Source organism: Microbacterium sp. 1.5R, from assembly GCF_007667425.1.
Lineage (GTDB): Bacteria > Actinomycetota > Actinomycetes > Actinomycetales > Microbacteriaceae > Microbacterium.
In genome coordinates, this window is record NZ_VDRC01000002.1 from 454441 (window position 1) to 509104 (window position 54664).

Below are 54664 nucleotides of genomic sequence, written 5' to 3' on the forward strand. Positions count from 1 at the left end.
AGTGGCGGGGTGGGCGGCCGCGGCCGTCGTCATCGCCGTGCTCCTCATCACCGGGCAGTTCCGGCGGCAGCCCGAGCTCGGTGTCTCGCCCGCGGTGTCGCGGCCCGCAGGGGACGCGGAGGCTCCGGCCTCGCCGACCGTCGGCCCTTGACTCCCTCGTCCGCATCGCGGTTGGCTGAGGGCATGGAATCCACGCCCGCAGCCTGGTCGAAGGCCGACGCCTATCTCGCCGATCTCCTCGTCGGACACGATCCGCAGTTAGAAGCGGCGCTGGACGCGCAGCGGGAGGCCGGACTGCCAGAGATCGAGGTCGCGCCGGTCGGTGGCAAGCTGCTGAACCTGCTCGTGCGCATCAGCGGGGCGCGGCGGGTGCTCGAGATCGGCACGCTCGGCGGGTACTCGACGATCTGGATGGCGAGGGCCGTCGGACCCGACGGTCGGGTCGTCACGGTCGAGGCCGAGGCCGACAACGCCTCGGTCGCGAGGGCGAGCATCGACGCAGCCGGTGTCGGCGATCGCGTCGACATCCGAGTAGGGCGGGGCGCCGACGTGCTGCCGACGCTGGACGGCGGGTTCGACCTCGTGTTCATCGACGCCGACAAGGAATCCAACACCCTCTACCTCGATTGGGCGGCGAAGCTCGGTCATCCGGGCACCGTGATCGTGCTCGACAACATCGGCCGCGAGGGCGAGATCGTGCGCGGCGACAGCACCGACTCGAAGGTCGTCGGCACGCGCGAGGGACTGCGGATGCTGGGGGAGGACCCCCGTTTCGATGCGACGGCGCTGCAGACGGTGGGGGTCAAGGGGTGGGATGGTGTCGCCCTCGCGATCGTCGTCTGACCCGCGACACGACCCGTGGAGCGCGACGGTCGGCGGGCTAGACTTGGTGCGGATCGACGACGCTCCACACATCTTCCTCTCTGAACAAGGAGCACATCAGTGGCACTGATCGAGGCTGTAGGCGCACGCGAGATTCTCGACTCGCGCGGAAACCCGACCGTCGAGGTGGAGGTGCTCCTCGACGACGGCGTCGTCCAGCGGGCCGCCGTCCCGTCCGGTGCATCCACCGGCGCGTTCGAGGCGTACGAGCTGCGCGACGGCGACAAGAGCCGCTACGGGGGCAAGGGTGTGCTCAAGGCCGTCGAGGCCGTCATCGACGAACTCGGCCCGGCCCTCGAGGGCGTCGAGGCGAGTGAGCAGCGCATCGTCGACGAGATCCTCATCGAGACCGACGGCACCGAGAACAAGCAGCGCACCGGTGCCAACGCCATCCTCGGCGTGAGCCTCGCCGTGGCGAAGGCCGCCGCCGACTCGGCCGACCTGCCGCTGTTCCGCTACCTCGGCGGACCCAACGCGCATGTGCTGCCCGTGCCGCTCTTCAACGTCATCAACGGTGGCGAGCACGCCGACAACGGCATCGACATGCAGGAGTTCTTCCTCGCGCCGATCGGCGCGGAGACCTACTCCGAGTCGCTGCGCTGGGGTGTCGAGACCTACCACGTGCTGCGCAGCGAGCTGAAGGCCGCCGGCTACGCGACCGGTCTCGGCGATGAGGGCGGCTTCGCCCCCGACCTGCCCAGCAACCGCGAGGGCCTCGACTTCCTGGTCAAGGCGATCGAGAAGGCCGGCTTCACGCCCGGCACCGACATCGCGCTCGGCCTCGACGTCGCCGCGACCGAGTTCTTCTCCGACGGTGTGTACCGCCTCGACAACAAGGACTGGACCGGCCCCGAGCTGATCGAGTACTACCAGGGCCTGGTGAACGACTTCCCGATCGTCACGATCGAGGACGCCCTCGCCGAGGACGACTGGGACAACTGGAAGCTCCTCACCGATGCGCTCGGCAGCAAGGTGCAGCTCGTCGGCGACGACCTGTTCGTCACGAACCCGAGCCGCCTCGCCGACGGCATCAAGCGCGGCGTCGCCAACTCGCTGCTCGTCAAGGTGAACCAGATCGGCACCCTGACCGAGACGTTCGACGCGGTCAGCCTCGCGCAGCGCTCCGGCTACACCGCGATGCTGTCGCACCGTTCCGGCGAGACCGAGGACACCACGATCGCCGACCTCGTCGTCGCCACGAACGCGGGTCAGATCAAGGCTGGTGCGCCTGCTCGCAGCGAGCGCGTCGCGAAGTACAATCAGCTTCTGCGCATCGAGGAGGAGCTGGGCGACGCCGCGGTGTTCGCCGGCCGCTCCGCCTTCCCCCGTTACCAGGGCTGAGCGCAGCTGAAGACGATCCACCAGACCCGAGAGGTCTGAACCAGGAGGAGGAGCCGTGGCACGACGACCGGCTCCTCCTTCGGTGTCTGCGGGCTCATCCCGACTCCCCGCCGAGGAGAAGCACTCGGCGCGCGCCCCGCGCTCGGCACGCGTCCCCGCGGGCCGCGGCGCCGGTGAACGACGGGTGGACGTGCGGGAGTGGGCCTCCGGCATCCGACTGTCCGCGTTCTCCGTCATCATGCTCTCGCTCGTCGTACTCGGCACGTGGGTGCTCGTGCCGACCCTCGGCACGTTCATCGACCAGCGACAGAAGATCGCGGCGCTCGAACACTCGATCCAGGTGTCGGAAGACGAGATCGTCGCGCTCCAGAAGGAGCGCGAGCGCTGGAACGACCCGGCGTACATCACGACGCAGGCCCGCGAGCGTCTGTACTACGTGAAGCCCGGCGAGGTCGTCTACCTGATCGACAACGACCTCGACCCCGCGGCGCTGCCCCAGGAACAGGGACCGGTGAGCGACACGCTGGAAGAGAAACCCTCGGACTGGATGCCGCAGCTGCTGCGCACCCTCACCTCGGCCGGTCTCAGCGACACCGCCGCGGTCGCCCGCTGACCGGCGTCGCGGCCCGCGCGGCTCAGAGCATCCTCCCCGGGTGCTCCCGTACGCTTGACGGGTGACCACCCCGCCCTTCACCGCCCCCACGCCCGCCGAGATCGCCGTCGTCTCGGCCCAGCTCGGGCGCGAGGCCCGCGGAGTCGTCGGCATCGCCGCCCGGTGCGCCTGCGGGAACCCGACCGTGGTCGCCACCACGCCGCGACTGCCCGACGGCAGTCCGTTCCCGACCTTCTACTACTTGACGCATCCCGCAGCGACCGCGGCCATGTCGACCCTCGAGGCGACGCAGGTCATGCCCGAGCTCGCGGCGCTGCTCGCCGACGACGCTGACATCGCCGCGGCGTACCTCGCCGCGCACCGGGCCTACCTCGCCGACCGTGCGGGATTCGGCGAAGTGCCCGAGATCGCCGGAGTCTCCGCCGGGGGCATGCCGACGCGGGTCAAGTGCCTGCACGCCCTCGCCGGACACGCCCTGGCCGCGGGGCGCGGCGTCAACCCGATCGGCGACGAGGCGCTAGCGCGCTCCAGCTGGTCGCCCGACGTCTGCCGCTGCGAGGACCCCGGCGCGGCGCTCCGCGACGAGGCGTCATCGGCATGAGCCGGGGGCGGATGCTGCGCAGTGTCGTCGCAGCGGCGGCGGTGGTGGCATCCGTGCTGCTCCTCGGCGCCGCGACGCCGCCGCCCGTCGCCGACGACCCCCAGGATCCGACGAGAGCCGCGGAGTACTGGCTCGACGGTGCTCGCATCCGCGACGCGTGGCAGACGACCCGGGGTGACGGAGTCACGATCGCCGTGATCGACACGGGCATCGGCAAAGTGCCCGGCACGTTCGAGAACGCCGTCGTCGGGGGCACCGACGTCTCCGGTGCCGGCTCGCCGGACGGGCGCACACCGCTCGGCGCGGTGGACGGGAACCACGGATCCTGGGTCGCATCACTGGCAGCCGGCCGCGGGGCGGCCGACGGAACGGGCATGATCGGAGTCGCCCCCGAGTCGAAGCTGCTGTCGATCTCCGTCGGGTTCGGCGCCGCGGCGGCCGTGCCGTTCACCGAGCAGGTCGCCGAGGCGATGCGGTGGGCGGTCGACAACGGCGCCGACATCATCAACCTCTCCTTCACGACGAACACCCTCGACTGGGACCGCAGTTGGGACGACGCCTTCCTGTACGCGTTCGAGCACGACGTGGTCGTGGTCGTCGCAGCGGGCAACCGCGGCAGCGGCACCGACATCATCGGGGCGCCGGCGACGATCCCCGGCGTGCTCACCGTCGGAGGGGTCGATCAGACGGGCACGGCGAGCGTCGAGGCATCGACCCAGGGCATCACGATCGGCGTCGCCGCGCCCAGTGAGGGGCTGCTCGGCGTCTCGGCCGACGGCAAGCTCGTGTCGTGGAGCGGCACGAGTGGCGCCGCGCCCATCGTCGCGGGCATCGCCGCGCTGATCCGCTCCGCGCACCCCGAGCTCGACGCGTCGAACGTCATCAACCGCATCATCCGCACCGCCATACCGGTCGAGGGCATGGGGCGCGTTCCCGACCCGTTCTACGGATACGGGCTGATCGACGCGCAGGCCGCGGTGACGGCCGATGTCCCGAAGGTCAGCGAGAACCCGATGGGCGACCTCGCCGAGTGGGTGCGGCTGTACCGTCGAGCCGAGACGGTGCCCCAGCCGGAGCCCACGGCCACGCCGATCGCCGTGCCGCCGCTGCCGGCTGCGGACGCCCCGACGGACTCCGGTTCACCGCTGCTTCCCAGCGCTGATTCACTGCGCTACGGTACCCTGCCGCTCATCGCGCTCACAGTCCCTGGTATCCTGATAGCGCTTGGCGTCACCGCTGCTGCCCGGCGCATCCGATCGGCGCGCGCTCGCACGCCACATTCCTGACTCTCTAGGAGTTTTCCCCCCGTGCCTCAGAACAGCACTGTGCCCAAGATTCTGATCGTCGGTGGAGGCTACGCAGGCTTCTACACCGCGTGGAAGCTCGAGAAGCACCTTCGCAAGGGTGAAGCAGACGTCACCATGGTCGACCCGCTGCCGTACATGACGTACCAGCCGTTCCTACCGGAGGTCGCTGCCGGCGGAATCGAGGCCCGCCACTCCGTGGTCGCCCACCGTCGTCACCTCAAGCGCACGAACGTCGTCACCGCCAAGGTGACGAACATCAACCACGCCGAGAAGGTCGCGACCATCACGCCTCCGCTCGGAGAGCCGTACGAGTTCGCGTACGACCAGATCGTGGTGACGGCTGGTGCCGTCTCGCGCACCTTCCCGATCCCCGGCATCGCCGACAACGCGATCGGCCTCAAGACCATCGAGGAGGCCGTCGCCATCCGCGACCGCCTGATGTCGAACTTCGACAAGGCCGCTTCGCTGCCGGCCGGCCCCGAGCGCGACCGTCTCCTGACGGTCGTCGTCGTCGGTGGCGGCTTCGCGGGCATCGAGGTGTTCGCCGAGCTGCGTTCGCTCGCCTCGTCGCTCGTGGGCAAGTACCCGCAGCTGACGTTCGACGATACGCACTTCCACCTCATCGAGGCGATGGGGCGCATCATGCCCGAGGTCTCGCTGAAGACGAGCGAGTGGGTGCTGAAGGATCTCGCCAAGCGCGGCGCGAACGTGCACCTCGACACGCAGCTCACGAGCGCTGTCGACGGCAACGTCGAGCTCTCGACCGGCGAGGTCATCCCGACGGATCTCATCGTGTGGACCGCCGGCGTCATGGCGAACCCGACGGTCGTCCGCGGTGGAGACCTGCCTGTGGAGGAGCGCGGTCGCATCCAGACCCGTGCCGACCTGCGCGTCGGCACGCCAGAGGCCTTCGTCGAAGGCGCCTGGGCCGCCGGTGACGTCTCGGCCGTTCCGGACCTCTCGGGTGGCGGCGTCGGCGGCTTCTGCGTGCCGAACGCACAGCACGCGGTGCGCCAGGCGAAGCTCCTCGCGAAGAACGTCGTGGCCGTGCTCCGGGGCGAGGCACCCAAGGAGTACTTCCACAAGAACCTCGGTGCCGTTGCGGGCCTCGGCCTCTACAACGGTGTCTTCCAGTCCGGCAAGATCGCGCTCAAGGGCTTCATCGCCTGGCTCGCTCACCGTGGCTACCACGGTCTCGCGATGCCGACGTGGGAGCGCAAGTGGCGTGTGCTGTGGGGCTGGTGGAACAACCTGTGGCTGGGTCGCGACCTCGTGAACCTGCAGACGGTGCAGAACCCCCGGTACGTGTTCGAGGAGTTCGCGGCCCGTCCGCGTCCGGCCGCGCCCGCGGCTCCCGAGGCTCCCGCGCTGCCCGGATCCCACTCGTCCGAGCCGGCGACCACGATCGCCGCGGCCGAGAGCACCCCGGATGCCGACGAGCCGGTGACCGACGACGCCCCGGCCGAGAAGCCCTCATCCGAGGCGTCCGATGCGAAGGCCCCCGCAGCGAAGAAGCCCGCTGCGAAGAAGCCCGCTGCGAAGAAGGCTTCTGCGAAGAAGGCTTCTGCCGAGACGCCGGCGGAGACGGCTGCCGCCAAGTAGTCCGCTCGAAGAACGCCCCGATCCCGTGAGGAGTCGGGGCGTTCGTCGTATCCGGCGCGGGCGTCGGCATCCGGCGCTTCGCATCCGGCTCATAGGCGCCACCGGTAACGTCGATCACGCAAGGGGAGTACTCCCATCTGCGATGGCGTCGTCACTACGGACATGAGATCGTGTCCCGGCCCATCGGCCCGCGAGGGTGGAGGAGACCGGGCGTCCGTATCAGCGCGGACGGCCACGGATCCTCGTCTGCGGGTTCTCGGCGGTCCGCTCGTCACACGAAGGAACCGCCACCATGGGAAAGCTGAACCGCCTGCTCGGAATGGCCGCGAAAGCACTTGACCTCGACGGCTCGGGCGATCGAAAGTCGACATCGCACGTCCCGCAGCATCCGCGCACGCAGCAGCCGTGCACGCCACAGCCGCGCACGCCACAGTCGTCGTACACACCACCCGGCGCCCGCGATCCGCACTCGCCGTCCGCCCCGCAGAACCGGTACGCGCCGCCACCCGCTGGGGCGAGGAAAGGGACGGATGCCGACCGCGCGGCCATCGCGCGCTACGACTACCTCCTGCAGACCGCCGACCCGCATCGCGTCGAGCAGATCCACCGCGAGGCGTTCGCTCGTCTGACACCGGCGCAGCGCGCACAGGTGCAACAGCGGATGACCGTCGAACTCGCTCCGGAGGAGCGCCCGGCCACGTCGTCGCCCGACGACCTGGCGCGCGCCGCGGGGCGCACCGAGGCGGCGCGCCCCGGGCGCATGCGCGGACTGCTGTCGCGCGTCGGCGGCGTCGGCGCCGCCGGTGTCGTGGGCGGCGCGGCGGTGGGAGTGCTGGGCGTCGTGGCGGTCGGGGCGATCGGCAGCGCAGTCGCCGCGCCTCTGCTCGAGCAGGCAGCAAGCCTCGGGGTCGACTTCGACGCGCTCGCGCAGGGTCTCGATCTCGAGGCGATCGCGGGCGGGTTCGGCGCCGAGGAGTTGTCCGGCGCGGCAGAGGGCGTCCTGGGATCCGCGGGCGAGACCGTCTCAGGCCTCGGCGATACCGCGAGCGACTGGGGGCAGCGACTCGGCGACCTCGGCATCCCCGGCATCGGCGAGCTGTTCGGCCGCTGAGCCGGACGCGGTGGTGCCCCCGCTGGGACTCGAACCCAGACTGAAGCGATTTTAAGTCGCCTGCCTCTGCCATTGGGCTACGGGGGCTCGACCGCCAGCCTACTGCCGGAGGGGGGTGCGACCCGGTCCCGCACAGGATGAATCCGAGTCCGCTCAGGTCGTATGGTGGGGGAGTGCTCGACCTCACCGCCGACCTGAGCCCCGCGACCGCTGCACCCCCGGTCGCCCCCGAATGGCTCGACCCCGCTCGGTATTGGCCACGCCTCTCGGCGGCAACCGGGCACCTGCCGGCGCCCGTCGCCGTGATCGACCTCGGGGCGCTCCGCCACAACGCCTTCGACATGCTGGTGCGGGCGGGTGGACTCCCGATCCGGGTGGCGTCGAAGTCCGTGCGAGTGCGCGCGGTGCTCGACGCGGTGCTGGCGCTGCCCGGCTACCGCGGCATCCTGGCGTTCACGCTGCCCGAGGCGCTCTGGCTCGCCGAGACCCACGATGACATCGTGATCGGCTATCCGACGGTCGACCGCGCCGCCCTCGCCGCGCTCTTCGCGTCGGAGCAGGCGGTGCAGCGCGTCACGCTCATGGTCGACGATCCGGCGCACCTCGATCTCATCGACAGCGTCGCTCCGCCGGAGCGTCGCCCCGAGATCCGCGTCGCGATCGACGCCGACGCCTCGCTCCGCTCCGCGGCTCTCGGGCACATCGGGGTGCGCCGTTCTGCCCTGTTCACCGCAGGGGAGGTCGCCGCATTCGCTCGGGCGATCGTCCGTCGCCCCGGCTTCCGTCTCGTCGGTCTCCAGATGTACGAGGCGCAGATCGCCGGGCAGGGCGACGACGCCGGGATCGATGCCCCCGTCATCCGCCTCATGCAGGCGCGCTCGCGCGCCGAGCTCCGCGAGCGCCGGGCCGAGATCGTCGGAGCGCTCACCGGCATCGCGCCGCTGGAGTTCCTCAACGGCGGCGGCACGGGGTCGCTCGAGTTCACCGGCAGCGACGAATCGCTCACCGAGGCGAGCGCGGGGAGCGGACTCCTCGGCGGTCATCTCTTCGACGGCTACCGGTCTTTCCAGCCCGCTCCCGCGGCGGCCTTCGCGTTCGATGTCGTCCGTCGCCCCGCCGCCGACATCGCGACCGTCCTCGGCGGTGGCTGGATCGCCTCGGGCCCCGCGGTCGCCTCGCGGCAGCCTCGACCGGTCTGGCCCGACGGCCTGCGTACGCTGCCGAGAGAAGCGGCGGGGGAAGTGCAGACGCCGCTGCAGGGAGCGAAGGCCACCCAGCTCGGTGTCGGCGATCGTGTGTGGTTCCGGCACGCGAAGAGCGGCGAACCGGCCGAGCGCATCGACGGCTACCACCTGGTGTCGGGGGACGAGGTCGTCGACCATCTGCCCACCTACCGCGGCGAGGGGAAGGCGTTCCTGTGACCCGGATCGGCGGCACCTGGCAGAACTGGGCGCGCTCCGCGCAGGTGAAGCCGCTGCGCGTGGAGCGCCCGCGCAGCCCCGAGGGCGTCCAGCGAGCGGTGAAAGCAGCCGTCGCGCAACGACTGAGCATCAAAGCGGTCGGAGCCGGGCACAGCTTCACGGGCATCGCGATCGCGCCCGGGGTGCTTCTGGAGCTCGACGACCTGCAGGGGCTCGTCTCGGCGGATGCCGCCACGGGCCGCGTCACACTCCTCGCCGGCACGCGGCTGCATCGCATTCCGCGGCTGCTCGCGTCGCACGGCCTCGCCATGCAGAACCTGGGCGACATCGACCGCCAGTCGATCGCCGGTGCGATCTCGACGGGCACCCACGGCACCGGCGCCGGGTTCGGCGGTCTCGCGACCCAGGTGGTCGGAGTGACCCTCGTCACCGCGGAGGGGGAGTTCCTGCGCATCGACGAGGATCACCAGCCCGAGCTGCTGCCCGCGGTCGCGCTCGGCCTCGGGGCGCTCGGCATCCTCGTCGAGGTCACTCTCCAATGCGTTCCGGCGTTCGTGCTGCAGGCCGTCGACCGGCCGGCAGCGCTCGACGAGGTGCTCGAGACCGTCGACCAGCGCGTCGCGGCATCCGACCACTTCGAGTTCTACTGGTTCCCGCACACCGAGGTCGCTCTGACCAAGCAGCAGACCCGCCTTCCCGAATCGGCACGGCGTCAGCCGCTGCCGCGGGTGGGGAAGTGGATCGACGAGACGCTCCTGTCGAACGGTGTCTATCGCGTCGCATGCGCCACCGGGCAGCTCGTCCCGGCGATCACGCCGCCGTTCAGTCGCCTCGCGGTGAAGGTCACCGGCGATCGCGAGTACACGGACCTGTCCCACCGCGTGCTCACTCAGAGCCGCACCGTGCGCTTCCGCGAGATGGAGTACGCGCTGCCTGCCGAGAACGTCGTACCGGCGTTCCGCGCCGTGCGCACGCTGATCGCGCAGCGCGGGTGGCGGATCGAGTTCCCTATCGAGGTGCGGTTCGCGGCGGCCGACGACCGCTGGCTGTCGACGGCCCACGGGCGTGCGAGCGGCTACATCGCCGTGCACCGGTACTGGCGAGCCGACCCCACCGAGTACTTCGGGGCCGTCGAGCGGATCATGCTCGATCACGGCGGCAGGCCGCACTGGGGCAAGCTGCACACCCTGACCGCCGAGCAGCTGCGCGAGCGGTACCCACGGTTCGACGACTTCGTCGCGCTTCGCGACCGCCTCGATCCTGAGCGCCGATTCGCCAACCGCTACCTCGACCGCGTCCTCGGGGCCTGACGCGCGAGATCAGGCGTCATGCACCCAGTCGACGCGCAGGCTGCGCCGATAGGATGAGACAAACACGAGGAAGGGTGGGCCTCTGATGGAATGGCTCGTGCCGGTACTGATCGTCGTCGGGGTGATCCTGCTCGTCGGCATCTACCTGTGGGCGACGTACAACTCGCTGGTGCAGCTCAACGTCCGCGTCGACGAGGCCTGGAGCGGCATCACCGTGCAGCTCAAGCGCCGAGCCGACCTGATCCCGAACCTCATCGAGACGGTCAAGGGCTACGCCTCGCACGAGAAGGCGGTGTTCGAGAACGTCACTCGGGCTCGCGCCGAGACGCTGTCGGCGAGCGGACCGGGCGAGGCGGGCATCGCCGAGGGACACCTCCAGCAGGCGTTGCGCAGTCTGTTCGCGGTGGCGGAGGCATACCCGCAATTGCAGGCGAGCCAGAACTTCCTCCAGGTGCAGCAGGCTCTCGTCGACACCGAGGACAAGATCCAGGCCGCTCGTCGTTTCTACAACGGCGGCGTGCGCGAGCTGAACACCAAGATCAAGGTCTTCCCGAACAACCTCTTCGCCAAGGGCCTCGGCTTCACCGAGCGCGAGTTCTTCGAGGTCGCCGACAGCGGCGCCATCTCCGAGCCGCCTCGCGTCCAGTTCTGAGTTCCGCTGCTCGCTGCGGCGTTCGCAGTCACGGGCATCGACGTCACCACACGGTGAGTCGCCTCCGGTTCTGAGTTCCGCTGCTCGCTGCGGCGTTCGCAGTCACGGGCATCGACGTCACCACACGGTGAGTCGCCTCCGGTTCTGAGTTCCGCTGCTCGCTCCGGCGTTCGCAGTCACGGGCATCGACGTCACCACACGGTGAGGTCGATGCCCGTTCTCGTGCGGTCGACGTCGCCACGAACAGACCAGTTCTCCGTGCGATAGGTCTCGGTGCGCGGAGCGCCGTCCTGGCCGGTTCCGGTGACCGTAGCGACGAGCGCGCCGCCCTCGGCGACGAAGCCGTCGTCGGAAAGGGTGATCTGCGGCATCCGCTCGATGCGGAACCGGGCGTCGGTCACCGTCGAGAACTCGGCTCCCCAGGGAATGCGGATCCCGCACGATTCCGGGACCGTGCCGTTCGGCGCGCCCGTCGCCGTGCACTGTTCGAGGTGTTCGTCGAGTTCGGCCTGTGCGGACGCGAGCAGATCGAGCGTCTCGCTCGGTGACGGGGTCGGACGCGATGACGCCTGCGGGGTCGGGGGAGCCGTCGACCAGACGATCGCGGTGACCGCGAGGACCACGATCACCAGCACCCCGCCGCCGAAGAGCCACCGCGCGCGCCGCGTCACGGCGTCGCCTCCCTGGCGTGGACGTGTCGGCGCACCGATGACCCGGGCACTGCGCTGAGGGCACTGTGCAGGGCGTCCGCAGCGGTTCCCCAGCCCGAGACCGAGACGTGCTCGAGGCCCTGCCAGGACGCCGCCCGCACGAGCTCACCCGCGATGTGCTCGGCATCGGCCGCGGCATCCGCCTGTGGCTCCCACCAGGCCGACTGTACTTGCAGGGTGGACGTCGCCCTCTCGGCCTTGAGGTCGACCCGGGCGACCACCCGGTCACCGACCAGCACCGGCAGCGAGTAGTAGCCGTAGCGCCGCTTGGCGGCGGGGACGTAGATCTCGATGCGGTAGTCGAGGTCGAAGGCGCGGAGCGCGCGGTCGCGGAACCACACCACCGGGTCGAAGGGAGTCAGCAGGGCGGTGGCCTCGATCCGCCGGGGGAGTACGGCGTCACGGTGCCGCCAGGCGGGCAGCGCGCGGCCGCCGCTCTCCCATCCGCGCACACGGACGGGCAGCAGCTCGCCCTCATCGACGAGGTCGGCCACAGCGCGGGAGATCGTCGCGCGGTCACGGATGCGGTAGTAGTCCGCGAGATCAGCCATCGTCGCGACGCCTGAGGAGCGTGCCGCGCGTCTGATCAGCTCACGGATCGCGTCGTCGTATGAGACCTCCCGCGAGCGGATGCCGTCGGGGATCACGTGCTCGGCGAGCGCGTAGGTCCGCTCGAAGCCCTTGCGTCCGCTGATGGCCACGTCACCCGTGCGCCACAGGTGCTCCAGAGCGAGCTTCACGTCGTCCCAGTCCCACCATGTGCCGCGCTCGCGAGGGGCATCGGCCCGCAGATCCGCGGGGCGCAGCGGCCCCTGCGCGCGCAGCTCGTCGAGGACCCAGGCGATCGTCTGGGGATTCTGGCCCGCCCACGACTCGGGGTCGGACCCGCGGCGGCGGAACCTCTCCATGCGGAAACGCCACAGCGGCCAGTCCTCGAGGGGCATGAACGTCGCCTCGTGCGCGAGGTACTCCACGTAATGGGTCGTGCGCGAGAGGAAGATCCGGTCGAGGAGTGCGGGATCGTAGGCGCCGAGACGGGAGAAGAGCGGCAGGTAGTGCGAACGGGCGAACACGTTGACCGAGTCGATCTGCAGCACGCCGAGGCGATCCATGACCCGGTGGATGTGACGCGTCGACGGGGTCGTCGGCCGGGCGCGCGAGAACCCCTGCGCGGCCAGGGAGATGCGACGCGCGTGCGCGGGACTGAGTGTGTCGGTCACCCGGCCAGCGTATCCAGGGTCGCCGACATCGGGCGGGCCCGACGCTGTCCGCGACCCGCGTCATCTTGCCTCTTCGCGTCGGGCTGACGGAGCCGGGCGCCGTAGACTTGGGCGATGAGCGAAGAGCAGCGTCCGCGGCTGAGAGACCTCTTCCGGCCGCGCCCGATCTCGACCGAACGCACGGTCACGACAGCGGCCGACGAGGCGGTTCCACGCGGCCTGCGCATCAGCGCCGCCTACGCCTGGCGTCTGCTCCTCATCGCGGCCGTGGTGGCCGGGTTCATCTGGATCGTCATCGAGCTCAAGCTCCTCGTGATCCCTCTCATGGTCAGCATCCTCATCACCGCGCTGCTGTGGCCGGCGTTCCAGTGGATGCTGCGTCACCGCTTCCCGCGGTGGGCGGCCGTGGCGATCTCCCTCATCGGAACCATCGCGATCGTCTCGGTGCTGATGTGGCTCGTCGTCTGGCAGGTGCGTCAGCAGCTCCCCGATGTGCAGAAGCGCAGCGCCGACGCGGTCGAGCAGTTCCGTCAGTTCCTGCTCGACGGTCCGCTGCACCTCAGCGAGGCGCAGATCCAGGGGTACATCGACCAGGGCCTGAAGATCGTCAACGAGCAGGCGCAGACCCTGCTCAACGGCGCTCTCGCAGTCGGCACGACGGCCGCGCATGTCATCACCGGCGCAGTGCTCGCCCTCTTCATCCTCATCTGCCTGCTCGCCGACGGCGGCCGGATCTGGCGCTGGACGCTGCGCCTGTTCCCGCGCGCGGCGCGCCCCGCGGCGGACGCCGCAGCGACCAACGGATTCGCGACGCTCGTCAACTACGCGCGAACGCAGCTCTTCGTCGCCGCGATCGACGCCGTCGGCATCGGCGTCGGCGCCGCTCTGCTCGGCGTCCCGCTCGCCATCCCCGTCGCCGTCCTCGTCTTCCTCGGATCGTTCGTCCCGATCGTCGGTGCCGTCGTCACCGGAGCGATCGCCGTGCTGCTGGCCCTCGTCTACAACGGCCCCTGGATCGCCCTCGCGATGCTCGGAGTCGTCCTCGCCGTGCAGCAGCTGGAGGGGCACATCCTGCAGCCCATCATGATGGGATCGGCCGTCAAGGTGCACCCGCTCGCCGTGGTGCTCGTGGTGGCCGGAGGCTCGATGGTCGGCGGCATCCCCGGGGCGCTGTTCGCGGTGCCCCTCGCGGCGTTCGTGAACGTCGCCGCGGTCACCATCAGCACCGGGTCGTGGCGCACAGGCGATCAACCGGACGCCGACCTGATCTGGAGCACAGTCCCGCGCGAGCGGACACGGAGGAATCGATGAGCGCAGTCCCCAGCCTGACCGAGTTCGAGCACGCCGCTCAGAGTCTGGCTGAGGTGATCATGCACACGCCGACCCTGCCGTCGCGTGCGCTGACCGACGTGCTCGGGTCGCCCGTGCTGCTCAAGATGGAGAATCTGCAGCGCACGGGATCGTTCAAGATCCGAGGAGCCGCGTACCGCCTCTCGCGGCTCAGCGCCGAGGAACGCGCCCGTGGTGTCGTCGCCGCATCGGCCGGCAACCACGCGCAGGGGGTGGCCCTCGCCGCCCAGGCCCTCGGCATGTCCGCGACGATCTTCATGCCGATCGGCGTCCCGGTGCCGAAGCTCCTCGCCACGCGCAACTACGGCGCGGACGTCGTCCTCGAGGGCGAGACCGTCGCGACCTCCCTGCGGCTCGCCGCCGAGTTCGCCGAGCGCACCGGAGCGGTGCTGATCCACCCCTTCGATCATCGCGACATCGTGATCGGCCAAGGCACGCTCGGCCTCGAGCTGCTCGACGACGCCCCCGACGTCGACACCATCGTGCTCGGGATCGGCGGCGGCGGCCTGATCGCCGGCGTCGCCGCGGCCGCCAAGCTGCGCGCCGCCGAGCGCGGAAGGACGGTCCGGATCGTCGGCGTGCAGGCCGAGAACGCCGCCGCGATGCTGCCCTCGCTCGAGGCGGGGCGCCCCGTCGACATCGAGACGCGCCCGACGATCGCCGACGGCATCCTCGTCGCGCGCCCCGGAGCGATCCCCTTCGACATCATCAAAGACCTCGTCGACGAGGTCGTCACGGTCTCCGACGACGATCTGGCGCGAGCGATCCTCATCCTGCTCGAGCAGACCAGGGTCGTCGCCGAACCGGCAGGCGCGGCGGGTGTCGCGGCCATCCTCGCCGGCAAGGTGCACTCGTCGGGCACGACGATGGCCGTGCTGTCCGGAGGCAACATCGACCCCCTGCTGCTGCAGCGCGTCGTGTCGCACGGCCTCGCGGCCTCGGGCCGCTACCTCACGATCCGCATCCCGCTGCCCGACCGTCCTGGCCAGCTGGCACGGGTGTCGGAGCTCATCGCCGAAGCCGGTGCCAACGTGATCGAGGCCATGCACACGCGACACGGTCACGGGTTGCAGATCAGCGACGTCATCCTCGAGCTCAGCGTCGAGACGCGCGGGCCGGAGCACTCCGACTTCACACTCGAGACCTTACGGCGCGAGGGCTTCCTGCCGATGGTCGTGCCTGACTGATCTCAGCTGACACCCGGTGACGCCGTTCGCGCAGGATTCCCGCCTCAGGTGCCGGCCGGACGCGTCGACCGGATGCACTCACGACGAAGGCCCCGTCCGATCGGACGGGGCCTTCGTCGTGTCACCGATCAGCCGGTGTAGGTCTCGACGTTGACGATCTCGACCGAGATCGAGCGGCCGTTCGGGGCCTCGTACGACGACTTCTCGCCGACCTTGAGCCCGAGGATGGCCTGTCCGAGCGGGCTCGCCTCGCTGTAGACGTCGAGGTCGCTGCCCGCGGCGATCTCGCGGCTGCCGAGCAGGAAGACCTCTTCGCCGCCCGCGACGACCGCCGTGACGACAGTGCCCGGTTCGACGATGCCGCGGCTGGCCGGAGCCTCGCCGACCTTCGCGGTCTTCAGCAGACCCTCGAGGGTACGGATGCGGGCCTCCTGCTTGCCCTGCTCGTCCTTCGCGGCGTGGTAGCCGCCGTTCTCCTTGAGGTCGCCCTCTTCGCGGGCGGCCTCGATGCGCTTGGCGATCTCCTCGCGACCCGTCGTCGACAGGTGCTCCAGCTCGGCGACGAGTCGGTCGTAGGCTTCCTGCGTGAGGAAGGGAACCTGAGCGTCAGTAGACATGACGAAGCTCCTTCATTCGGTATCCGCCGACGTCCTGCGGGGGATATGCCAAGACGCCCCGGCACGGTGCCAGGGCGTCGTCTGTCTGCCCCAGAGTCTAGGCGACCCAGCAGCTGTTCACCAAACCCGTGGTCGCCGCCGAGACGGTGGGAACGGTGGCCGAGAGGGCCTGGGCATGGGCGTCTGACGCCGGGATCTCCACGACCTTCCAGCCGACCACTCCGAACTCCTCGTCGAGCGCCTCGACCACGCACACGACGTCTTTGCCCTGCGCGCCGGTGATCTGGAAGCGCACGTCGACCGTGTGCTCGTCGACGAGGTCGAAGCCCAGATCGTCCGAGTCGACGTTGTTCATCTGCTCGGTCACGATCGACCAGCCGAAGGCACCCACGAGCAACGCGGCGACGGCGATCAGAACGATCCACGGCGCTCTCCGTCGCCGGGTACGTCCATAGCGGTCGTCGAGCTGCTGTGCGGTCGTCACGGGGCGGGTCTTCCGGTCGTTAGGCTGGTAACTCCAGGTTATGCGACCTGCGCAGGAAAGGCAGACTCCATGCTCGCTCTGACCGAGACCCCGATGCCCACGCCGTCGATGACGGTGGCGCCCGAGTCGGTCACCCCCGGATTCGTCGGCTTCGCCGCCGTCGTGATCCTGCTGGTCGCCGTGATCCTGCTGATCCTCGACATGAATCGCCGGATCCGTCGAGTGCGCTACCGCGAAGAGGTCCGCGAGGAGCTGGATGCCGAAGAGGCAGCGCGCGCCGCAGACGAGGCGACGGAGACGGATGCGGATCTCCCGGAGATCCGCGAGGGCGACGACGACCCCGAGAAACGCTGACTCCGGACGCCCTGCGACCGGCGACGCGGGTCAGGCGCCCAGCGAGGGCGACAGCGGCTCGAGGGCGATCAGCAGGCACGCCGTCCAGTGGCACAGGAACGCCAGCACCGTGCACACGTGGAAGATCTCGTGGAAGCCGAAGTGCCCCGGCCACGGATTCGGCTTCTTCAGCGCGTAGACCACGGCACCGCCGGTGTACAGCAGCCCGCCGATGATCACGAGCACCATCATGGCCGCATTCGCCGTGAACAGATCCGCCATGAACATCACCGCAGCCCAGCCCATCAGCAGGTAGAGGGCGACGTACAGCCAGCGCGGCGCGTGGATCCAGAACACGCGGAACAGGATGCCGACCACGGTGCCGCCCCACACCAGGGCGAGCAGCAAGGTCCCTTTCTCGGGCGGCAGCGCGAGCACGGCCAGCGGCGTGTACGTGCCGGCGATCAGCAGGAAGATGTTGGCGTGGTCGATCCGCTTGAGCGTGATCTTGACCTTCGGGCTCCAGTCGAACCGGTGGTACAGCGCCGAGTTGCCGAACAGCAGCATCGAGGTGGCCATGAACACGGCAGCCGCCCACTTCGCGGCGCCTCCCTGGGCGACGACGATGAGCACCACTCCGGCGGCGATCGCGACCGGGAAGGTGCCCGCGTGGATCCAGCCGCGCCACGTGGGCTTGATCTCGACGTGCGCGTCGTCGGCCGCTTCTTCGAGCAGCGGCAGCTGGGGAAGGTCGGGGGCGGAGGCGTCGGGAGTGCTCACGTGGCTACTCTAAGTGCGTCGCCATTCCGCGGGGCGTACATACCCGGGGAGCCCGGCCGGTGATATATCCGGCATCCGCTCCCGGCCATTCCCGAGCACTGCACGATAGCGTAGGGAGGTGATGTCACGTGAGGGTCAGGGGCGGGGGCCGCTGTACCGCCTCTACACCAGTCGGCTGCGCCGCCACCTCGATCCGGCGTCCGTTCCGCACCACGTCGCCATGATGATCGACGGCAACCGCCGATGGGCGCGGCAGCTCGGCTATGCCACACCGGCCGAAGGGCATCGGGCCGGCGCGGCCAAGATGCGCGAGTTCCTCGCGTGGTGCGACGAGCTCGGCATCCGCGTCGTGTCGCTCTACCTGCTCTCGAGCGACAACCTGCGCAAGCGAGACTCGGCGGAGCTCGCCGACCTCATCGAGATCATCGCGGAGCTCGCCGAGGCCCTCTCGCAGGAGGGCAACTGGCGGGTCAAGCACGTCGGGCGCTCCGACATCCTGCCGCCCGAGCTCGCGCGCGTGCTCGACGATGCGCAGGAGCGCACGAAGGACCACACCGGGCTGCACGTCAACCTCGCGGTGGGGTACGGCGGGCGCAACGAGATCGTCGACGCCGTGCGCAGCATCGTGACGACCCATCAGGCCTCCGGCGGCACGATCGAGGATCTGGCCGCCCATCTCACCCCGGAGATGATCGGCGAGCACCTCTACACCGGCGGACAGCCCGACCCCGACCTCGTGATCCGCACGAGCGGCGAGCAACGCCTCAGCGACTTCCTGCTGTGGCAGAGCGCGCACAGCGAGTTCTATTTCGTCGAGGCGCTCGGCCCCGATCTCCGTCACGTCGACTTCCTCCGCGCGATCCGCGACTTCGCCGACCGCGACCGCCGCTTCGGGCGCTGAACCGCCTCGCGAAGACCCCGTCGCTCCGTTCGCATTCCCGCGCAGGCTCGGGGGCTGACACCGCCACACCGCGCTCGCCGGTCCGTTCATCAACACGTAACGAAATGCTGGCGTGTCGAGCCGACGAAATGTCGGCGGCTGGTCGTAGCTTCTAGGCATCGGGCAAGGCGCCCGTCGAGTCGGCCTCAGGTTCGCGACTCGTGACCCCCTGGTCGACTCGTTCGAATAGCCGGGATTCCCCGGGTCGGGAGTGGGTCGTGACCTCACGTACAGCGCAGCAGTCCTCCAGCCGCACCGCGCAGCAGTCCACCCGTAAGACGACGAGTCGGGCCACGTCCGCAGTCCCTGATCAGGATCTGCGCACCTACGTGCTCGACACCTCGGTCCTGCTGAGCGATCCGCAGGCGCTGTTCCGGTTCGCCGAACACTCCGTCGTCCTCCCGGTCGTGGTCATCACCGAGCTCGAAGGCAAGCGACACGACCCCGAGATCGGATACTTCGCCCGCCAGGCACTCCGTCATCTCGACGACCTGCGCATCGAGCACGGCCGGTTGGATTTCCCAGTCGAGGTGGGCGAGGGCGGAACCCTTCGCGTCGAGCTCGCCAACACCGACACGTCGGTGCTGCCCGCCGGCATCCGTCTCAGCGACAACGACAGCCGCATCCTCTCCGTCGCCATGCACCTCGCCCAGGATGGGCAGGACGTGACGATCGTGTCGAAGGACCTGCCGATGCGCGTCAAGGCCGCATCCCTCGGCCTCCGCGCCGAAGAGTATCTCGCCGAGCAGGCCGTCGACTCCGGCTGGACGGGGATTACCACGCTCGACCTGTCGGGCGACGAGATCAGCGACCTGTACGAGAGCGAGGTCGGCATCAGCGAGCAGGCTCATGGCCTGCCCGTGAACACCGGCCTCATCATCCACTCCGAGCGCGGCTCGGCTCTGGGGCGCGTCACGGGCGACGGCGAGTACCGCCTCGTGCGAGGCGACAGGGACATCTTCGGTATGCACGGCCGGTCGGCCGAGCAGCGCATCGCCATCGACCTGCTGCTCGACCCGGAGGTCGGCATCGTCTCGCTCGGGGGGCGCGCCGGAACGGGCAAGTCCGCTCTCGCCCTGTGCGCGGGTCTCGAGGCCGTGCTCGAACGTCAGCAGCAGAAGAAGATCATCGTCTTCCGGCCCCTGTTCGCCGTCGGCGGCCAGGAGCTCGGGTACCTCCCCGGAGACCAGGGCGAGAAGATGGGGCCGTGGGGCCAGGCGGTCTTCGACACGCTCGGCTCGGTCGTCTCGGGCAACGTCATGGAGGAGGTCGTCGAGCGCGGCCTGCTGGAGGTGCTGCCGCTCACGCACATCCGCGGACGATCGCTGCACGATGCCTTCGTGATCGTCGACGAGGCGCAGTCGCTGGAACGCAACGTGCTGCTGACGGTGCTGAGCCGTATGGGGCAGAACTCCCGCGTCATCCTCACGCACGACGTCGGTCAGCGCGACAATCTGCGGGTCGGACGCCACGACGGCATCGCCAGCGTGATCGAGACCCTCAAGGGGCACGACCTGTTCGCACACGTCACGCTCATGCGTTCGGAGCGCTCGGCGATCGCGGCGCTCGTCACCGAGCTGCTGGAGGGCGGCGAGCTCAGCTAGGGCCGGGAGGTTCCGATCTGCGGACCAGGTCCCGATCAGCTGGCGGGATCGGAAAGAAGTTCCGCGGATCGGGACCTGGTCCGCGAACGGGTCACGCTCGATCCCTGGATCGGGTGAGCGCGGCGAGAATGGCGGCCTGAACGGTGGGCCAGTCGTAGACCACCTGCGCGTAATCGAACCGCAAGGTCTCGAAGCCGAGCGCGGAGGCGGCGGCATCCCGCACATGGTCCTTGTGGCGGTTCGTCATGCCCTCGTGATTCTCCTTCCCGTCCGTCTCCAGGATCACCAGACCTGCGAGAACGAAATCGACCCGACCCACACCGTTGATCATGACTTGACAATCGAGCCCGATGCCGATGACGTGCAGACGGAACCGCAGAAGAGACTCGAGGCCACTGTCGGCGTCGCTGCGCGCGAGATCGATGAGCCAGCGCGATGTCGCCGGCAGCGACTCGCGGATCCGGGTACGTGCGGCAGACGACAGCAGTCCCAGCCGGAGGGCGGACTCGTACGCAGCGAAGAATGCCTCATCCCCGGCGCAGCGCAGGTAGTGCACGAGCGCGGACTCCAGGGGCGCGACGCCCAGCGGTGGTCGCCCGCGACGGTAGTGCGTGACGCACGCACAGTCGGTGTGCAGGAGCGGATGGTGGTCGGAACCGATCCACACGTGGGGTCCCGGCGCCGGCGAGAGTACCCAGATACCCGTCAGGCGAAGGACGCTCACGCAGGTCAGCGCTCCGCCGTGCGCCGTCGCGGCGAGAACGTGCCGGTCGAGCGGTCCCACGGCGAACACACCGTCGCGGATGCGCGCTATGTCGCCGCGCTGGACGGCTCGTGAGAGGGCCCGACGCGTGAAGCCGATCTTCTGCAGGTCGGTTCCCCTTGCGAGGCCGCCCATGCGGCGGATCGTGTCAGCAGCGGAGAGCATGCCCCCACCATGCTCGCTACCGGCGGGTTCGGGTCGCCTCTCCCCAGGAGATCGCTCTCCCGCGGCGTATCCGCACATTGTGCAGGAGAAGAAAAACGCCCCGATCCGCGGACCACGTCCCGATCTGCTGAAGAGTTCTCCGAAGAGTTCGGCGGATCGGGACGAGGCCCGCAGAACGGGGCGCCCAAGCCGGATCAGCCCGGGTGGGTCATCGAGAGCAGGTCGAGCTTCTCGTCGAGCTGCTCGAGGGTGAGGTCGCCACGCTCGACGTAGCCGAGGTCGATCACGGCATCGCGCACCGTGATGCCCTTGGCGACCGAGTGCTTGGCGATCTTCGCCGCGGCCTCATACCCGATGAGCTTGTTCAGGGGCGTCACGATCGACGGGCTCATACCCGCGAAGGCGGCCGCGCGGTCGAGGTTGGCCTGTAGGCCGTCGACGGTCTTGTCGGCCAGCACGCGCGAGGCGTTGGCGAGCAGACGGATCGACTCGAGCAGTGCCGTGCCCATCACAGGGATCGCGACGTTCAGCTCGAACGCTCCGGATGCCCCCGCCCATGCCACGGTCGCGTCGTTGCCGATCACGCGCGCACAGACCATGAGCACGGCCTCGGGGACGACGGGGTTGACCTTGCCAGGCATGATCGACGAGCCCGGCTGCAGGTCGGGGATTTGCAGTTCACCGAGACCCGTGTTGGGGCCGGAGCCCATCCAGCGAAGGTCGTTGTTGATCTTGGTGAGCGACACCGCGATGGTGCGCAGCGAGCCCGAGGCCTCGACGAGACCGTCACGGGCACCCTGCGCCTCGAAGTGGTCCTTCGCCTCGGTGATGGGCAGCTCGGTCTCGGCCGCGAGCAGCTCGATGACCTTCTGCGGGAAGCCGAGCGGGGTGTTGATGCCGGTGCCGGTGGCGGTGCCGCCGAGCGGCACCTCGGCGACGCGGGGGAGCGCCGACTGCACGCGCTCGATGCCGAGGCGGATCTGACGCGCGTAGCCGCCGAACTCCTGACCCAGGGTGACCGGGGTGGCGTCCATGAGGTGCGTGCGGCCCGACTTGACGGCATCCTTCCAGAGCTCTGCCTTCGCCTCGAGCGCGACGGCGAGGTGGTCGAGTGCCGGGATCAGAGTGTCGATGAGCGCCTGGGTGACGGCGATGTGCACCGAGGTCGGGAACACATCGTTCGACGACTGCGACGCGTTGACGTGGTCGTTCGGGTGCACGTTCGCACCCAGGATGCGGGTGGCCAGCGTCGCCAGCACCTCGTTCATGTTCATGTTCGACGACGTGCCGGAGCCGGTCTGGTACGTGTCGACCGGGAATTCGCCGTCGTGCGTGCCGGCGGCGACCTGGTCGGCCGCCTCGGCGATGGCATCGGCGATCGCCCCGTCGAGCGTGCCGAGGTCCTTGTTCGCGAGCGCTGCCGCCTTCTTGATGCGTGCAAGCGCAGCGATCTGCGCCGACTCGAGTCCCTTGCCCGAGATGGGGAAGTTCTCCACCGCGCGCTGGGTCTGCGCCCCGTAGAGCGCGTTCACGGGCACGCGCACCTCGCCCATGGTGTCGTGCTCGATGCGGTACTGCGACTGATCGTCGCTGCGCTGGTCGGTCATTCCGAACCCTCCTTGGTTGCGGGGCTCTGCCCCTCGGTCTCGTTGTCGTCGGTGTCGATGCCGACGGTGATGACGGGCACCGCGGTGCCCTCTGCGAGTCGGTAGTTGGCGCCGACGATGCCCAGTCGGCCCTCGGCCACAGCGTTCGAGATGATCTCGGACGACTGCAGCAGATCGCCGACGGTGTTGCGCAGGTGCTCACGGCCGACGAGCTCGGCGTCGATCTCGTCGACGGTCGTGCCGCCGCTCTCGGCGAGCACCTTGCGCGCGGCGGGCACGATCGGCGCGACGAGCTTCCAGATGTGCGGCGGAAGCGGCTCGGCGTTTATCGCCGTGCCGTCGATCGCGGCTCGCACGGCGCCACAGGAGTCGTGCGCGAGCACCACGATCAGCGGCACTTCCAGCACGGCCACCGCGTACTCGAGGCTCGCGACGATCGACTCGCCCATCACCTGGCCGGCGTTGCGGACGACGAAGAGGTCGCCGAGGCCGAGGTCGAAGATGATCTCGGCGGCGAGGCGGGAGTCGGAGCATCCGAACAGCGTGGCCACCGGGTGCTGCGCGGCCTCGAGGTCACGTCGTCTCGCCACATCCTGATTGGGGTGACGGGGCTCGTCGTTCACGAATCGCCGGTTCCCCTCCTGCATCTGCGTCCAGGCGGCGGCGGGCGTGAGCGGGTGCGTCATGGCTACTCCGAGAGATCGCGGATCTGGGGGACGAGGGTTTCGGCGAGGTCGGCGGTCGACTCGGCGGAGCGCGAGCCGTACAGGAGCACATAGTCGTCGCCCGCCTGCGTGCCGATGGCGTAGGTCACGTTCTGCTTCGCCCCGGCGTCGCCGAGCGCGTAGACATCCCACTGCAGTCCGCCGATCGTCGTCTCATCGGTCGGGGCGATGCCGTTGAGGCGCTGCGGCGCCCAGGACGAGTCGACTCCGAAGGCCTGCGCGAGCTTCACGAAGCCGCGCTCTTTCTGCGAGGCGGGGGCGAGCGTGACGTCCCAGACGGGAGGCGCGCCGTTCGTGAGACCGGCGGCGTTGACGCGCCAGAAGTCGCCGAGATCCGGCACCAGCACGGGTGTGTCGAGCGACGACTCGACGTCGGCGGCGATGCCGACCATGTCGACCTGCCGCTCCGACGCCGGCTCGCCGCGCGGCACGGCCAGCACGATGACGACGACGATCGCCAGCGTGGCGAGGAGCGCGGCGATCAGTCCGCGAACGGTCTGGCTCGATCGGTAGGCCTTGCTGAACTCCGCTTTGCGTGACGCCGTCTCTTCGGGCGTCTCGGGGCGTCCGAGTTCGGCGACGATGGGGGCTCGCTTGTTCACGACTCCGCCCCGTCGGAGGAGTCGGATGCCGCGGCACGGGCGGCCTCGAGACGGCGCTTCGCGCCGAGGAGCCACTCTTCGCAGCGCGCGGCGAGAGCCTCGCCGCGCTCCCAGAGCGCCAGCGACTGCTCCAGGGTGGGGGCTCCCTGCTCGAGCTCCGCCACGACCTTCACGAGCTCGTCGCGGGCGGCCTCGAACGACAGCGTGTCCACAGGGGTGTCGTTCAGCGCACTCACGCCTCCATCCTACGCGGTGCGCACCGGCCGCTCACCCGGCGGGGAGGCGTCGAGCGGGCGCCCCGGGGCTCGCAAGCTTCCGTCCGATCAGTCGTCGCTCTCGGCGATCTCACCCTCGGAGCGCGCGGCGAGCGAACCGCGGTCGACCGTGATGGTGAGGGTGCTGCCCGCGGGGGCATCGGCGGCATCGCGGAGTATCACTCCGCCGTCGAGATGCGCGATCGCGTACCCACGGGCCAGCGTCGCGGCGGGGGAGAGCGCCCGCAAGGAGGCCCGGAGCTCGCTCGTCGCGCGCCCAGCCGCGTCGAGCTGACGCGTGATGCTGTCGCGCCCGCGGGAGAGCATGAGCCATACCTCCTGCGACCGCGAGTCGATGATCGGGTCGGGGGAGCGCAGCGCCGGTCGAGAGCGGAGCTGCTCGAGCTGGGCGATGTCGTGGGTGATCCGCTGCGTGAGACGCGAGGTCGATCGTGAGCGCAGCTGAGCGATGAGCGCCCGCTGCTCGCTGACGTCAGGCACCACGCGCTTCGCGGCATCGGTGGGCGTCGAGGCCCGCAGGTCGGCGACGTCGTCGAGCAGGGGGTGGTCGTTCTCGTGACCGATCGCGCTCACCACGGGGGTGGATGCCGCGGCGACCGCGCGCACCAGTCGCTCATCGCTGAACCCCAGCAGCGCCTGCGGATCGCCGCCGCCGCGAGCGATCACGATCACGTCGACGTCGGGGTCGGCGTCGAGACGGGCGAGGGCGGCGAGAGTGTCGGGCACGCACCGGTCGCCCTGGACTGCGGCGTACTCGGTGCGGAACCGCACCTGCGGCCATCGCAGTTCGGCATTGCGATGCACGTCCTTCTCGGCATCCGACCGCTCGCCGGTGATGAGGCCGATCACGTGGGGGAGGAAAGGCAGCCGCTTCTTGCGCGCCGCGTCGAAGAGCCCTTCCTGGCGCAGCTGCGCCCGAAGCCGCTCGAGGCGCTCGAGCTGATCGCCGAGTCCCACGTGCTTCATGGCCGACACCGCGAAACTGAAGTCACCCGACTTCACGAAGTAGTCGGCCTTGACCGCCGCGACGACATGATCGCCGACGCCGAGGTCGTTCGGGATGCGCGGGCGCACACTCGACCAGATGCGGATCGAGATCTGAGCGTCGGAGCGGGTGTCTTTGAGTCGGGCGAAGATATTGCCGGCGCGGACGTTCCACGACGTGATCTCGCCTTCGACCCACACCGTGTTCCAGCGGGCGACGAAGTCGCGGATCGTGGCATTCAGACGCGCCACCGAGGTGGGGGCCGCGGCCGATGAATCGCGAGGGGCGACGGCATCCGCCGGCGGCGTCTCACCGGGGCGCGTCGACGCTTCGAACACGGTCATCCGCTCACTGCACCTTCCCGGTCCTGCTCAGCCAGTCGACGGTAGAATTGCAGGGTGACTTCGACTGCCGTACATCTCCCGACCCCCCGCATCCCACGAGTACGTGCGGCGGCAGGTCGGCTTCAGGATAACCCGGTGGTCGGACAGAAGCGTGTTCTGCTCGCCGCCCCCCGCGGATACTGCGCCGGTGTCGACCGGGCCGTGGTCGCGGTCGAGAAGGCCCTCGAGCGTTACGGAGCGCCGGTCTACGTGCGCAAGCAGATCGTGCACAACATCCACGTGGTGACCGAGCTCGAGGAGAAGGGCGCGATCTTCGTCGAGGAGGTCGACGAAGTCCCCGAGGGTGCGCACGTCGTCTTCAGCGCGCACGGGGTGTCGCCGGCCGTCGTGAACGCGGCATCCGATCGTGGTCTGCACGCCATCGACGCCACGTGCCCACTCGTCACCAAGGTGCACCGCGAGGCGGTGCGCTTCGCGCGCGACGACTTCGAGATCCTGCTCATCGGCCATGACGGCCATGAAGAGGTGGAGGGGACGGCGGGCGAGGCGCCCGAGCACGTCACCGTCGTGAACTCCCCGGAGGAAGCGGACACGGTCGAGGTCAAGGACCCGTCGAAGGTCGTCTGGCTGTCGCAGACCACGCTCTCGGTGGACGAGACGATGGAGACCGTCAACCGTCTCCGCACGCGCTTCCCCGACCTGCACAACCCGCCGTCCGACGACATCTGCTACGCGACCCAGAACCGCCAGGTGGCGATCAAGAAGGTCGCGAAGAATGCGGATCTCGTGATCGTCGTCGGATCGGCGAACTCGTCCAACAGCGTGCGCCTCGTCGAGGTCGCCCTCGAGTACGGCGCGAAGGCGGCGTACCGGGTCGACTATGCCGAAGAGGTCAAGCAGGAGTGGCTGGAGGGCGTCGCCACGGTCGGCGTCACCAGCGGTGCCTCCGTACCCGAGGTGCTCGTCCGCGAGGTGCTCGACGCCCTGGACGGCGCCGGCTACCGCGACGTCGAAGAGGTGAAGACGGCGGAGGAGGACCTCATGTTCTCGCTGCCGAAGGAACTGCGGCAGGATGCCTCGGGTCAGCGCGACTCGCGGGCACTGGGAGGTCGCGCGTCCGGCGGGGGCGCATAGCGGTGAGCGCCGCGGAGGCGGAGCCGACCCTCATCGGGTCGGTGCAGCGCGCGCTCCGTCTGGTCGACATCGTGGCGAACTCGCCGCGACCGATGCCGGTGAAGACCCTGTCCTCCGTCACCGGACTCACCCCTGGCACGACGTACAACCTGGTGCGCACGCTGATCCACGAGGGGTACCTCGCGAACGAGCCCGACGGGCTGGTGCTCGGCACGAGGTTCCCGGCGTTCCAGTCCGAGACCGACGCCCGCGGCGTCTTCCTCGCACGGGTGAGGGCGGCGCTTCGCACGGTCACCGACGAGCTCGGCGCCACGGCCTACCTCTCGCGGTACCACGACGGTGAGATGCACCTCGTCGACATCGTCGACGCCGTGCGCAACCCCCGCATCGAACTGTGGGTCGGCCTCGACGCGAGCGCGCATGCGACCGCTCTCGGCAAGCAGATCCTCGCGGATCTCTCCGACGAGGAGCGACTCGACTACCTCGCGCGTCACCGGCTCGAGGAGCTGACGCCGCGGACGATCAGCGATCGACGAACGCTGCTCACTCAGCTCGAGCACTCGCCCGGGTTCGCGCTGGATCAGGAGGAGTACGCGATCGGGAACACCTGCGTGGCAGTGCCGGTCATCGCGCCGAATGTGATGGCATCCCTGGCGATCTCGATTCCCTCGGAGCATCTCGTCGACCGGGCCCTCGTGACGCGGATGCAGCAGACCGCCCGGCGGCTGTCCCTGCAGCTCGGTGCCGACGCGCTGGACAGGACGGGCGCCGCGCCCGATTTCTCGATCTGACGCCGGTTCACTATCTGAAGAAATCGCCCTGGCGGCGGGCCGCGGGCTTTCCTATCATCGAAGATGTAGCGCTCTGTGCAACGACGCTACTGGTATGAGAACGTCCCCAGCGTTCCATCTACCAGGACGGCAGGTGTCCCCAGCACCCGTCGTCCACGGCCCCGAGGATCCCCAAGCCTCCGGGGCCGTCTTCGTTTTCGGACGCGGCCGCGCCGGCGTTCGCGCGGTTCTCGCTGAGAACGACTCAGAGCTGCGCCGGATAGCATGACTGGATGACCGATAACCGGCCCCAGTACGGAGAGCTCGCCACTCCGGAGGAGCAGCGCAGAGCGGCGGGACTTCCGCCTCTCGATCAGATGCCGGAGGTCGTCGTCGCGACATCGGCGCCGAGTGCTGAAGCCACGGAGCCGGCCAGGCGCGCGAGCCCCGTCGACCGCTTCATCACGATCGCACTGCTCGCCTACGGTCTCATCAACGTGGTCATGACCGGGTTGTCGTATCTGGACTTCCCGGCGACGATGAACGAGGTCATGAAGGTCGTCGGCGTGGACGGCGAGTTCACCAACATCGCTCAGGGTCGCCTGTGGGGGACCATCGCTGCGATCGTTCTCGTGGTCGGGTGGTCGCTGACCGCCGCGATCTCCATCCGCCGCCTGCGCAGCCGTCGGATCAGCTGGTGGGTCCCGGTCGTCGGCGCGGCCCTCACTCTTCTGCTCACCTCGATCTGCGCGGCGATACCGATGATGAGCGATCCCGCGTTCCTCGAGTACATCACGAGCACCACCGGGCGCTGAGCCCGGAAAGACCGATGCCCCGGCCGAGTCGGCCGGGGCATCCGTCTGTCCGCAGCGGTCAGCTCTGGGACTGGCCGTACGAACCCAGCTGGCGGGTCGACTCGACCACACGGGCGGCCATGGCCGTCTCGGCGACCTTGCCCCAGGCGCGGGGGTCGTACTGCTTCTTGTTGCCGACCTCGCCATCGACCTTCAGCACGCCGTCGTAGTTCTTGAACATGTAGTCGGCGATGGCACGCGTGTAGGCGTACTGCGTGTCGGTGTCGATGTTCATCTTGATGACGCCGTTCGCGACCGCGAGGGCGATCTCATCGTCGGTCGATCCGGAGCCGCCGTGGAAGACGAGGTCCAGCGGCTTGGCGGAGGTGTTGTACTTCGCAGCCACCTGCTCCTGGATCTCTCCGAGCAGCTCGGGGCGGAGCTTGACGCCACCCGGCTTGTACACGCCGTGGACGTTGCCGAACGTGAGAGCGGCGATGTAACGGCCCTGCTCGCCGAGGCCGAGCGCCTGTACGGCCTGATCGACATCTGCGAACGTCGTGTAGAGGGCCTCGTTCGAGCCCTCGTGCTGCACGCCGTCCTCCTCGCCGCCGACGACGCCGATCTCCACCTCGAGGATGGCGTTGATCGCCTTCATGCGGGGGAGGAGGTCCTTCGCGATCTCGATGTTCTCGGCGAGCGGCACGGCCGAGCCGTCCCACATGTGCGACTGGAAGATGGGGTTGCGGCCAGCCTTGACCTCTTCTTCGGATGCCGCGATGAGCGGCTCGACGAAGCCGGCCAGGGCGTCTTTCGGGCAGTGGTCGGTGTGCAGTGCCACGGTCACGGGGTAGTTCTTGGCGACCTCGGTCGCGTAACGCGCGAAGGCGAGCGCGCCGGTGGCTCGGGCCTTGACGGTGTGACCCGCGAAGTAGTCGGCACCACCGGTGGTGACCTGGATGATGCCGTCGGAGCCGGCCTCGGTGAGACCCTGCAGGACGGAGTTGATCGTCTGCGAGCTGGAGACGTTGAATGCGGGGTACGCGAAGCCGCCGGCCTTCGCGCGGTCGAGCATTTCGGCGTACTGATCCGGGGTGGCGACGGGCATGAGAACTCCTGCGATAGGGGAAGCCGGGACAGCAGTCACTCTATCGGGGCCGGGCTCCGGATGCCGTCGGCACCGCCGACTGCGGAGGTCGCCCCTGCGCTGCTGTTAAGAATCGAGATTCCTTCACTCATCAGAGGCGGAAAACCGAGGGTGGACGTGTCTATCCGTCGATAAGCTGGCCCCATGGTGAGTCTGACGGCCGATCTGAGCCCCCTGCGTCCCGACCGAAATCTCGCAATGGAGCTGGTGCGTGCGACCGAGGCGGCGGCGATCCGTGCCGTCCCCTTCATCGGGCGCGGGGCGAAGGAGGCGGCCGACGGTGCGGCGGTCGACGCGATGAGGGCCTTCCTGGGCACTGTCGCGTTCCAGGGCCGCGTCGTGATCGGCGAGGGGGAGAAGGACAACGCCCCCATGCTGTTCAACGGCGAGGTCGTCGGGACGGGGACCGGGCCCGAGTGCGACATCGCGGTGGATCCCATCGACGGCACCTCGCTCACCGCCGCTGGACGTCAGAACGCCCTGTCCGTGATCGCCGTGTCAGATCGCGGATCGATGCTCGATGCGTCGAGCGTGTTCTACATGGACAAGCTCGTCACGGGGCCCGCAGGTGTCGGCGTCGTCGACATCCGGCTCCCCATCGGCGAGAACATCCGCAAGCTCGCGGGTGCCCTCGGCAAGCCGGTCGACGAGATCGTGGTGTCGGTCCTCAATCGGCCACGGCACGAGAAACTCATCCAGGAGATCCGGGATGCCGGAGCGGGTACCCGCCTGATGAGCGATGGCGACGTCGCCGGAGGCATCAACGCGGCACGACACGCCGCGCGCACCGACATGTGCGTCGGCGTCGGCGGCAGCCCGGAGGGCATCGTCACGGCGTGCGCGATCAAGGCGCTCGGCGGCCACATCCAGGGCCGCCTGTGGCCGCGCGACGACGACGAACGCCAGCGCGGCATCGATGCAGGGCTCGACATGGACAAGGTGTATGAGGCGGACGACCTCGTGCGCGGCGACAACACGATCTTCGTGGCCACGGGCGTCACCGACGGGCAGCTCGTCGCCGGAGTGCGGCGCGAGCAGGGCTACATCTACACGGAGAGCGTCGTGTTGCGCGGCGCCTCCGGCACCCTGCGTCGCATCGCCTCGGAGCACCTCGTCTCGAAGTGGCTGTGATCTGATCCGAACGTCGTCGGCTGGTCATCGTTACCGAGCCGGTATGGCCCGAGGACGACCCTGCTCCGAGCTTTTCTGCGTGGGCGTGTCACAATTGACCCTGGGTTTGTCGCCGTCGACGGAGCCGCCAGGCACCGCAGGCACAGGAGGGCGAACAGATGGCAACGCAGCAGACGAGTGGATCTCAGGCCGCACGCACGAAGATCGTCACCACGAACACGGGCCGCATTCTTCGGGTGAACCTGGACGAGGTCTCCGCCCCTGGCGCCGCCGCGCCGACGGCTACTCCTGCGGGAGCGGCGTCTCCGATCGTCACCGACCCGGCCCGTCGCGCGGACGTGCTGTTCCGCAAACGGCGCGATGAAGGGCATGAGCTCAGCTCGTGGTGGATGATCGGTGCGTTCGTCGTGACGAGCGGCCTCGTCATCCTCCTGATGAGCGGCGTTCCCGGCGTCGCCTGAGTCGAGCGCCCATCGGGTCACCCCCGCAGGGGACCCTGCTGGTCAACGGGACCCTGCTGGTCGTCGAGACGCGTTCGGATCTCGCCCACGTCGGCGAAGAGCGAGTCATCGGGAAGTTCCCGCTCCGCGCCTTGGCTTCGATTCGCGCTGTCGCCTCGCTCCGCGCTATCGCTTCGCTCCGCGCTGTCGAGGAGCTCGGGCGCGGTGAAGCGCCGAGTCTGCGTGGTCACGCCCTTCGGTGACTCGGCGAGCCCCGAGGTGTCTATGCCGGGGAACTGACGCGCCGTCACGAGCACCCGGCTCTCGAGCGATCCTGCGAAGCGGTTGTAACTCTCGACGGTGCGCTCCAACGCGCGCCGCAGATCGTCGGCGTGTCCGGCGACGACCCCCAGTCGGTCGTACAACTGCGTCCCGAGGGCGAGGAGAGCGCGAGCCTCGGTCGAGACCTCCTGCTGCGTCCAGGTGTAGGCGACCGTCTTCAGCACCGCCCAGAGATTCACCGGCGAGGCGAGCGCGACGCGACGACCGAACGCATAGTCGAGCAGAGTCGGGTCTTCGTCGATCGCGGCGGAGAGGAGCGACTCGCTGGGAAGGAAGCAGATCACGAACTCGGGCCCGGACTCGAGTCCGGACCAGTACGCCTTCTTAGCGAGCGCGTCGACGTGTGCGCGCACGGCCTTGACGTGCTTCTGCATGTGCGTGCGGCGCAGCGCCTCATGTGCGTCGCCGACCGGGAGCGCGGAGGCTTCGAGGAAGGCGTCGAGGGGTACCTTCGCGTCCACCGCGATCGATGCGCCACCGGCCAGCCTGATCACCATGTCGGGGCGCCCCTGCCCGCGGTCGGAGAAGATCGTGGTCTGCAGATCGAAGTCGACGTGCCGAGTGAGCCCTGCCGCTTCGACGACGCGACGCAGCTGCGTCTCGCCCCAGACTCCACGCGTCGCGGTCGAGCGCAGCGCACCTGCGAGAGATTCAGTCGTCGCCCGAAGGGCCTCGTCCGATTCCTGCGCCCGGCGCAGCTGCTCGGCCAGCGAGCCGAACTGCTCATGGCGCTCCTGCTCCATGGCGGACACCTTGGTCTGCATCTGCCGCAGGCTCTCGCGTACCGGCGCGAGTGCCGTCAGCACCGCGTTCTGCTGCTGGACGCGTTCGGCCTCTGCCCGTTGCGCCGACCGCGAGTGCTCGACGGCGTCGCGATAGAGGTCGTACTGACGGTCTCTATCGTCGCGCAGCGCGGCGAGCTCGGCCTCCGCGCGTGCGAGGTCGACTCCGCCGCGCCCGGCGCGCAGCAGCCACCCGGCGGCGGCGCCCATCAGCACCGCGACGAGGAGGAGAACGACCGTCAGAGCATCCATGGCCCCATCGTGCACGTGGCCTCCGACATTCCCCGGAGGGACCCGGAGATCAGGCGCGGCTCGGGCATTCGGCGTTTCGCAGAGCCGGGCGGCGAGGGGCGGAGTGTCGAGTGACGCGGGCCCGAGGCGGAGGCCTCAGGCGACGGCGAGGCCCGGTACCGTGACGAGGGTCTCGGTCGGGCGCGGCTGCCGGGCGCGAGGAGTCGTCACTCGCAGGCTGAGAGCCTCGGCGAGGGCGAACACGTCGGGCACGGCGAGACGGTGCGCTGCGTCCATCACGATGTGCGCGCATGCGAGGGCATCCGCGAGGGCGTCGTGGTGGGAGAACCCGGTGAACCCGGCCGCCTCGGCAGCCTTCGGCAGACGGTAGGACTCGAGGTCGTAGACCTTCCTCGCCACCTGCAGGCTGCAGAGCGACCGGTACGGCGGGCAGTCGAGGCCGGTGGCCTCGGACGCGCGACGCAGCACGTTGAGGTCGAACCCGGCGTTGTGGGCCACGAGCACGTCCGAGCCCGCGAAGTCGCACAGGGCGGCGAACTGGTCGAACCACGAGGAGGCGGAGACGACGTCCTGCGCCCGGATTCCGTGGATCCGTGTGTTCCACTCCTGGAACTCGTCGTGCCCTGCCGGCGGGCGGATCAGCCACCCCGCGGTGGCGACTACTCGGCCGTCGCGGACTCGCACGAGTCCGACGGAGCACGCGGAGGCGGGGCTGGAATTCGCCGTCTCGAAGTCGATCGCGGTGAAGTCCAATGGCACGCATCCACTCTCTCCCGGGGGCAGCGGCGGGGGAGGAGGACGCGCCGTAGGCTGGCGACATGAGCGATGGACTGTCGACCTCCTTCGGTGCCGAGGCGCACAACTACGAGCTGGGGCGGCCCGACTACCCCTTCGACGCCGTGGCGTGGATGCTCGATCCGATGCGTGCCGACTCGCGCCGCATCGCCGACGTCGGGGCGGGGACCGGCAAGCTGACGCGGGTCCTCGCCAAGGCACCTGACGCCGAGATCGTCGCCATCGATCCGGATCCCGAGATGCTCGCCGCGCTGCGCGGGGCTGTCCCCGGGGTGCCGACGTTCGTGGGCGCCGCCGAGAGCCTCCCGCTTCCCGACGCCAGTGTCGACGCCGTCGTCCTCGGACAGGCGTGGCACTGGGTGGACCCGGTGCTCGGTTCGGCCGAAGTCGGGCGAGTGCTCCGTGACGGCGGAGTGCTCGGGCTGATCTGGAACATCCGCGACGAGCGGGTCGACTGGGTGCGCCGGCTCACAGAGATCATGCACGGCAGCCACGCCGAGATCATGCTCGCCGGCGGCGGACCAGAGGTGGCGCCGCCGATGGGGGCGCTCGAGGAGCAGACCTGGGAGTGGGCGCGACCCATCACGCGCGACCTTCTGCACAGGATGGCGTCATCGCGGAGTTACATCATCACCGCGCCGGACGACGAGAAGCAGCGGATCCGGCTCTCCATGGATGCACTGTTCGACGAGCTCGGTCTCGACGGCGAGGCGACGATCGACCTCCCGTACGTAACGCGGGCCTTCCGCAGCATCAAGGGCTGAGCGGCGCGGAGCGAGACGTGACTCGGTCGGTCCGGCAGAGGCGGCCGGGTAGACTCGTACCCCGTGGCTCTCACTATCGGAATCGTCGGTCTGCCCAACGTCGGCAAGTCCACCCTCTTCAACGCCCTGACCAAGAACGACGTGCTCGCGGCGAACTACCCGTTCGCGACGATCGAGCCGAACGTCGGCGTCGTCAACCTCCCCGACCCGCGTCTCGACAAGCTGGCGGAGATCTTCCACAGCGAGCGCATCCTGCCCGCCGCGGTGTCGTTCGTCGACATCGCCGGCATCGTGCGCGGCGCGAGCGAGGGCGAGGGACTCGGCAACAAGTTCCTCGCGAACATCCGCGAGGCCGACGCGATCGCACAGGTCGTCCGCGGATTCGCCGACGATGACGTCGTGCACGTCGACGGGGCCGTGAACCCGGCATCCGACATGGAGACCATCAACGCCGAGCTCATGCTCGCCGACCTCGAGACCGTCGACAAGGCGATCACGCGGTACGAGAAGGAAGTACGAGGCAAGAAGATCGAGCCGGTCGTGCTCGAGACCGCGAAGGCCGCGAAGGACGCTCTGGAGCGCGGCATCCTGCTGTCCACCAGCGGACTCGACCTCGCCCCGATCCGGGAACTCGGACTTCTCACCTCGAAGCCCGTCATCTTCGTGTTCAACGTGGACGAGGGCGTGCTCACCGACGCCGCCCGCAAGGAGGAGCTGGCGGCGCTCGTCGCCCCCGCGAAGGCGATCTTCCTCGACGCGAAGATCGAGTCCGAGCTCAAGGACCTCGACCCCGAGGACGCAGCGGAGCTGCTCGCCTCGACAGGCCAGGACGAGTCGGGTCTCGACCAGCTGGCCCGCATCGGCTTTGACACGCTCGGCCTGCAGACCTACCTCACCGCGGGCCCGAAAGAGGCGCGCGCCTGGACGATCCCCAAGGGGTCGAAGGCGCCGCAGGCCGCTGGAGTCATCCACACCGACTTCGAGAAGGGCTTCATCAAGGCCGAGATCGTCTCGTTCGACGACCTCGTCGAGACGGGCTCCGTCGTCGAGGCCCGCGCCAAGGGCAAGGCCCGCCTCGAGGGCAAGGAGTACGTCATGCAGGACGGCGACGTCGTGGAGTTCCGCTTCAACAACTGACCGGCTCCCAGCCGGCGGTTCATGCCCGCACGGCGAACACCACGCGATTGTCCTCGTACGAGCCGGCCGACTGGTCGAACACGCCGCCGCAGGTGATGAGTCGCAGCTCGTCGTCCGCCACGGCCCCGAACACGCGCACGGTCGGGAAGTCCGCCTTCGCGTAATCGGCGACCTCGACCACGCGGTAGGTGTGCCGGATGCCGTCGGCGTCGGTCACATCGACCAGGTCGTCCGGCACGAGCTCGCGCAGCCGGAAGAACACCGCGGCGCCGGTCGGGGAGTCGACGTGCCCGGCGATCACCACCGGGCCGTGTCCGCCCGGGCGACCTCCGCCCGTGAACCACCCCACTGCGTCGAAGTCGGCGGGGACCTCCATGGTGGCGTCCGCGGTCAGCCCGAGGTCGATCAGCGGCTCATCGAGGTCGATTCTCGGGATGGAGACGCGCGCGGGCTCGACGCCGACCGGGCCGGAGATGGCACCGGCATCGGCCGGAGACTCCGTCGGCGGGGGAGCGCTCGACGGCGCGGCCGAGGCGGCCGGCGGCGACGACTGCTCCGGAGCAACAGCGACGGGCTGACCCGCGCACGCGACGAGGAGGGCGGCCGAAACCACGACGACAGCCGCACCCCACGGCGCCGGCCAGAGGCGAGCGCGACGCCGTGGGGATCCGAGCGGTGCGATCACCGGGTCGATGCACGCCGACGAAGGCGCAGGACCACTCCTGTGGCGGCGAGGAGGGCCGCGACCCCGGCGGCGATGCCGGTGCCCGCGCCCAGCGCGGACGACTCAGCCGCGGTTCCGCCGGCGCCCGTGTCGATTCCGCCGACCGGCACCTGAGTGAGCTGGCCGCGCACCACACCCGCCGCGAACGATGCGGTGTGGGAGTCGGCCGAGAAGCCTGCGGGATTCGCCTCGAGCTGCGCCAGGGTGAAGCCCGTGCCCGTGTCGACGCCGTCGACCAGCACGCCGGTCGTGAACGGTCCCTGCATGCAGCCGGAGCTCGTGCGAGGACCATCGCCGATCGGAGCCGGGTTCGGGAACGCGATACGAGGGGGACCGGGCTTGCCCGCATCCGCCTGATGGATGTGCGTGGCGGTGCGCGCGGGGCTCTGGTAGTCGCCGGTGACTCCGGTGAGCTCGATGTCGTAGCAGATGATGTCGAGGTCGGAGTTGACGCGGAACGAGAACGTGCCCGCCGCGCCTGGCTCTCCCGGTGCCGCGACGCCGTCATTGTTCACCACGGTGTCAGGAGTGGCCAGCACGGTGAATGCGCTGGTGAACGACGACGGCTCGTCGACCGCGGTGTCGGCGTGGGCGGGGGCGGCGGTGAGCACCAGACCGAGCGCGGCTGCGGCTCCGACCGTGACGGTGAGGGGGCTGATCTTCTTCATCGCGAGACCTTTCATCGGGACGCCGGACGCATCCGCTTGCAGGGGGATACGTCGCGGCGGCGGGATCCGTTCATCCGTCCGCTACGAATCCCCGATGAACGGTCGGGGTCCCGCGCGCGTATCCCCTGTCGACGGTGATCTCCGGGAGGACGCATGCAAGATGCACGACGACCGCGCGCGCTCGACTCGCCCGCGGAGCGCGGGCGGCAGGGGCGTCCGCTCGACATCACGCGGGCGTTCGATGCCCACGCGTCCGCCCTCCTCGGGTTCGCCGTCAACGCGCTCCACGATCGCCACCTCGCCGAGGACTGCCTGCAGGAGGTGTTCCTCCGTGCCTGGCGGGCACGCGACCGATTCGACAGCGACCGCGCGAGTGAGCGTACGTGGCTGTTCTCCATCGCGCGCAACGTGATCGCCGACGCACTGCGTGCGAGGGCGCGGATGCCTCGTATCGGCGGTGACGAGGAGCTGGACGACCTGAGCGCCGGCGACGCGGATCCGCTCGAGCGGCTGCGGATCGCGGAGGGACTCGCCCGGTTGAGCCCCGCACACCGGGAGGCGGTGGTGGCCGTCCACCTGCACGGTCGCTCCTATCGTGAACTGTCGGACGCCACTGGCGTTCCGGTGGCGACCTGGCGCACGCGCGCCTTCCATGCACTCCGCGCTCTGCGCGGCTATCTCGAAGGGACGGAGGAGAGCGATGCGCACTCCCGATGAACGCATCGAGGAGCTCATCGCGGCATCCGTCGCCGGTGAGCTCTCGGAACTCGAAAGCGGTGAGCTGGCACAGCTCACGAGGGTGCACCCATGGATCGCCGACGAGATCACGCGCCTGCGGGATGTCGCCGAGCGCGCTGGACGGGCGGGGATCGACTGGGAGGATCCGGTGGTGACCGCCGCTCTGCGCGAGCGCGTGCTCGGCGAGATCGCCGTGGAACCCTCCGTTGAGCCGCGCCGTCGGATGCCGTGGGGCGCGCTGCTGCTCGGGGCCGCCTGCCTCACGGTCGGTCTCGGCATCGGGTCGGCCCTCCCCGGTGTGCTGTCCGCGCCTCCGTCGGGGCCCCCTGGCACGCTCGGCGCCTACGAGCCCCTGATCGTGACGGAGTCGGCGGGCATCGACGTGGATGCCGATCTCGTCGCCCACACCTGGGGCACCGAGGCCGTGCTCGATCTCGACGGGCTGACCGCGGGCGAGACCTACCGCGTCGTCTTCGTCGGCGAGGACGGCACGGAGTTCCCGGCGGGCGAGATGCGCGGTTCCGAGGTGCCGATCCACTGCCGGCTCAATGCCGCAGTGCTTCGCGAGCAGACGGTGCGACTGGAGGTGCGTTCGGAGGAGTCGGCGGTCATCGCCAGTGCGGATCTGCCGCGCGTCTGACGACTGATCCGCCCATGACACGCTCGCGTCGCGTCGGCGAGGCCCGCACCCTCTCGAACGGAGCGATCCGTTCGAGAGGGCGCACGAGCATCCGATCGGGCGGGCGGATGCGCCGGCTCACTCCTTGTTCATCGCGTCCTGCGCCGCGCCGGCGACCTTCTCCACGACGTTCGGCATGTCGGTGGTGCCGTAGAAGCGCGCGTCGGGACGGGTGGGCGGCGGCATCTCGGCCGTCGTGGTCGGACCCTCGTGGTAGCTGAACTCGCCCTTGCCGTCGGGCGTCGGCCCGCTCGCCCACGACCCCTCGGCGGCCGCCGCCCCGTCGCTGAAGTTCAGGTACTGGTACGACACCTCGCGGTGCTCCTTGTTCAGCGGGAAGTTGCTCGGCACGGGCAGCTCCTCGGCGCCCTCCGCCTTGAGCTCCTCGACCGCGGCGAGCCACTGGTTCTGGTGCATCGTGTCGCGGGCGAGCAGGAAACCCAGCATGTCCCGGATGCCGTGGTCATCGGTCATGTGGTACAGCCGCGCGACCTGCACGCGCCCCTGCATCTCGGCGTTGGCATTGGCCATGAAGTCGGCGAGGAGGTTGCCGCTGGACGTGATGTACGACCCCTGCCAGGGGTTGCCGTTGCTGTCGACCGGGCGGGCACCGGCGCCCGCGACGATGCCCTGCTGCACGTCGGTCCCTCCGACGATCGCGGCGACGGTCGGGTCGTCCTGCACGGCATCCTCCGTGATGCCGAGAGGTGCCTTCTCGAGCAGCTGCGCGATCATGATCGCGAGCATCTCGACATGCCCCATCTCTTCCGCACCGATGCCGAACACGAGATCGCGGTACTTGCCGGGGATGTGCATGTTCCACGCCTGGAACTGGTATTGCAGTGCCACGGTGATCTCGCCGTACTGTCCGCCGAGCACCTCCTGCAGCTTTCGCGCGTAGACGGCATCCGGGGCCTCGGGTGTCGCGGAGAACTGGAGCTCTTGTCGATGGAAGAACATGGTGCGCCTTTCTGGGGGTCTGTCGGTGGACTGGCCATGCAACGCCCGTGACTCCGGATCACGAGGGGGCTTTCCAGATCCGCTCGACCCTGCGACAATCGCGCGCCCGTCGCAGGCGAGGCGCGCGCGCACCCGCTCGTCGCCAGCGAGCGGGATACGCTGGAGGGCGAGGGGCTGATGGCGCCGGAACGCGCACGCCGCAGCGCGATGCCCCTCGCCACCACTGAGACGGCACGAGGAGACCCACGCCCATGACCGACACCCAGATCTTCGAGCCCGACGGCCGCGCGATCCCCTTCGCCGACGAGGGCGACGGTCCGGTCAAGCTGGTCCTCATCCAAGAGCAGGGTCTCGCCGCCGATGTGTTGGGCGTCGCCGCGCACTACCTCGCCGAGGAGGCAGGCTTCCACGTGCTGCGCATCGGGCATCGATCGGGCGACGCGACGCTCGACGAGCGGGTCGAGGATGCTGTCGCCGTGATCGACCACGTCGGCATCGACGACACCTGGATCGGCGGACACGGCTTCGGCGGCACGATCGCCCGCGCTCTCGTCGCCGCGCATGCCGACCGCGCGAACGGACTGCTGCTGCTCGGCGTGGAGGACGTGGACATCGCGGTCGCCCCGGCGATCCCGGTGCTCATCGTGCAGGGCACCGAAGACACCGACACGCCGCCCGCGAACGCCGAGGCGCTGCAGTCGACCATGCCCGACCGTTCGAGCATCAAGACCATCGCCGGCGATCACCTCTTCCCGGTGCACCATCCGATCGAGACCGGCGTCATCATCGAGGAGTACCTCGACTGGGACTGACCCCTCGAACGGGCGCGGTCGCGCGCTGAGCGATCGGCCGGCTGGGCTGGAAGGATGGTGTGATGACCGCCACGCTCGTCGCCCAGAACCTGGCCGGTGGCCACGGCCACCGCATCCTCTTCGAGGGGCTCGACCTGACCGTCGCTCCCGGCGACGTCGTGGGCGTGGTGGGTGCGAACGGTGCGGGAAAGTCGACCCTGCTGCGGCTTCTCGCGGGGGTCGACGCGCCCGTGGACGGCACGGTCTCGCTCGCACCCGCCGATGCGTTCGTCGGGTGGCTGCCGCAGGAGCATGAGCGTGTGCCCGGCGAGACGGTCGCCGAGTACATCGCCCGCCGTACGGGCTGCGCCGACGCCACCAGGGAGATGGATGCCGCGGCGGTGGCGCTCGGAGACCCCGGCCTGGCTCCCACCGGCACCGACCCTGCCGAGACGTATTCGGCGGCCCTCGAGCGCTGGCTGGCCAGCGGCGCCGCCGACCTCGACGACCGCATCCCGACGGTGCTCGCCGACCTCGGTCTCCCGAGCGGCGGACGTGTCGACGAGCACACTCTCATGACGGGCCTGTCCGGCGGACAGGCTGCGCGAGTGGGGCTGGCGGCGCTGCTGCTCTCACGCTTCGACATCGTGTTCCTCGATGAGCCGACCAACGACCTCGATCTCGACGGCCTCGACCGGTTGGAATCGTTCGTCCGAGGGCTCCGCGGGGGAGTGGTGCTCGTCAGCCACGACCGAGAGTTCCTCGCCCGCAGCGTCACGCGCGTGCTCGAACTCGATCTCGCCCAGCACACGCATCGGCTGTACGGCGGCGGGTACGACGCGTTCCTCGAGGAGCGCGCCGTCGTGAAGCGGCACCTGCGGGAGAAGTACGACGAGTTCGCCGAGAAGAAGGCCGACCTCGTCGCCCGTGCGCGCACGCAACGGGAGTGGTCGAGCCAGGGCGTGCGCAATGCCATGAAGAAGTCGCCGGACAACGACAAGCTGCAGCGCAAGGCGTCGACGGAGTCCAGCGAGAAGCAGGCGCAGAAGGTGCGCCAGATGGAGAGCCGTATCGCGCGCCTCGACGAAGTGGAGGAGCCGCGCAAGGAATGGCAGCTCGAGTTCACCATCGGCTCAGCGCCTCGGTCGAGCACGGTCGTGTCGACGGTGAGCGCCGCGGTGTTCCGTCAGGGCGACTTCGCGCTCGGGCCGATCTCTCTGCAGGTCGACGCCGGCGATCGCATCGGCATCACGGGGCCCAACGGCGCCGGGAAGTCCACCCTGCTGCGCGGTCTGCTCGGACGCCAGGACCCGGACGAGGGCTCCGCGAGCATGGGCGCCAGCGTGCAGATCGGCGAGATCGACCAGGCTCGGTCACTGCTGCGGGGAGCGGCCGCTCTCGCTGACGCTTTCGAGACAGCGGTGCCCGAGATGTCCTCGGCCGAGGTCCGCACTCTGCTCGCGAAGTTCGGACTCAAGGCCGACCATGTCACCCGCCCCGTCGATGAGCTGTCGCCCGGTGAACGGACCCGCGCTGCGCTCGCCCTGCTGCAGGCGCGCGGCGTGAACCTGCTCGTGCTCGACGAGCCGACCAACCACCTCGACCTCCCCGCGATCGAGCAGCTGGAGCACGCCCTGGAGAGCTACACCGGCACGCTGCTGCTCGTCACGCACGACCGGCGCATGCTCGACGCGGTGCAGACCACGCGGAGGTGGCTGGTCGACGACGGCACCGTCGCGGAACGCTGAGAGCTCCGCGCCGACAGGGGATCAGCGCCCTTGGCGTTTCTTGTACGGCTTCGGCTGCCCTTTGACGATCGGCGCACGCCCCTTGCCCTTCGACGCCTTGGCCTTGCCGCCGGCCGGCGCCACCGTCTTCGGGGCGGGCGGGGGAGCGGCGTCGACCGCCGCCCGTGCCTCTGCGAGGAACAGCGTGCCCACGTTGGTGAGTCGCGGAGTGCCCTCGCGATTGATCAGCGCATGGCCCACCTCCGCCTCGAGCTTGTCGAGGGTCGTATACAGCGAGGCCAGCGGGATGCCGAGCTGCTCGGCCGCCCGGGGGAAGTGCAGCGTCTCCGCGAGCACCACGTAGCGGCGCAGCAGTGCGATCTTCATTCGGGTTCGCCTCCTCGGCGGTGGTCTCGGGTCAGCCCCCTCCAACCTACGCGAGACGCGATGCCGCGACGCACCGGCCCCGGACGCACGGATGCCGCGGCTCGGCGAGCCGCGGCATCCGTGGTGAAGCAGGGGAGCTCAGGCGACCTGGCTGAGCACGGCGAAGGACACCGCGCCCTCGTCGTCCACCCCGGCGTCGAGCACCTTGTCGTCGAGCGCGGCTGCCGCGGTCTCGTCGAGGAAGAGCCGGGTTCCGGAGACCTCGACCACCTGATCAGACGGCTCGGGGTCGGGCGCGACGAGCACGGCGAGACGAGCACCGCCGTCGGGGCCGGGATCGGGGGTCGAGTGGATGCGAAGACCTGCGTCGGCGGCGTCGGTCTGACGGCTGACGAGGGTGGTCACGATGGCGGTTGCGTTGTCGGTGAGGGTGAGCACGAGACTCTCCTTCCGGTAGCGGACACGACGCGGTCGCGACGTGTCCGGGCCACGATGCCGAACCCCGTCCGCCTGATCAACCCGACGCGCCCGGTTCGGAGGGTTCTCCCACCGGATGCAGAGGTTTGCGCAGGAACACCTGGTCGGTGCCGTCGCCCTGGGGGATGCGGTCGCTCTCCGTGTACCCGCATGCCTCGTACAGCCGGATGTTCGCCTCGCTGAGGCTGCCCGTGAAGAGCTCCGCCGTCTCCGCCGCCGATGCCTCTTCAGCGGCGGTCAGCAGGCTGCGGCCGATGCCCTCGCCCTGCATGTCGGGGGCGATGGCGATGCGCCCGATCAGCAGCATCCGCTCGTCTTCGGTGAAGCGGATCGCGCCGACGAGGCGACCGTCGACCCGCGCGCCGAATCCCGAGCCCGACCGCAACTCCGCCTCCACCTCGGCGAGCGTCTGCGTGAGCGGCGGCATGTCGGCGCTGCCGTAGATCTGCGCCTCCGACACGAAGGCGGCGCGCTGCAGCGTCATCACCTCCCCGGCATCCTCCGGCCTGAGCGGCGCGATGTCGATCTGCTCGTTCCTGTCCGTCATTCGTGACCTCCGCAGGCCACCTTCGGGGGTGCGGGGAGCGGGTGTCAAGCCCCTCGATCGAGCGGATCGACGCGCGTAACGTCACCACTCAGGAGGTTTACTTATGGCTGAGAAGAAGAGCACGACGAACACCGCAGAGACCAAGCGCGGCGCGAAGACCACCCGCCGGCAGAACGCCGAGAAGGGCTTCACGGCGTCACCCACGTTGGCGGCCAACCTGCAGACGGTGCTGGTCGACCTGATCGAGCTGTCGCTGCAGGGCAAGCAGGCGCACTGGAACGTCGTCGGACGCAACTTCCGCGACACCCACCGCCAGCTCGACGAGATCATCGACGCCGCCCGCACGTTCAGCGACACGGTCGCCGAGAGGATGCGTGCCCTGCACGCCGTGCCGGACGGGCGCACCGACACGATCGCGGAGACGACCTCGCTGCCCGCCTTCCCCATGGGTGAGGTGTCGACCGAGGACACGATCGACCTCATCACCGCTCGCCTCGAGGCCGTCATCGGCACCATGCGAGACGTGCACGACGCGGTCGACGAGGAAGACCCCACGTCGGCGGACATCCTGCACGCGGTCCTCGAGAGCCTCGAGCAGTTCGCGTGGATGGTCAGCGCCGAGAACCGCACCCCTGCACACAGCTGACACCACAGACGCAGCTGGTATCGCTGCTGGACGGGCTCGGACTCATCCCTCGCGGATGTCGTTCCGGGCCCGTCGCACGAGGGTCGGCATAGCCAGCCACAGCGCCGCGATCACCACGACCGACGCGACGAGCGCGATGAGACCGGCGGTGCGGTTGACCGTGAAGTCGATGATGAGCGTCGTCACACCGACTGTGAGTGCGGCGATCACGATCAGATCGATCCGCACGATGCGTGCCGCCACCCGCACGAGCTGCGGTTTGCGCTGGCGCCCGAACAGCGCCCTGTGCATCCCGACCGGCGCGAGTGCGAGGATGGTCGCCAGAGCCGCGAGGCCGACGAGAACGACGTACACGTCGCGCTGGAAGGCATCCATGTCCTCGAACCGAGGCTGGAACGCGACCGCGAGGAGGAAGCCCGTGAGGATCTGCGTGCCAGTCTGCATGACGCGGAGTTCCTGGAGGAGCTCGTCCCAGTTGCGGTCGGCGCGCTCGTTGGCGGTCTCGTCGCGACCGTCCCTGCGGTCGTCGCGTTCGATCGGGTGCAGCGGGCGGTCTTCCGGGTCCATGACGACAGTCTTCCGGTCCGCGATTCCCGGTGTCCAGAGTCTTGCCTCGCCGGCCACCGGCCGATTCACGAGGGGCGGCCGGCGATGACTCTGCCGCCCATCAGGGAATGGTGGAACGACCTCTCCGACGAGGCGAGGCTCGGCGTCTTCGAGCACGCGCCGCATGTCGGCGAGGTCGCTCGTGAGGAGATCCGCGAGATCACCGGCGCTGTCGTCGGCATGGCCGAGACATTGACCGACGACGACCTGGATTATGCGCGGTCGGAGACCGAGAAGGGCGCCTGACCGGGTTCTTCGCGGAGCCGCGGCTCACGGCGACGTTCGGGCCGCAGGCCCGCCTTGTCGGAGTAGAAGGCGCGGATGCGGTCCATATCGGCGCCGATGTCACCCGTCAGCTCGATGGTGGGTCCGAGCCCCGTCGTCATGGTCGTCCGGTCGACGAACCCGAGCGTCACCGGCATCCCCGTCTCGCGAGCGATGCGGTAGAAGCCGGACTTCCAGTACCCCGTCGCGCTGCGCGTACCGTCAGGAGTCACGACGAGGCCGAAGACCTCACCCTGGTGGACCCGTGCCACCACGTCGCCGACCACACGGGCGGGGTCGGCGCGATCGACGGGGATGCCACCGAGGCGGCGCATGATCGGACCCCGCCACCCCCGGAACAGGCTGCTCTTGCCGAGCCATCGCACATCGATGCCGAGGCGCCAGGCGATCGCGAGCATGAGCACGAAGTCCCAGTTCGACGTGTGCGGAGCGCCGATCAGCACGGTCGGCCGGGTCGGCGCGGATTCGGCTACGAGGGTCCATCGGCTGAGCGCCCAGTACACGCGGGCGAGGAGTCGGGTCACCATCCCCCCACGCTAGGGGAACGGGCTGTCGATTCCCTGGCGGTTGACAGGCCGCCGGTCGACGTGAGCGGTGCGCACCGGAGGATGGATGCGGACGATGCCATCCCCGTGCAGCAGGCGTACCATCGAGGGATGGCCACCACACGGGAACCCGAAGAGCACGAGACGCGCCCGGCGCTGTCGCCGCTGCCCGGCGCCCTGAATCTGCTGGAGGACGTCGACGACAGCCTCGGCTACTGCAGCGGCGGAGTCTGCTGCTTCACCGCGCCGAAGAAGCCGTAGCCCGCGCCGCGACTTCCCAGCCGTCGACATCTCGCGCCATCCAGGAGACCCCGCGATGACGCCGTGACCCCGGCGTGCTGACGTCCGCACGCAGGGGTCACGACGCTTCGAGCGATCAGTGGCCGCTGTGGAAGCCCGACGGTTCTTCCGCGGGCTTGCGCACGAAAGCACTGAGCACGACGGCCGCGAGCGAGATGATCGCCGCGATGAGGAATGCCGTCCGAGCTCCCGGCGCGCCGGCGACGGCGGTCGACAGGCCCTCGCTCTCGCCTGCGTGCAGGATCGACGAGTAGGTGACCGTCAGCAGCGCCACTCCGGCGGCGCCGCCCACCTGCTGCAGCGTGTTGAGCACAGCCGAGCCGTGCGAGTACAGCGAGCGGTCGAGCGAGCCGAGCGAGGCCGAGAACAGGGGCGTGAACGACATAGCGAGGCCGACCGACATCGCGGCCTGCACGATGATGAGAACCCAGAACGCCGTGTCCTGACCGACCGTGGAGTAGAAGAACAGCGCGGCGGAGACGAGGATCGTCCCGGGGATGAGCAGGGGGCGCGTGCCCTTCGCGTCGTAGATGCGTCCCATGACCGGACCCAGCAGACCCATCAGCACGGAGCCGGGGAGCAGGATCAGCCCGGACTCGAGGGCGTTCAGACCCGCCACGTTCTGCAGGTACTGCGGCAGCAGTGTGAGGGTGCCGAACATCGACAGGGCGAGGATCGTCATGATGATGACCGAGAACGTGAAGTTCATCGACCGGAACACGCGCAGATCGAGCAGGGCGTCGTCGGCGCGCTGGAGGACCAGCTGACGCCAGACGAAGAGGCCGAGCGCGACCGCCCCGACGACGAGCGCGGTGATACCAGCTGCCTCGCCGGAGCCGCCCTCGCCGCCGAACTGGCTGAGGCCGAAGACGATGCCGCCGAAGCCGAGCGCCGCGAGCGGGATGGAGAGCACGTCGAGCGGGACGACGCGTGTCTCGCCGAGATTCGTCATCCACTTCACACCGATCAGCAGTGAGATGAGCGCGATCGGCAGGATGATGGCGAACAGCGCGCGCCAGTTCAGCGTCTCGAGCACGGCGCCGGCGAGCGTCGGGCCGATCGCCGGTGCGAGGGAGATGACGAGGCCGACGCGACCCATCATGCGACCGCGGGACTGCGGCGGCACGACGTTCATGATGGTCGTCATCAGCAGCGGCATCATGATGCCGGTGCCTGCGGCCTGGATCACGCGGCCGGCGAGCAGCACGGTGAACCCCGGGGCCACGAGCGCCACGAGGGTTCCCAGCGAGAACGCCGTCATCGCGGCGATGAAGACCTGACGCGTGGTGAACCGCTGCAGGATGAAGCCCGTGGTCGGGATCACGACGGCCATCGTCAGCATGAACGCGCTGGTCAGCCACTGGCCGAGCTCCGGCGGGATGCCGAGGTCGGCGTTGAGATGAGGGATGGCGATGCCCATCGTCGTCTCATTGAGGATGGCGACGAAGGCGGCCACGAGAAGCAGCCAGATCACGCGCATGTCGCTGGGCGCGATGTCGCCTCTCGCTGCGGAAGGGGGCGTGGTGATGGAACCGGTGTCGACGGCAGACATGCGGCGGCCTCCTAGGAGCGGAAGAGGGAGGAGTGCGCGAGAGCGCGGGGACCATTCAGCGTAACGTCAGGTTCGGACATTCCATTCCGCATCCGAGCCGATCCGCTGGCGACGATGATCCGGTCCCGGCGATTCGGGGCCGGTGTCGCCGGTGCTGACTACGCTGGCGGGATGAGTATGGGCGGGATGGCAGGGCGGGGCGGCGGCTTCCGCGGCGTCGACGAGGCGGCGCAGCGGCGCTTGAACGCCGAGGCGCCCCGCATCAGGGGGCTCGGTGCCCGCGTCGTGGCGCTGTTCCGGCCGTATCGCTGGCGAATCGCTCTGACCGGTGTGCTCGTCGTCGTCGGAGCGGGCATCGCCGTCATACCGCCGCTCCTCGTGCAGCGCATCTTCGACGACGCCCTCTTCCCGGTCGACGGAGGGGGCCCGCAGCTCTCGCTGCTGGGGTGGCTCGTCGGCGGCATGATCGGACTGTTCCTGCTCTCGGCCGTGCTCGGCGTCGCGCAGACCTGGCTCACCTCGACCGTGGGCAACAGCGTCACCGGTGATCTGCGGGTGCGTCTCTTCGAGCACCTGCAGGCGATGGAGCTCGGCTTCTTCACCCGCACGAAGACGGGCGTGATCCAGTCACGGCTGCAGAACGACGTCGGCGGCGTCTCCGGCGTGCTCACCAACACCGTGACCAGCATCCTCGGCAACGTCGTCACCGTGATCGCCTCGCTCGTCGCGATGATCCTGATCGACTGGCGGCTCACCCTGATCGCCGTCGTGCTCATGCCGTTCCTCATCATCGTCCAGCGTCGGGTCGGCCAGGTGCGGGCGCGCATCGCCGGAGAGACGCAGGAGTCCCTCTCCGAGCTGACGTCGATCACCCAGGAGACCCTGAGCGTGTCGGGCATGCTGCTGTCGAAGGCGTTCAACCGGCAGCGCACCGAGTCGGCGCGCTACCAGGCCGAGAACCGCAATCAGGTGGTGCTGCAGGTGCGTCGCGCGATGAGCGGCCAGGGCTTCTTCGCGGTGGTCCAGGTGCTGATGGCCAGCGTCCCTGCCATCATCTACCTCGTCTCCGGCTACCTCATCGCGGGTGGCACGGGCGCGATCACGGCCGGCACGGTCGTGGCGTTCACCACCGTGCAGGCTCGACTGCTGCAGCCGCTCATGGGGCTCATGCGCGTGTCGCTCGACCTCCAGACATCCTCCGCGCTGTTCGCGCGCATCTTCGAGTACCTCGACCTCGTGCCGGAGATCCGCGACGCTCCCGACGCGATCGATGTCGGGCAGGCGCCCGGGCCGCGCGGCAGGATCGAGTTCGACGACGTCGTCTTCCGCTACCCCGACGCGGCGGCGGATGCGCGCCCGACCCTGCAGGGCGTGTCGTTCGTGGCCGAGCCGGGGCGCCATGTGGCGTTCGTGGGGCCCTCGGGCGCAGGCAAGACCACGGTCCTGTATCTCGCACCTCGTCTGTACGAGGCGCATGGCGGCGCGGTGCTCTTCGCCGGCGCCGATGTGCGCTCGCTCACCCAGGAATCGATCATCGACCAGGTAGGGATCGTCTCGCAGGAGACCTATCTGTTCCATGCCACCATCCGCGAGAACCTGCTGTACGCCAAGCCGGGCGCCACCGACGAGGAGATGATCGCCGCGTGCACGGCGGCCAACATCCACCACATCATCGACGGTTTCGAGCAGGGCTACGACACCGTCGTCGGGGAGCGCGGATACCGACTCTCCGGCGGCGAGAAGCAGCGCATCGCGATCGCGCGCGTCCTGCTGAAGGACCCGCCGGTGCTGCTGCTCGACGAAGCGACCTCGGCTCTCGACACCGTGTCGGAGCGCGTCGTCCAGGAAGCCCTCGACGAGGCTGCCAAGGGGCGTACGACGCTCACGATCGCGCACCGTCTGTCGACGGTCATGTCCGCCGACGTCATCCATGTGCTCGAAGCCGGTCAGATCGTCGAGTCCGGCACCCACGCCGAACTGCTCGCGCTCGGCGGCCTGTACGCCGAGCTCGCGGCGCAGCAGGTGGCCGCATCGAGGGTCCTCGACACCGAGGCCGAGGTCGAGCAGGCCGTCTCGGGCGGTGTCGGCGCCGCGCTCACAGAGAGGCGGGCCGACCGGGCGCCTGATGACTCGGCCGGAGCGGATGCCGCGGCGACCCTCACCGCCTCGGTGCCGCTGCTCGACGCGCCGCCCGCTGATGACCGGGTGTATCCCGACCAGCAGTAACCGTGGCAGTAGCAGTCGCACTGTCCGGGAGTGGGGGATCCCACGCGAGCACGAGCGCACCCGGGCGGTCGACGCTGCGGCACGCAGCGGCGAGATGTCTGCCTCGAGGCTGTCTGCGCGGAGGTCCCGTCTCAGCGCTGCAACCCGTGGCTCAGTGCACCGACAAGCCGCCGTCCACGAACAGCGAGTGCCCGGTGATGTACGCCGACCCGGCGCCGGCGAGGAATACGGCCGCGGCGGCGAAGTCCTCGGGCAGTCCGTTGCGGCCGATCATGGTGCGGGCGGCGAGGGCGGCGATCTGCTCCGGGTCCTCCTGCAGACGTGCATTGAGCGGGGTGAGCACGAACCCGGGGACGAGGGTGTTGCTCGTCACGCCGGCCTCACCCCATGCCTCGGCCTCAGAGCGCATGAGCGACTCCACCGCGCCCTTCGATGCCCCGTACACGCCGCTCGACACGAACGCGCGATGAGCCTGCTGCGAGCTGATGTGGATGAGTCGTCCGTACCCGCGCGCGGCCATGCCGCGCGCATACCGTTGTCCGAGGAGGAACGGCGCGAGCGCGTTCACGGTCATCGTGGCATCCCAGTCGTCCTCCGTGATGTGGGTGAACGGCGGGCGGATGTTGATGCCGGCCGAATTGACGAGGATGTCGGGTTCTCCGAAGGGCTCCGCCGCGGCGTCGGCGACCGCGCGGATGCCGTCGCGGGACCCGAGATCGCCCACGACGCCGGCCGCGCGGCATCCGAATCCCTCCAGCTCGGCCACGGTGCTCGCGATCCGCTCCTCGCCGCGTGCCACGATCACCGTCGCCGCCCCGGCGCGGGCGAGCGCGGTCGCGATGCCTCGTCCGATGCCCGAGCTCCCGCCCGTGACGACGGCGGTGCGGCCGTGCAGCGAGAATAGGTCGGCGAGGTAGTCGTTCATCGTCTCTCCCGGGGCGTGGTCGAACGGAGGGCTCTCACCAGCCGAGACCGGCGGCGAGGGTGGGATCGGGGCGTGCGTCGGCGTACTCGGGGAGCGACTGCAGGTCGGCGACGAAGGCGTCGAGCGTCGCCGCATAGTCGGGGTCGGGATGCTGCGCCGCGATGTCACGGAGCGGGGGGAGATCCATCGCGAGGATCAGGTTCAGACGTGCCGTCACCGCCCCGCCGGCTCCCGCCTCGTGAAGCACGCGGATGCCGCCGCGCAGCGCGGCGAGATAGTCGCGGAGAACGGGGAGCCGCGCCTTGCCCTGGGTGATCGAGGAGCCGTCGGCACGCACACGCCAGCGGACGACCGCATCGGGGATCACGTCGAAGGCGCGCGCCCGGGTGTAGAGGAGCTGGGCGACGACCTGGTCCTCGTAGGCCACTCCCTCGGGGAATCTCAGGTCGTGCCACATGTCGGTGCGGCTCACCTTCGACCAGGCGACGATGTTCGCGCTCGCCGCGGGGTGCGCGGTGATCGTCGTGCCGAGTCGCTCGGGATCCGTCGCTGCGGCGACCCACGGCTGCACGCGCCCGGAGACGTAGGCCTCGCCGTCGAAGCGCGATCGGACGTACGCCGCGGCCACGAGATCGCTGCCGCTCACGGCGAGAGTTCCCGTCAGGCGGGCCAGGGCCGCGGGGGTGAGCTCGTCGTCGGCATCGAGGAAGCCGACCAACGGGGTGTCGACGAGGTCGAGAGCCGAGTTCCGGGCAGCTCCGAGGCCGCGCGATTCCGCATGCGTGACCACACGGAAACGCGGGTCGGATTCGGCCGCCTCGGCGAAGACAGCGGCAGTCGCGTCCCGGGATCCGTCGTCGACGAGAACGGCCCGCCACCGCGGCTCGCTCTGAGCCCGCAGGGAATCCAGCGCGGCCGGTGCGAAGTCGGCGATGTCGCGACCGGGGACGATCATCGTCACGATCGGGTCGGAGGCGGTCACCAGCCGAGTCTATGGCGCAGCGCGGCGCGGTCCGCGTCGCCGAGGCCGGCAGGATCGGGGTGGGATGTACGCGGGTACACGATGACGCGGGCACACGCTGGCACACGCTGGCACGAGCACGACGGATGGGTGCGACGGCATGGACGCGACGGCACGGGCGCGGGCCGGATGGCGCGGTAACGACGGACGGGAGCGACGGCGCGGGCGACGGCATGGACGCGCGATGCGGCCGCCGCGATCAGGTCCCGGCTGCCGCGCGCACCGCATCGGCGACGACGGCGGCGAGCCGGCCAGCGGCGTCCGCCGGCATCGGCTCCCGTCCGAACGTGAAGCGGACGGCGGTCTGGGCGAGGTCCGGGTCGATGCCGCAGGCGAGCAGCACGTGGGAGGGCTCTTCGCTGTCGGTCGCGCAGGCCGAGCCGCTCGACGACACGACGCCGCGGCGTTCGAGCTCGAGCAGCACGGTCTCGCCGTTGACTCCGGCGAAGATGAAGCTCGCGCACCCTGGCAGTCGCGAGTGCCGGTGGCCGGTGAGCGCGGCCTGCGGAACCGCGGCCAGCACGCCCTCGATGAAGAGCTCGGTCGATTCGCCGACCTCGGCGTGCGTCGAGCGCTGCTCCGCGGCCGCGAGCTCGAGCGCGGTGGCGAGAGCGACGGCTCCGGCGACGTTCTCCGTGCCGGAGCGTCGGCCCCGCTCCTGACCACCGCCGTGGAGCAGGGGCTCCAGGGGGATGCGCCCTCGGACGGCCAGCGCACCGACGCCCTTCGGCGCGCCGAGCTTGTGTCCGGCGATCGCGACGGCATCCGCTCCGAGGTCGCGCAGCGGCAACCAGCCCGCGGATTGCACGGCATCCACATGCAGTGGCACCCGCGACGCCGTGGTGAGCGCGGCGAGTGCGGCGACATCCTGCACCGTGCCGATCTCGTTGTTCGCGTGATCGATCGCGACGAGGGCGGTGTCGTCGCGCAGCACGGCGCGCAGGTCGTCGGGGTCGAGCCGACCGGCCCGGTCCACCGGCAGACGGGTCACCTCGACACCGTGGTATCGCCGCAGGTAATCGGCGGGGGCGAGCACGGACTCGTGTGCGATCGGCGACACGACGAGATGGCGACGGCCGCGTTCGAGCGCAGCGAGCACGATGCCTTTCACGGCGAGGTTGTTCGCCTCCGTCCCTCCTCCCGTGAACACCACGTCGCCGCTGCGGAACCCGAGCACCCGAGCCACCCGCGCCCGGGCGTCGGCGAGCGCCTCTGCCGCCGCCTCGCCGATCGTGTGGTGACTCGAGGGATTGCCGAATACGCCGGAGAGGTACGGGAGCATGGCGTCCCGGACCTCCGGGCGCAGAGGCGAGGTGGCGGCGTGGTCGAGGTACAGCATCCGCTCAGTCGATCCGCAGGTCCAGGCCGAGGTCGAGTGCCCTGGCCGAGTGCGTCAGCGCGCCCACCGAGATCACGTCGACCCCGGTGGCCGCGATCGCCGCGACGGTGTCGAGATTCACGCCCCCCGAGGCCTCGACCTGGGCTCGTCCGTCGATGAGGGCCACGCCTGCGCGGAGCTCGTCAGGCGTGAAGTTGTCGAGCAGCACGGTGTGGGCACCCCCCGCGACGACGTCTTCGATCTGGTCGAGACGGTCGACCTCCACCACGACGTGCGTGGTGTGGGGGAGGTGCACGAGCGCATCGCGGAGCGCCGAGGCGAGGTCTCGACCGGAGCGCTGCAGTACGGCGAGGTGGTTGTCCTTCGCCATCACCGCGTCCGACAGCGAATGCCGGTGATTGCGCCCGCCGCCGGAGACGACGGCGTGACGTTCGAACGCCCGCAGCCCGGGGGTGGTCTTGCGGGTGTCGGCGATGCGTGCGGCGGTGCCCTCGGTCGCGGTGACGTACGCCGCGGTCAGCGTGGCGATACCGCTCATGCGCTGCGTGAAGTTCAGCGCGACCCGTTCGGCGGTGAGCATTCCCCGGGCGTTTCCCGTCACCGTCGCCAGCACGTCGCCGGCGGCGAACTCGTCTCCGTCCCCGACGTGCACGTCGACCCGGATCGCCGGGTCGGTGAGGACGAAGGCGGCGACGAAGACGTCGCCCCCGCTGAAGACGCCCGGCTCTCGGGCGACGAGATCGGCCGTGGCCGTCGTATCCGGCGGCAGGAGCGCGGTGCTGGTGAGGTCGCCCCACGGGGCGTCCTCCTCGAGGGCGGCGCCCACGGCGCGGGCGATGACAGCGGCAGTGAGCATCAGACGGCCTCCAGGAGGGGTGCGGGTGCGGGTTCGCGGTAGTGGGCGCCGACGGGATCCACGCGCGACAGAGCGGCGGATGCCGTGGCCTCGGCCAACAGCAGGAGATTCGCGTCTTCGTGCTCGCACACGGTCGTAGGCGTCGTCGCGGCGGCCGCCCACGCCCGCACGGTTCCGAGCGTCGTCTCCAGACCGTGCGTGTCTCGGAGCAGTCCGACGCGGTCCCACATTAGGTGCTGCAGTGCGGCGCGCTCGAATGAGGCGTGCGCGGCGACGGGAGCGGCGACCTGCCGCGGGGGTGCGGCGGCCTGCCACTCGCGCCACGGATCACCGAGCGCGGATGCGGCGCGCGCGCCGAACACGGCTCCCTCGAGCAGCGAATTGGAGGCGAGCCGGTTGGCGCCGTGCACTCCGGTGCGCGCGACCTCGCCGACCGCGTACAGACCCCGCAGTGTCGTGCGGCCGTCGAGGTCGGTCTGCACGCCGCCCATCAGATAGTGCGCCGCGGGAGTGATCGGGACCGGACGCGTGGACCAGTCGAGACCCCGCTCGCGCGTGACTCTGTCGATGGTCGGGAACCGTCTGGACAGCCGCCCTGCTCCGAGCATCGTCGCGTCGAGGCGCACGGGAGCGCCCTGCTCGGCGGCGCGCCGCGCGATCGCCCGCGACACGACATCGCGGGGAGCGAGCTCCCCGTCGGGGTGGGTGTCGAAGACGAAGCGTCGTCCTGCGTCGTCGACGAGCGTCGCACCCTCGCCGCGCACGGCCTCCGAGATCAGGAACGGGGAGCCCATCGAGAGCACGGTCGGGTGGAACTGCACGAATTCGAGGTCGCTCACGGCCGCACCGGCGCGGATCGCCGCTGCGATGCCGTCGCCCGTCGTCCCCTCGGGGTTGGTCGTGTGCGCGTACAGGCACCCGGCGCCGCCGGTCGCAAGGATCACGGCATCCGCGTCGAGCACGTCGATCACCCCGTCGACGAGCAGACGGATGCCGCGCACCGTGTCGCCCGCCACGATGAGGTCGATGAGCATGGCGTGCTCGACGACCCCGATGCGTGAGCCGCCCCGCACCGATGCCACCAGAACACGCGAGATCGCGGTACCCGTCGCGTCGCCACCCGCGTGCACGATGCGGGCGTGGCTGTGCGCCGCTTCATGTCCGAGCAGCAGACGCCCGTCGACATCCCGGTCGAAGGCCACGCCCCGCGTGATCAGCTCGGCGATCCGGTCGGCCGCACCCCGCACCAGCACCTCGACGGCATCGACGTCGGAGAGCCCCGCGCCGGCGGTGATCGTATCGGCGGCATGCTGCTCCGCCGAGTCGTGCGGCCCGTAGACGCCGGCGACTCCTCCCTGGGCGTAGCCGGTGCATCCGTCACCCAGGGCGCCCTTCGTCGCCAGGGTCACGCGGTGGCCGGCCTCCGCGGCATGCAGTGCGGCGGTGAGCCCGGCGATGCCGGATCCGACCACGACGACGTTCATCGCGCGCTCGCCGCCACCGGGGGCTTCGCGGCCAGCATCCGCTCGAGGGCGAGGCGGGCGGGGTCGGCCACGTCGGAAGCCACGACGATGCGATTCGGCGTGCGGTCCGCCACGAGTTCTTCGAGCACCCAGGCGAGATAGCCGGGGTGGATGCGGTACATC

At 69.7% G+C, this 54664-nt stretch carries 60 protein-coding genes and 1 tRNA gene (2 of these 61 running past the window's edge); 31 read left to right on the forward strand and 30 right to left on the reverse strand.

The genetic code is table 11. From position 1 onward, the window contains the following. The 8 genes from FSY98_RS13055 to FSY98_RS13090 form a co-directional block, all read left to right on the forward strand. Nucleotides 1-151 carry the end of a CPBP family intramembrane glutamic endopeptidase gene (locus tag FSY98_RS13055; protein ID WP_144877095.1) on the forward strand. 818 nt of this gene lie to the left of the window's left edge, so 151 of the gene's 969 nt are visible here — the last part of the coding sequence; the start codon falls outside the window, past its left edge; the stop codon is at nt 149-151. A 32-nt stretch (nt 152-183) separates the two neighbouring features. Beyond that, on the forward strand, nt 184-843 hold the full coding sequence (locus tag FSY98_RS13060; protein WP_144877096.1) for an O-methyltransferase: 660 nt from the start codon (nt 184-186) through the stop codon (nt 841-843). Nucleotides 844-942: 99 nt separating this feature from the next. Further along, entirely contained in the window at nt 943-2223 is a 1281-nt protein-coding gene (eno, locus tag FSY98_RS13065) for a phosphopyruvate hydratase (RefSeq protein ID WP_050721500.1), read from the forward strand. A gap of 55 nt (nt 2224-2278) precedes the next feature. Next, entirely contained in the window at nt 2279-2836 is a 558-nt protein-coding gene (locus tag FSY98_RS13070; protein WP_260857399.1) for a septum formation initiator family protein, read from the forward strand. A gap of 61 nt (nt 2837-2897) precedes the next feature. Continuing rightward, nucleotides 2898-3437 (forward strand): DUF501 domain-containing protein, encoded by a 540-nt coding sequence (locus tag FSY98_RS13075; protein ID WP_144877097.1) that lies wholly within the window; start codon nt 2898-2900, stop codon nt 3435-3437. Beyond that, on the forward strand, nt 3434-4723 hold the full coding sequence (locus FSY98_RS13080) for a S8 family serine peptidase (protein ID WP_144877098.1): 1290 nt from the start codon (nt 3434-3436) through the stop codon (nt 4721-4723). The genes FSY98_RS13075 and FSY98_RS13080 overlap by 4 nt, the downstream gene beginning before the upstream one ends. A gap of 39 nt (nt 4724-4762) precedes the next feature. Next, nucleotides 4763-6346 carry an NAD(P)/FAD-dependent oxidoreductase gene (locus FSY98_RS13085; protein ID WP_260857400.1) on the forward strand — a complete coding sequence of 528 codons (1584 nt, stop codon included), beginning with the start codon at nt 4763-4765 and terminating at the stop codon, nt 6344-6346. Between the two features lie 292 nt (nt 6347-6638). Further along, a complete protein-coding gene (locus tag FSY98_RS13090; protein ID WP_144877100.1) occupies nt 6639-7457 on the forward strand; it encodes a cation-transporting ATPase in 819 nt (272 codons plus the stop codon). A gap of 11 nt (nt 7458-7468) precedes the next feature. On the opposite strand, the gene FSY98_RS13095 is transcribed toward FSY98_RS13090, so the two are convergent. Next, nucleotides 7469-7544, reverse strand: a tRNA-Leu gene (locus FSY98_RS13095). An 86-nt stretch (nt 7545-7630) separates the two neighbouring features. On the opposite strand from FSY98_RS13095, the gene FSY98_RS13100 reads away from it, so the two are divergent. The 3 genes from FSY98_RS13100 to FSY98_RS13110 all read left to right on the forward strand — a co-directional run bounded on the left by FSY98_RS13100 (nt 7631) and on the right by FSY98_RS13110 (nt 10840). Further along, complete coding sequence (locus tag FSY98_RS13100; protein ID WP_144877101.1) at nt 7631-8878, forward strand: alanine racemase; 1248 nt, start codon at nt 7631-7633, stop codon at nt 8876-8878. Next, complete coding sequence (locus FSY98_RS13105; protein WP_144877102.1) at nt 8875-10188, forward strand: D-arabinono-1,4-lactone oxidase; 1314 nt, start codon at nt 8875-8877, stop codon at nt 10186-10188. The genes FSY98_RS13100 and FSY98_RS13105 overlap by 4 nt, the downstream gene beginning before the upstream one ends. A gap of 85 nt (nt 10189-10273) precedes the next feature. Beyond that, on the forward strand, nt 10274-10840 hold the full coding sequence (locus FSY98_RS13110; RefSeq protein WP_050721493.1) for a LemA family protein: 567 nt from the start codon (nt 10274-10276) through the stop codon (nt 10838-10840). Between the two features lie 191 nt (nt 10841-11031). Here the strand turns inward: FSY98_RS13110 and FSY98_RS13115 are convergent, their stop codons facing one another. Together FSY98_RS13115 and FSY98_RS13120 are read right to left on the reverse strand one after the other, a co-directional pair. Next, nucleotides 11032-11511, reverse strand: a complete 480-nt coding sequence (locus FSY98_RS13115) for a hypothetical protein (RefSeq protein WP_144877103.1) — start codon at nt 11509-11511, stop codon at nt 11032-11034. Next, nucleotides 11508-12770, reverse strand: coding sequence for a winged helix-turn-helix domain-containing protein (locus FSY98_RS13120; RefSeq protein ID WP_144877104.1), 1263 nt, complete (start codon nt 12768-12770; stop codon nt 11508-11510). Before FSY98_RS13120 ends, FSY98_RS13115 begins: the two co-directional genes overlap by 4 nt. A 114-nt stretch (nt 12771-12884) precedes the next feature. On the opposite strand from FSY98_RS13120, the gene FSY98_RS13125 reads away from it, so the two are divergent. After that, nucleotides 12885-14081 (forward strand): AI-2E family transporter, encoded by a 1197-nt coding sequence (locus FSY98_RS13125; protein ID WP_144877105.1) that lies wholly within the window; start codon nt 12885-12887, stop codon nt 14079-14081. Then, on the forward strand, nt 14078-15307 hold the full coding sequence (gene ilvA, locus FSY98_RS13130; protein WP_144877106.1) for a threonine ammonia-lyase: 1230 nt from the start codon (nt 14078-14080) through the stop codon (nt 15305-15307). Before FSY98_RS13125 ends, ilvA begins: the two co-directional genes overlap by 4 nt. Nucleotides 15308-15435: 128 nt before the next feature. Here the strand turns inward: ilvA and greA are convergent, their stop codons facing one another. Then, the gene (greA, locus tag FSY98_RS13135) at nt 15436-15924 is read right to left on the reverse strand and encodes a transcription elongation factor GreA (protein WP_144877107.1); all 489 of its coding nucleotides are present in this window, start codon (nt 15922-15924) and stop codon (nt 15436-15438) included. A gap of 97 nt (nt 15925-16021) precedes the next feature. Beyond that, complete coding sequence (locus FSY98_RS13140) at nt 16022-16408, reverse strand: DUF4307 domain-containing protein (RefSeq protein WP_144877108.1); 387 nt, start codon at nt 16406-16408, stop codon at nt 16022-16024. A gap of 69 nt (nt 16409-16477) precedes the next feature. On the opposite strand from FSY98_RS13140, the gene FSY98_RS13145 reads away from it, so the two are divergent. Further along, nucleotides 16478-16762 carry a hypothetical protein gene (locus tag FSY98_RS13145; protein ID WP_260857401.1) on the forward strand — a complete coding sequence of 95 codons (285 nt, stop codon included), beginning with the start codon at nt 16478-16480 and terminating at the stop codon, nt 16760-16762. Between the two features lie 30 nt (nt 16763-16792). Here FSY98_RS13145 and FSY98_RS13150 read toward each other — a convergent pair whose 3' ends face one another. Next, on the reverse strand, nt 16793-17521 hold the full coding sequence (locus FSY98_RS13150; RefSeq protein ID WP_144877109.1) for a hemolysin III family protein: 729 nt from the start codon (nt 17519-17521) through the stop codon (nt 16793-16795). A gap of 121 nt (nt 17522-17642) precedes the next feature. On the opposite strand from FSY98_RS13150, the gene FSY98_RS13155 reads away from it, so the two are divergent. After that, complete coding sequence (locus FSY98_RS13155) at nt 17643-18422, forward strand: isoprenyl transferase (RefSeq protein ID WP_144877732.1); 780 nt, start codon at nt 17643-17645, stop codon at nt 18420-18422. 257 nt (nt 18423-18679) lie between these two features. Next, a complete protein-coding gene (locus FSY98_RS13160) occupies nt 18680-20065 on the forward strand; it encodes a PhoH family protein (protein WP_144877110.1) in 1386 nt (461 codons plus the stop codon). Between the two features lie 91 nt (nt 20066-20156). Here the strand turns inward: FSY98_RS13160 and FSY98_RS13165 are convergent, their stop codons facing one another. The 6 genes from FSY98_RS13165 to xseA all read right to left on the reverse strand — a co-directional run bounded on the left by FSY98_RS13165 (nt 20157) and on the right by xseA (nt 25531). Beyond that, nucleotides 20157-20993 carry a DUF559 domain-containing protein gene (locus FSY98_RS13165; protein WP_144877111.1) on the reverse strand — a complete coding sequence of 279 codons (837 nt, stop codon included), beginning with the start codon at nt 20991-20993 and terminating at the stop codon, nt 20157-20159. Nucleotides 20994-21187: 194 nt separating this feature from the next. Then, nucleotides 21188-22600, reverse strand: a complete 1413-nt coding sequence (locus tag FSY98_RS13170) for an aspartate ammonia-lyase (RefSeq protein WP_144877112.1) — start codon at nt 22598-22600, stop codon at nt 21188-21190. Further along, the gene (locus tag FSY98_RS13175) at nt 22597-23286 is read right to left on the reverse strand and encodes a carbonic anhydrase (RefSeq protein WP_144877113.1); all 690 of its coding nucleotides are present in this window, start codon (nt 23284-23286) and stop codon (nt 22597-22599) included. Before FSY98_RS13175 ends, FSY98_RS13170 begins: the two co-directional genes overlap by 4 nt. 2 nt (nt 23287-23288) lie before the next feature. Then, on the reverse strand, nt 23289-23927 hold the full coding sequence (locus FSY98_RS13180; RefSeq protein WP_186307686.1) for a DUF4245 family protein: 639 nt from the start codon (nt 23925-23927) through the stop codon (nt 23289-23291). Continuing rightward, nucleotides 23924-24163, reverse strand: a complete 240-nt coding sequence (locus FSY98_RS13185) for an exodeoxyribonuclease VII small subunit (protein WP_144877115.1) — start codon at nt 24161-24163, stop codon at nt 23924-23926. The genes FSY98_RS13180 and FSY98_RS13185 overlap by 4 nt, the downstream gene beginning before the upstream one ends. A gap of 87 nt (nt 24164-24250) precedes the next feature. After that, nucleotides 24251-25531: an exodeoxyribonuclease VII large subunit gene (xseA, locus tag FSY98_RS13190; protein ID WP_144877116.1), complete on the reverse strand. Its 1281-nt coding sequence runs from the start codon at nt 25529-25531 to the stop codon at nt 24251-24253. A 90-nt stretch (nt 25532-25621) separates the two neighbouring features. Here xseA and FSY98_RS13195 point away from each other — a divergent pair, with 90 nt between their 5' ends. The 3 genes from FSY98_RS13195 to FSY98_RS13205 all read left to right on the forward strand — a co-directional run bounded on the left by FSY98_RS13195 (nt 25622) and on the right by FSY98_RS13205 (nt 28250). Continuing rightward, nucleotides 25622-26665: a 4-hydroxy-3-methylbut-2-enyl diphosphate reductase gene (locus tag FSY98_RS13195; protein ID WP_186307718.1), complete on the forward strand. Its 1044-nt coding sequence runs from the start codon at nt 25622-25624 to the stop codon at nt 26663-26665. A gap of 2 nt (nt 26666-26667) precedes the next feature. After that, complete coding sequence (locus FSY98_RS13200) at nt 26668-27456, forward strand: IclR family transcriptional regulator (RefSeq protein ID WP_144877118.1); 789 nt, start codon at nt 26668-26670, stop codon at nt 27454-27456. A gap of 272 nt (nt 27457-27728) precedes the next feature. Beyond that, nucleotides 27729-28250: a DUF6264 family protein gene (locus tag FSY98_RS13205; protein ID WP_144877119.1), complete on the forward strand. Its 522-nt coding sequence runs from the start codon at nt 27729-27731 to the stop codon at nt 28248-28250. A 58-nt stretch (nt 28251-28308) separates the two neighbouring features. Here FSY98_RS13205 and fbaA read toward each other — a convergent pair whose 3' ends face one another. Continuing rightward, on the reverse strand, nt 28309-29337 hold the full coding sequence (gene fbaA / locus FSY98_RS13210; protein WP_144877120.1) for a class II fructose-bisphosphate aldolase: 1029 nt from the start codon (nt 29335-29337) through the stop codon (nt 28309-28311). A gap of 183 nt (nt 29338-29520) precedes the next feature. On the opposite strand from fbaA, the gene glpX reads away from it, so the two are divergent. Then, entirely contained in the window at nt 29521-30507 is a 987-nt protein-coding gene (gene glpX, locus FSY98_RS13215) for a class II fructose-bisphosphatase (protein ID WP_144877121.1), read from the forward strand. A 158-nt stretch (nt 30508-30665) separates the two neighbouring features. Continuing rightward, nucleotides 30666-30968, forward strand: coding sequence for a hypothetical protein (locus FSY98_RS13220; protein ID WP_144877122.1), 303 nt, complete (start codon nt 30666-30668; stop codon nt 30966-30968). A gap of 17 nt (nt 30969-30985) precedes the next feature. Here the strand turns inward: FSY98_RS13220 and FSY98_RS13225 are convergent, their stop codons facing one another. After that, complete coding sequence (locus FSY98_RS13225) at nt 30986-32323, reverse strand: DNA recombination protein RmuC (RefSeq protein ID WP_144877123.1); 1338 nt, start codon at nt 32321-32323, stop codon at nt 30986-30988. A gap of 135 nt (nt 32324-32458) precedes the next feature. Beyond that, nucleotides 32459-33082 (reverse strand): exonuclease domain-containing protein, encoded by a 624-nt coding sequence (locus FSY98_RS13230; protein ID WP_144877124.1) that lies wholly within the window; start codon nt 33080-33082, stop codon nt 32459-32461. A gap of 59 nt (nt 33083-33141) precedes the next feature. On the opposite strand from FSY98_RS13230, the gene FSY98_RS13235 reads away from it, so the two are divergent. Both FSY98_RS13235 and ychF read left to right on the forward strand, forming a co-directional pair. Then, nucleotides 33142-33882 (forward strand): class I SAM-dependent methyltransferase, encoded by a 741-nt coding sequence (locus FSY98_RS13235; RefSeq protein WP_144877125.1) that lies wholly within the window; start codon nt 33142-33144, stop codon nt 33880-33882. A 63-nt stretch (nt 33883-33945) separates the two neighbouring features. Next, nucleotides 33946-35019: a redox-regulated ATPase YchF gene (gene ychF, locus FSY98_RS13240; protein WP_144877126.1), complete on the forward strand. Its 1074-nt coding sequence runs from the start codon at nt 33946-33948 to the stop codon at nt 35017-35019. A gap of 19 nt (nt 35020-35038) precedes the next feature. On the opposite strand, the gene FSY98_RS13245 is transcribed toward ychF, so the two are convergent. Both FSY98_RS13245 and FSY98_RS13250 read right to left on the reverse strand, forming a co-directional pair. Next, nucleotides 35039-35632, reverse strand: coding sequence for a class F sortase (locus tag FSY98_RS13245; RefSeq protein ID WP_144877127.1), 594 nt, complete (start codon nt 35630-35632; stop codon nt 35039-35041). A 68-nt stretch (nt 35633-35700) separates the two neighbouring features. Continuing rightward, nucleotides 35701-36411, reverse strand: coding sequence for a CHRD domain-containing protein (locus FSY98_RS13250; protein WP_144877128.1), 711 nt, complete (start codon nt 36409-36411; stop codon nt 35701-35703). A 153-nt stretch (nt 36412-36564) separates the two neighbouring features. Between FSY98_RS13250 and FSY98_RS13255 the strand changes: the two genes are divergently transcribed. Together FSY98_RS13255 and FSY98_RS16780 are read left to right on the forward strand one after the other, a co-directional pair. Beyond that, a complete protein-coding gene (locus FSY98_RS13255) occupies nt 36565-37128 on the forward strand; it encodes an RNA polymerase sigma factor (RefSeq protein WP_144877129.1) in 564 nt (187 codons plus the stop codon). After that, nucleotides 37112-37789, forward strand: coding sequence for a hypothetical protein (locus FSY98_RS16780; RefSeq protein ID WP_186307687.1), 678 nt, complete (start codon nt 37112-37114; stop codon nt 37787-37789). Before FSY98_RS13255 ends, FSY98_RS16780 begins: the two co-directional genes overlap by 17 nt. A gap of 117 nt (nt 37790-37906) precedes the next feature. Here the strand turns inward: FSY98_RS16780 and FSY98_RS13265 are convergent, their stop codons facing one another. Beyond that, nucleotides 37907-38788: a manganese catalase family protein gene (locus tag FSY98_RS13265; protein ID WP_144877130.1), complete on the reverse strand. Its 882-nt coding sequence runs from the start codon at nt 38786-38788 to the stop codon at nt 37907-37909. Between the two features lie 251 nt (nt 38789-39039). On the opposite strand from FSY98_RS13265, the gene FSY98_RS13270 reads away from it, so the two are divergent. Further along, on the forward strand, nt 39040-39600 hold the full coding sequence (locus tag FSY98_RS13270; protein WP_144877131.1) for an alpha/beta fold hydrolase: 561 nt from the start codon (nt 39040-39042) through the stop codon (nt 39598-39600). Nucleotides 39601-39662: 62 nt separating this feature from the next. Then, nucleotides 39663-41327 (forward strand): ABC-F family ATP-binding cassette domain-containing protein, encoded by a 1665-nt coding sequence (locus tag FSY98_RS13275; RefSeq protein ID WP_144877132.1) that lies wholly within the window; start codon nt 39663-39665, stop codon nt 41325-41327. 21 nt (nt 41328-41348) lie between these two features. On the opposite strand, the gene FSY98_RS13280 is transcribed toward FSY98_RS13275, so the two are convergent. The 3 genes from FSY98_RS13280 to FSY98_RS13290 form a co-directional block, all read right to left on the reverse strand. Further along, nucleotides 41349-41693 carry a LysR family transcriptional regulator gene (locus FSY98_RS13280; protein ID WP_144877133.1) on the reverse strand — a complete coding sequence of 115 codons (345 nt, stop codon included), beginning with the start codon at nt 41691-41693 and terminating at the stop codon, nt 41349-41351. A gap of 138 nt (nt 41694-41831) precedes the next feature. Next, nucleotides 41832-42131, reverse strand: a complete 300-nt coding sequence (locus tag FSY98_RS13285) for a Fe-S cluster assembly protein HesB (protein WP_144877134.1) — start codon at nt 42129-42131, stop codon at nt 41832-41834. A 76-nt stretch (nt 42132-42207) separates the two neighbouring features. Further along, nucleotides 42208-42717 (reverse strand): GNAT family N-acetyltransferase, encoded by a 510-nt coding sequence (locus FSY98_RS13290; RefSeq protein ID WP_144877135.1) that lies wholly within the window; start codon nt 42715-42717, stop codon nt 42208-42210. A 103-nt stretch (nt 42718-42820) separates the two neighbouring features. Here FSY98_RS13290 and FSY98_RS13295 point away from each other — a divergent pair, with 103 nt between their 5' ends. After that, entirely contained in the window at nt 42821-43363 is a 543-nt protein-coding gene (locus tag FSY98_RS13295) for a Dps family protein (protein WP_144877136.1), read from the forward strand. Nucleotides 43364-43405: 42 nt separating this feature from the next. Here FSY98_RS13295 and FSY98_RS13300 read toward each other — a convergent pair whose 3' ends face one another. Continuing rightward, nucleotides 43406-43930, reverse strand: coding sequence for a DUF6328 family protein (locus tag FSY98_RS13300; protein ID WP_144877137.1), 525 nt, complete (start codon nt 43928-43930; stop codon nt 43406-43408). Between the two features lie 84 nt (nt 43931-44014). On the opposite strand from FSY98_RS13300, the gene FSY98_RS13305 reads away from it, so the two are divergent. After that, entirely contained in the window at nt 44015-44215 is a 201-nt protein-coding gene (locus FSY98_RS13305) for a hypothetical protein (protein ID WP_144877138.1), read from the forward strand. Here the strand turns inward: FSY98_RS13305 and FSY98_RS13310 are convergent. Continuing rightward, on the reverse strand, nt 44182-44781 hold the full coding sequence (locus tag FSY98_RS13310) for a 1-acyl-sn-glycerol-3-phosphate acyltransferase (RefSeq protein ID WP_144877139.1): 600 nt from the start codon (nt 44779-44781) through the stop codon (nt 44182-44184). The genes FSY98_RS13305 and FSY98_RS13310 overlap by 34 nt on opposite strands. Nucleotides 44782-44910: 129 nt before the next feature. Between FSY98_RS13310 and FSY98_RS16785 the strand changes: the two genes are divergently transcribed. Further along, the gene (locus FSY98_RS16785; RefSeq protein WP_186307688.1) at nt 44911-45060 is read left to right on the forward strand and encodes a hypothetical protein; all 150 of its coding nucleotides are present in this window, start codon (nt 44911-44913) and stop codon (nt 45058-45060) included. A 115-nt stretch (nt 45061-45175) separates the two neighbouring features. Here the strand turns inward: FSY98_RS16785 and FSY98_RS13315 are convergent, their stop codons facing one another. Further along, on the reverse strand, nt 45176-46651 hold the full coding sequence (locus FSY98_RS13315; protein WP_144877140.1) for an MDR family MFS transporter: 1476 nt from the start codon (nt 46649-46651) through the stop codon (nt 45176-45178). Nucleotides 46652-46828: 177 nt separating this feature from the next. Here FSY98_RS13315 and FSY98_RS13320 point away from each other — a divergent pair, with 177 nt between their 5' ends. Further along, complete coding sequence (locus FSY98_RS13320; protein WP_144877733.1) at nt 46829-48877, forward strand: ABC transporter ATP-binding protein; 2049 nt, start codon at nt 46829-46831, stop codon at nt 48875-48877. 151 nt (nt 48878-49028) lie between these two features. On the opposite strand, the gene FSY98_RS13325 is transcribed toward FSY98_RS13320, so the two are convergent. The 6 genes from FSY98_RS13325 to nadA form a co-directional block, all read right to left on the reverse strand. After that, complete coding sequence (locus tag FSY98_RS13325) at nt 49029-49802, reverse strand: SDR family NAD(P)-dependent oxidoreductase (RefSeq protein WP_144877141.1); 774 nt, start codon at nt 49800-49802, stop codon at nt 49029-49031. Nucleotides 49803-49836: 34 nt separating this feature from the next. Beyond that, entirely contained in the window at nt 49837-50784 is a 948-nt protein-coding gene (locus tag FSY98_RS13330; RefSeq protein ID WP_313955875.1) for a glycosyltransferase family 2 protein, read from the reverse strand. Between the two features lie 238 nt (nt 50785-51022). Continuing rightward, nucleotides 51023-52162 carry a cysteine desulfurase family protein gene (locus FSY98_RS13335; RefSeq protein ID WP_144877142.1) on the reverse strand — a complete coding sequence of 380 codons (1140 nt, stop codon included), beginning with the start codon at nt 52160-52162 and terminating at the stop codon, nt 51023-51025. A 4-nt stretch (nt 52163-52166) separates the two neighbouring features. Then, a complete protein-coding gene (nadC, locus tag FSY98_RS13340) occupies nt 52167-53018 on the reverse strand; it encodes a carboxylating nicotinate-nucleotide diphosphorylase (RefSeq protein WP_144877143.1) in 852 nt (283 codons plus the stop codon). After that, nucleotides 53018-54502: an L-aspartate oxidase gene (gene nadB / locus FSY98_RS13345; protein ID WP_144877144.1), complete on the reverse strand. Its 1485-nt coding sequence runs from the start codon at nt 54500-54502 to the stop codon at nt 53018-53020. Before nadB ends, nadC begins: the two co-directional genes overlap by 1 nt. After that, nucleotides 54499-54664, reverse strand: the 3' portion of a protein-coding gene (nadA, locus tag FSY98_RS13350; RefSeq protein WP_144877145.1) for a quinolinate synthase NadA. 1184 nt of this gene lie beyond the right edge of the window; 166 of the gene's 1350 nt are visible here — the last part of the coding sequence; its start codon lies beyond the right edge, outside the window; the stop codon is at nt 54499-54501. The genes nadB and nadA overlap by 4 nt, the downstream gene beginning before the upstream one ends.

Excerpts from the sequence above, each read along its gene's own strand:
- FSY98_RS13060 (WP_144877096.1), top strand. The coding sequence starts at position 184 with ATGGAATCCACGCCCGCAGCCTGGTCGAAGGCCGACGCCTATCTCGCC.
- FSY98_RS13080 (WP_144877098.1), top strand. The coding sequence starts at position 3,434 with ATGAGCCGGGGGCGGATGCTGCGCAGTGTCGTCGCAGCGGCGGCGGTG.
- FSY98_RS13090 (WP_144877100.1), top strand. The coding sequence starts at position 6,639 with ATGGGAAAGCTGAACCGCCTGCTCGGAATGGCCGCGAAAGCACTTGAC.
- FSY98_RS13110 (WP_050721493.1), top strand. The coding sequence starts at position 10,274 with ATGGAATGGCTCGTGCCGGTACTGATCGTCGTCGGGGTGATCCTGCTC.
- FSY98_RS13125 (WP_144877105.1), top strand. The coding sequence starts at position 12,885 with ATGAGCGAAGAGCAGCGTCCGCGGCTGAGAGACCTCTTCCGGCCGCGC.
- ilvA (WP_144877106.1), top strand. The coding sequence starts at position 14,078 with ATGAGCGCAGTCCCCAGCCTGACCGAGTTCGAGCACGCCGCTCAGAGT.
- greA (WP_144877107.1), bottom strand. The coding sequence starts at position 15,924 with ATGTCTACTGACGCTCAGGTTCCCTTCCTCACGCAGGAAGCCTACGAC.
- FSY98_RS13145 (WP_260857401.1), top strand. The coding sequence starts at position 16,478 with ATGCTCGCTCTGACCGAGACCCCGATGCCCACGCCGTCGATGACGGTG.
- FSY98_RS13155 (WP_144877732.1), top strand. The coding sequence starts at position 17,643 with ATGTCACGTGAGGGTCAGGGGCGGGGGCCGCTGTACCGCCTCTACACC.
- FSY98_RS13165 (WP_144877111.1), bottom strand. The coding sequence starts at position 20,993 with ATGCTCTCCGCTGCTGACACGATCCGCCGCATGGGCGGCCTCGCAAGG.
- FSY98_RS13170 (WP_144877112.1), bottom strand. The coding sequence starts at position 22,600 with ATGACCGACCAGCGCAGCGACGATCAGTCGCAGTACCGCATCGAGCAC.
- FSY98_RS13175 (WP_144877113.1), bottom strand. The coding sequence starts at position 23,286 with ATGACGCACCCGCTCACGCCCGCCGCCGCCTGGACGCAGATGCAGGAG.
- xseA (WP_144877116.1), bottom strand. The coding sequence starts at position 25,531 with ATGACCGTGTTCGAAGCGTCGACGCGCCCCGGTGAGACGCCGCCGGCG.
- FSY98_RS13205 (WP_144877119.1), top strand. The coding sequence starts at position 27,729 with ATGACCGATAACCGGCCCCAGTACGGAGAGCTCGCCACTCCGGAGGAG.
- fbaA (WP_144877120.1), bottom strand. The coding sequence starts at position 29,337 with ATGCCCGTCGCCACCCCGGATCAGTACGCCGAAATGCTCGACCGCGCG.
- glpX (WP_144877121.1), top strand. The coding sequence starts at position 29,521 with ATGGTGAGTCTGACGGCCGATCTGAGCCCCCTGCGTCCCGACCGAAAT.
- FSY98_RS13220 (WP_144877122.1), top strand. The coding sequence starts at position 30,666 with ATGGCAACGCAGCAGACGAGTGGATCTCAGGCCGCACGCACGAAGATC.
- FSY98_RS13225 (WP_144877123.1), bottom strand. The coding sequence starts at position 32,323 with ATGGATGCTCTGACGGTCGTTCTCCTCCTCGTCGCGGTGCTGATGGGC.
- FSY98_RS13235 (WP_144877125.1), top strand. The coding sequence starts at position 33,142 with ATGAGCGATGGACTGTCGACCTCCTTCGGTGCCGAGGCGCACAACTAC.
- FSY98_RS13250 (WP_144877128.1), bottom strand. The coding sequence starts at position 36,411 with ATGAAGAAGATCAGCCCCCTCACCGTCACGGTCGGAGCCGCAGCCGCG.
- FSY98_RS13255 (WP_144877129.1), top strand. The coding sequence starts at position 36,565 with ATGCAAGATGCACGACGACCGCGCGCGCTCGACTCGCCCGCGGAGCGC.
- FSY98_RS16780 (WP_186307687.1), top strand. The coding sequence starts at position 37,112 with ATGCGCACTCCCGATGAACGCATCGAGGAGCTCATCGCGGCATCCGTC.
- FSY98_RS13265 (WP_144877130.1), bottom strand. The coding sequence starts at position 38,788 with ATGTTCTTCCATCGACAAGAGCTCCAGTTCTCCGCGACACCCGAGGCC.
- FSY98_RS13270 (WP_144877131.1), top strand. The coding sequence starts at position 39,040 with ATGACCGACACCCAGATCTTCGAGCCCGACGGCCGCGCGATCCCCTTC.
- FSY98_RS13275 (WP_144877132.1), top strand. The coding sequence starts at position 39,663 with ATGACCGCCACGCTCGTCGCCCAGAACCTGGCCGGTGGCCACGGCCAC.
- FSY98_RS13280 (WP_144877133.1), bottom strand. The coding sequence starts at position 41,693 with ATGAAGATCGCACTGCTGCGCCGCTACGTGGTGCTCGCGGAGACGCTG.
- FSY98_RS13290 (WP_144877135.1), bottom strand. The coding sequence starts at position 42,717 with ATGACGGACAGGAACGAGCAGATCGACATCGCGCCGCTCAGGCCGGAG.
- FSY98_RS13295 (WP_144877136.1), top strand. The coding sequence starts at position 42,821 with ATGGCTGAGAAGAAGAGCACGACGAACACCGCAGAGACCAAGCGCGGC.
- FSY98_RS13300 (WP_144877137.1), bottom strand. The coding sequence starts at position 43,930 with ATGGACCCGGAAGACCGCCCGCTGCACCCGATCGAACGCGACGACCGC.
- FSY98_RS13305 (WP_144877138.1), top strand. The coding sequence starts at position 44,015 with ATGACTCTGCCGCCCATCAGGGAATGGTGGAACGACCTCTCCGACGAG.
- FSY98_RS13310 (WP_144877139.1), bottom strand. The coding sequence starts at position 44,781 with ATGGTGACCCGACTCCTCGCCCGCGTGTACTGGGCGCTCAGCCGATGG.
- FSY98_RS16785 (WP_186307688.1), top strand. The coding sequence starts at position 44,911 with ATGGCCACCACACGGGAACCCGAAGAGCACGAGACGCGCCCGGCGCTG.
- FSY98_RS13315 (WP_144877140.1), bottom strand. The coding sequence starts at position 46,651 with ATGTCTGCCGTCGACACCGGTTCCATCACCACGCCCCCTTCCGCAGCG.
- FSY98_RS13320 (WP_144877733.1), top strand. The coding sequence starts at position 46,829 with ATGGGCGGGATGGCAGGGCGGGGCGGCGGCTTCCGCGGCGTCGACGAG.
- FSY98_RS13325 (WP_144877141.1), bottom strand. The coding sequence starts at position 49,802 with ATGAACGACTACCTCGCCGACCTATTCTCGCTGCACGGCCGCACCGCC.
- FSY98_RS13335 (WP_144877142.1), bottom strand. The coding sequence starts at position 52,162 with ATGCTGTACCTCGACCACGCCGCCACCTCGCCTCTGCGCCCGGAGGTC.
- nadC (WP_144877143.1), bottom strand. The coding sequence starts at position 53,018 with ATGCTCACTGCCGCTGTCATCGCCCGCGCCGTGGGCGCCGCCCTCGAG.
- nadB (WP_144877144.1), bottom strand. The coding sequence starts at position 54,502 with ATGAACGTCGTCGTGGTCGGATCCGGCATCGCCGGGCTCACCGCCGCA.